Origin of the sequence: Oryzomonas rubra (assembly GCF_008369015.1) — a bacterium.
GTDB lineage: Bacteria > Desulfobacterota > Desulfuromonadia > Geobacterales > Pseudopelobacteraceae > Oryzomonas > Oryzomonas japonica.
In genome coordinates this window covers 1-53,306 of sequence record NZ_SRSD01000010.1, presented here as the reverse complement: position 1 = coordinate 53,306, position 53,306 = coordinate 1, and the positions used below count along the sequence as shown (strand labels likewise).

74 protein-coding genes and 1 tRNA gene (1 of these 75 running past the window's edge) are annotated in these 53,306 nt (G+C 56.1%); 16 read left to right on the top strand and 59 right to left on the bottom strand.

Translation table 11 applies throughout. The features are described 5' to 3' along the window. The 8 genes from ET418_RS15315 to ET418_RS15280 all read left to right on the top strand — a co-directional run. A protein-coding gene (locus ET418_RS15315; RefSeq protein WP_149309059.1) for a hypothetical protein crosses the window boundary here: on the top strand, positions 1-113 show its final stretch. The gene continues 361 nt to the left of window position 1, outside the view; only the last 113 of its 474 coding nucleotides appear in the window; its start codon lies off the left edge, out of view; its stop codon occupies positions 111-113. Positions 114-219: 106 nt separating this feature from the next. After that, on the top strand, positions 220-540 hold the full coding sequence (locus ET418_RS15310) for a hypothetical protein (protein WP_149309057.1): 321 nt from the start codon (positions 220-222) through the stop codon (positions 538-540). 304 nt (positions 541-844) lie between these two features. Next, positions 845-1,138 (top strand): hypothetical protein, encoded by a 294-nt coding sequence (locus ET418_RS15305; protein WP_149309055.1) that lies wholly within the window; start codon positions 845-847, stop codon positions 1,136-1,138. 114 nt (positions 1,139-1,252) lie between these two features. Next, the gene (locus ET418_RS15300) at positions 1,253-2,755 is read left to right on the top strand and encodes a class I SAM-dependent methyltransferase (RefSeq protein WP_188055617.1); all 1,503 of its coding nucleotides are present in this window, start codon (positions 1,253-1,255) and stop codon (positions 2,753-2,755) included. Beyond that, positions 2,752-3,231: a hypothetical protein gene (locus ET418_RS15295; RefSeq protein WP_149309051.1), complete on the top strand. Its 480-nt coding sequence runs from the start codon at positions 2,752-2,754 to the stop codon at positions 3,229-3,231. Before ET418_RS15300 ends, ET418_RS15295 begins: the two co-directional genes overlap by 4 nt. 51 nt (positions 3,232-3,282) lie before the next feature. Then, entirely contained in the window at positions 3,283-3,780 is a 498-nt protein-coding gene (locus tag ET418_RS15290; protein WP_149309049.1) for a hypothetical protein, read from the top strand. Next, positions 3,755-4,006 (top strand): hypothetical protein, encoded by a 252-nt coding sequence (locus ET418_RS15285; protein WP_149309047.1) that lies wholly within the window; start codon positions 3,755-3,757, stop codon positions 4,004-4,006. The genes ET418_RS15290 and ET418_RS15285 overlap by 26 nt, the downstream gene beginning before the upstream one ends. A 224-nt stretch (positions 4,007-4,230) precedes the next feature. Beyond that, complete coding sequence (locus ET418_RS15280) at positions 4,231-4,644, top strand: hypothetical protein (RefSeq protein ID WP_149309045.1); 414 nt, start codon at positions 4,231-4,233, stop codon at positions 4,642-4,644. Between the two features lie 3 nt (positions 4,645-4,647). Here the strand turns inward: ET418_RS15280 and ET418_RS15275 are convergent, their stop codons facing one another. From ET418_RS15275 to ET418_RS15050, 48 genes are all read right to left on the bottom strand, one after another. Further along, positions 4,648-5,625: a hypothetical protein gene (locus ET418_RS15275; RefSeq protein ID WP_149309043.1), complete on the bottom strand. Its 978-nt coding sequence runs from the start codon at positions 5,623-5,625 to the stop codon at positions 4,648-4,650. Further along, on the bottom strand, positions 5,622-6,077 hold the full coding sequence (locus tag ET418_RS15270) for a hypothetical protein (protein WP_149309041.1): 456 nt from the start codon (positions 6,075-6,077) through the stop codon (positions 5,622-5,624). Before ET418_RS15270 ends, ET418_RS15275 begins: the two co-directional genes overlap by 4 nt. Continuing rightward, positions 6,074-6,349 carry a hypothetical protein gene (locus ET418_RS15265; protein ID WP_149309039.1) on the bottom strand — a complete coding sequence of 92 codons (276 nt, stop codon included), beginning with the start codon at positions 6,347-6,349 and terminating at the stop codon, positions 6,074-6,076. The genes ET418_RS15270 and ET418_RS15265 overlap by 4 nt, the downstream gene beginning before the upstream one ends. A gap of 15 nt (positions 6,350-6,364) precedes the next feature. Then, positions 6,365-7,774: a hypothetical protein gene (locus ET418_RS15260; protein WP_149309037.1), complete on the bottom strand. Its 1,410-nt coding sequence runs from the start codon at positions 7,772-7,774 to the stop codon at positions 6,365-6,367. Between the two features lie 57 nt (positions 7,775-7,831). Continuing rightward, positions 7,832-9,616: a phage portal family protein gene (locus ET418_RS15255; RefSeq protein ID WP_149309036.1), complete on the bottom strand. Its 1,785-nt coding sequence runs from the start codon at positions 9,614-9,616 to the stop codon at positions 7,832-7,834. Between the two features lie 151 nt (positions 9,617-9,767). After that, positions 9,768-10,001, bottom strand: a complete 234-nt coding sequence (locus ET418_RS15250; RefSeq protein ID WP_149309034.1) for a hypothetical protein — start codon at positions 9,999-10,001, stop codon at positions 9,768-9,770. Positions 10,002-10,026: 25 nt separating this feature from the next. After that, complete coding sequence (locus ET418_RS18220; protein ID WP_188055615.1) at positions 10,027-10,197, bottom strand: hypothetical protein; 171 nt, start codon at positions 10,195-10,197, stop codon at positions 10,027-10,029. A gap of 205 nt (positions 10,198-10,402) precedes the next feature. Then, positions 10,403-10,912 (bottom strand): hypothetical protein, encoded by a 510-nt coding sequence (locus tag ET418_RS15245; RefSeq protein ID WP_149309032.1) that lies wholly within the window; start codon positions 10,910-10,912, stop codon positions 10,403-10,405. Continuing rightward, positions 10,909-11,574, bottom strand: a complete 666-nt coding sequence (locus ET418_RS15240) for a hypothetical protein (RefSeq protein ID WP_149309030.1) — start codon at positions 11,572-11,574, stop codon at positions 10,909-10,911. The genes ET418_RS15245 and ET418_RS15240 overlap by 4 nt, the downstream gene beginning before the upstream one ends. 195 nt (positions 11,575-11,769) lie before the next feature. After that, entirely contained in the window at positions 11,770-12,024 is a 255-nt protein-coding gene (locus ET418_RS15235) for a hypothetical protein (RefSeq protein WP_149309028.1), read from the bottom strand. A gap of 4 nt (positions 12,025-12,028) precedes the next feature. After that, complete coding sequence (locus ET418_RS15230) at positions 12,029-12,526, bottom strand: hypothetical protein (RefSeq protein ID WP_149309026.1); 498 nt, start codon at positions 12,524-12,526, stop codon at positions 12,029-12,031. Continuing rightward, on the bottom strand, positions 12,520-12,735 hold the full coding sequence (locus tag ET418_RS15225; protein WP_149309024.1) for a hypothetical protein: 216 nt from the start codon (positions 12,733-12,735) through the stop codon (positions 12,520-12,522). Before ET418_RS15225 ends, ET418_RS15230 begins: the two co-directional genes overlap by 7 nt. Positions 12,736-13,611: 876 nt before the next feature. Continuing rightward, on the bottom strand, positions 13,612-14,115 hold the full coding sequence (locus tag ET418_RS15215; protein ID WP_149309020.1) for a hypothetical protein: 504 nt from the start codon (positions 14,113-14,115) through the stop codon (positions 13,612-13,614). An 11-nt stretch (positions 14,116-14,126) separates the two neighbouring features. After that, a complete protein-coding gene (locus tag ET418_RS18660) occupies positions 14,127-14,258 on the bottom strand; it encodes a type IV pilin protein (protein ID WP_218043406.1) in 132 nt (43 codons plus the stop codon). Further along, positions 14,255-14,596 carry a hypothetical protein gene (locus ET418_RS15205; RefSeq protein ID WP_149309018.1) on the bottom strand — a complete coding sequence of 114 codons (342 nt, stop codon included), beginning with the start codon at positions 14,594-14,596 and terminating at the stop codon, positions 14,255-14,257. The genes ET418_RS18660 and ET418_RS15205 overlap by 4 nt, the downstream gene beginning before the upstream one ends. 60 nt (positions 14,597-14,656) lie before the next feature. Then, positions 14,657-15,010 (bottom strand): DUF1937 family protein, encoded by a 354-nt coding sequence (locus ET418_RS15200; protein WP_149309016.1) that lies wholly within the window; start codon positions 15,008-15,010, stop codon positions 14,657-14,659. Beyond that, the gene (locus ET418_RS15195) at positions 14,998-15,330 is read right to left on the bottom strand and encodes a hypothetical protein (protein WP_149309014.1); all 333 of its coding nucleotides are present in this window, start codon (positions 15,328-15,330) and stop codon (positions 14,998-15,000) included. The genes ET418_RS15200 and ET418_RS15195 overlap by 13 nt, the downstream gene beginning before the upstream one ends. 534 nt (positions 15,331-15,864) lie before the next feature. Next, a complete protein-coding gene (gene tas, locus ET418_RS15190) occupies positions 15,865-16,875 on the bottom strand; it encodes a TIGR-Tas system RNA-guided endonuclease (protein ID WP_149309012.1) in 1,011 nt (336 codons plus the stop codon). A 687-nt stretch (positions 16,876-17,562) separates the two neighbouring features. After that, positions 17,563-18,204, bottom strand: a complete 642-nt coding sequence (gene thyX / locus ET418_RS15185; RefSeq protein ID WP_149309010.1) for an FAD-dependent thymidylate synthase — start codon at positions 18,202-18,204, stop codon at positions 17,563-17,565. After that, complete coding sequence (locus tag ET418_RS15180; protein WP_149309008.1) at positions 18,191-18,424, bottom strand: DUF3310 domain-containing protein; 234 nt, start codon at positions 18,422-18,424, stop codon at positions 18,191-18,193. Before ET418_RS15180 ends, thyX begins: the two co-directional genes overlap by 14 nt. Positions 18,425-18,441: 17 nt before the next feature. Then, complete coding sequence (locus ET418_RS15175; protein WP_149309007.1) at positions 18,442-18,858, bottom strand: nucleoside triphosphate pyrophosphohydrolase family protein; 417 nt, start codon at positions 18,856-18,858, stop codon at positions 18,442-18,444. A gap of 11 nt (positions 18,859-18,869) precedes the next feature. Further along, on the bottom strand, positions 18,870-19,472 hold the full coding sequence (locus ET418_RS15170) for a hypothetical protein (protein ID WP_149309005.1): 603 nt from the start codon (positions 19,470-19,472) through the stop codon (positions 18,870-18,872). Between the two features lie 250 nt (positions 19,473-19,722). Then, on the bottom strand, positions 19,723-19,890 hold the full coding sequence (locus ET418_RS18215) for a hypothetical protein (protein WP_188055613.1): 168 nt from the start codon (positions 19,888-19,890) through the stop codon (positions 19,723-19,725). A 12-nt stretch (positions 19,891-19,902) separates the two neighbouring features. After that, on the bottom strand, positions 19,903-20,160 hold the full coding sequence (locus ET418_RS15165; RefSeq protein WP_149309003.1) for a hypothetical protein: 258 nt from the start codon (positions 20,158-20,160) through the stop codon (positions 19,903-19,905). Between the two features lie 185 nt (positions 20,161-20,345). Then, positions 20,346-20,774 carry a hypothetical protein gene (locus ET418_RS15160; protein WP_149309001.1) on the bottom strand — a complete coding sequence of 143 codons (429 nt, stop codon included), beginning with the start codon at positions 20,772-20,774 and terminating at the stop codon, positions 20,346-20,348. Then, positions 20,771-21,163 carry a hypothetical protein gene (locus ET418_RS15155; protein ID WP_149309000.1) on the bottom strand — a complete coding sequence of 131 codons (393 nt, stop codon included), beginning with the start codon at positions 21,161-21,163 and terminating at the stop codon, positions 20,771-20,773. The genes ET418_RS15160 and ET418_RS15155 overlap by 4 nt, the downstream gene beginning before the upstream one ends. 63 nt (positions 21,164-21,226) lie before the next feature. Next, a complete protein-coding gene (locus ET418_RS15150; RefSeq protein WP_149308998.1) occupies positions 21,227-21,616 on the bottom strand; it encodes a hypothetical protein in 390 nt (129 codons plus the stop codon). Then, positions 21,609-21,794 (bottom strand): hypothetical protein, encoded by a 186-nt coding sequence (locus ET418_RS15145; RefSeq protein ID WP_149308996.1) that lies wholly within the window; start codon positions 21,792-21,794, stop codon positions 21,609-21,611. Before ET418_RS15145 ends, ET418_RS15150 begins: the two co-directional genes overlap by 8 nt. A 97-nt stretch (positions 21,795-21,891) precedes the next feature. Continuing rightward, a complete protein-coding gene (locus ET418_RS15140) occupies positions 21,892-22,137 on the bottom strand; it encodes a hypothetical protein (protein WP_149308994.1) in 246 nt (81 codons plus the stop codon). After that, positions 22,137-22,358 (bottom strand): hypothetical protein, encoded by a 222-nt coding sequence (locus ET418_RS15135; RefSeq protein ID WP_149308992.1) that lies wholly within the window; start codon positions 22,356-22,358, stop codon positions 22,137-22,139. Before ET418_RS15135 ends, ET418_RS15140 begins: the two co-directional genes overlap by 1 nt. A gap of 50 nt (positions 22,359-22,408) precedes the next feature. Then, complete coding sequence (locus tag ET418_RS15130; protein WP_149308990.1) at positions 22,409-24,427, bottom strand: phage terminase large subunit family protein; 2,019 nt, start codon at positions 24,425-24,427, stop codon at positions 22,409-22,411. Next, positions 24,381-24,800, bottom strand: a complete 420-nt coding sequence (locus ET418_RS15125; protein WP_149308988.1) for a hypothetical protein — start codon at positions 24,798-24,800, stop codon at positions 24,381-24,383. Before ET418_RS15125 ends, ET418_RS15130 begins: the two co-directional genes overlap by 47 nt. Positions 24,801-24,866: 66 nt before the next feature. After that, entirely contained in the window at positions 24,867-25,154 is a 288-nt protein-coding gene (locus tag ET418_RS15120) for a hypothetical protein (RefSeq protein ID WP_149308986.1), read from the bottom strand. Positions 25,155-25,424: 270 nt separating this feature from the next. Further along, positions 25,425-25,661 (bottom strand): hypothetical protein, encoded by a 237-nt coding sequence (locus ET418_RS15115; RefSeq protein ID WP_149308985.1) that lies wholly within the window; start codon positions 25,659-25,661, stop codon positions 25,425-25,427. 27 nt (positions 25,662-25,688) lie between these two features. Further along, the gene (locus ET418_RS15110; RefSeq protein ID WP_149308983.1) at positions 25,689-25,871 is read right to left on the bottom strand and encodes a hypothetical protein; all 183 of its coding nucleotides are present in this window, start codon (positions 25,869-25,871) and stop codon (positions 25,689-25,691) included. A 95-nt stretch (positions 25,872-25,966) separates the two neighbouring features. Then, the gene (locus ET418_RS15105; protein WP_149308981.1) at positions 25,967-26,176 is read right to left on the bottom strand and encodes a hypothetical protein; all 210 of its coding nucleotides are present in this window, start codon (positions 26,174-26,176) and stop codon (positions 25,967-25,969) included. Between the two features lie 122 nt (positions 26,177-26,298). After that, the gene (locus ET418_RS15100) at positions 26,299-26,556 is read right to left on the bottom strand and encodes a hypothetical protein (RefSeq protein WP_149308979.1); all 258 of its coding nucleotides are present in this window, start codon (positions 26,554-26,556) and stop codon (positions 26,299-26,301) included. A gap of 35 nt (positions 26,557-26,591) precedes the next feature. Further along, the gene (locus ET418_RS15095) at positions 26,592-26,933 is read right to left on the bottom strand and encodes a hypothetical protein (RefSeq protein ID WP_149308977.1); all 342 of its coding nucleotides are present in this window, start codon (positions 26,931-26,933) and stop codon (positions 26,592-26,594) included. 22 nt (positions 26,934-26,955) lie between these two features. Continuing rightward, positions 26,956-28,449, bottom strand: a complete 1,494-nt coding sequence (locus ET418_RS15090) for a DNA modification methylase (protein ID WP_188055611.1) — start codon at positions 28,447-28,449, stop codon at positions 26,956-26,958. Between the two features lie 23 nt (positions 28,450-28,472). Then, positions 28,473-28,694, bottom strand: a complete 222-nt coding sequence (locus ET418_RS18210) for a hypothetical protein (protein WP_188055609.1) — start codon at positions 28,692-28,694, stop codon at positions 28,473-28,475. A 3-nt stretch (positions 28,695-28,697) separates the two neighbouring features. Then, complete coding sequence (locus ET418_RS15085; protein ID WP_149308973.1) at positions 28,698-29,291, bottom strand: hypothetical protein; 594 nt, start codon at positions 29,289-29,291, stop codon at positions 28,698-28,700. 10 nt (positions 29,292-29,301) lie between these two features. Next, the gene (locus tag ET418_RS15080; protein ID WP_149308971.1) at positions 29,302-29,895 is read right to left on the bottom strand and encodes a J domain-containing protein; all 594 of its coding nucleotides are present in this window, start codon (positions 29,893-29,895) and stop codon (positions 29,302-29,304) included. A gap of 190 nt (positions 29,896-30,085) precedes the next feature. Further along, positions 30,086-30,328, bottom strand: coding sequence for an HU family DNA-binding protein (locus ET418_RS15075; protein WP_149308969.1), 243 nt, complete (start codon positions 30,326-30,328; stop codon positions 30,086-30,088). Between the two features lie 37 nt (positions 30,329-30,365). Next, positions 30,366-30,710 (bottom strand): hypothetical protein, encoded by a 345-nt coding sequence (locus ET418_RS15070; protein ID WP_149308967.1) that lies wholly within the window; start codon positions 30,708-30,710, stop codon positions 30,366-30,368. Continuing rightward, positions 30,707-31,240 (bottom strand): hypothetical protein, encoded by a 534-nt coding sequence (locus ET418_RS15065; RefSeq protein ID WP_149308966.1) that lies wholly within the window; start codon positions 31,238-31,240, stop codon positions 30,707-30,709. The genes ET418_RS15070 and ET418_RS15065 overlap by 4 nt, the downstream gene beginning before the upstream one ends. After that, positions 31,237-31,839, bottom strand: coding sequence for a hypothetical protein (locus ET418_RS15060; protein ID WP_149308964.1), 603 nt, complete (start codon positions 31,837-31,839; stop codon positions 31,237-31,239). Before ET418_RS15060 ends, ET418_RS15065 begins: the two co-directional genes overlap by 4 nt. Before the next feature lie 25 nt (positions 31,840-31,864). Continuing rightward, a complete protein-coding gene (locus ET418_RS15055; protein WP_149308962.1) occupies positions 31,865-32,113 on the bottom strand; it encodes a hypothetical protein in 249 nt (82 codons plus the stop codon). After that, positions 32,113-32,430, bottom strand: coding sequence for a hypothetical protein (locus ET418_RS15050; protein ID WP_149308960.1), 318 nt, complete (start codon positions 32,428-32,430; stop codon positions 32,113-32,115). Before ET418_RS15050 ends, ET418_RS15055 begins: the two co-directional genes overlap by 1 nt. A gap of 174 nt (positions 32,431-32,604) precedes the next feature. Between ET418_RS15050 and ET418_RS15045 the strand changes: the two genes are divergently transcribed. From ET418_RS15045 to ET418_RS15030, 4 genes are all read left to right on the top strand, one after another. Then, on the top strand, positions 32,605-33,171 hold the full coding sequence (locus ET418_RS15045) for an XRE family transcriptional regulator (protein WP_188055607.1): 567 nt from the start codon (positions 32,605-32,607) through the stop codon (positions 33,169-33,171). Next, the gene (locus ET418_RS15040) at positions 33,168-34,373 is read left to right on the top strand and encodes a tyrosine-type recombinase/integrase (protein WP_149308956.1); all 1,206 of its coding nucleotides are present in this window, start codon (positions 33,168-33,170) and stop codon (positions 34,371-34,373) included. The genes ET418_RS15045 and ET418_RS15040 overlap by 4 nt, the downstream gene beginning before the upstream one ends. Positions 34,374-34,920: 547 nt before the next feature. Continuing rightward, the gene (gene traF, locus ET418_RS15035) at positions 34,921-36,114 is read left to right on the top strand and encodes a conjugal transfer protein TraF (protein ID WP_149308954.1); all 1,194 of its coding nucleotides are present in this window, start codon (positions 34,921-34,923) and stop codon (positions 36,112-36,114) included. A 466-nt stretch (positions 36,115-36,580) separates the two neighbouring features. After that, positions 36,581-36,823, top strand: a complete 243-nt coding sequence (locus tag ET418_RS15030; RefSeq protein ID WP_149308952.1) for a hypothetical protein — start codon at positions 36,581-36,583, stop codon at positions 36,821-36,823. Between the two features lie 8 nt (positions 36,824-36,831). Here ET418_RS15030 and ET418_RS15025 read toward each other — a convergent pair whose 3' ends face one another. Continuing rightward, positions 36,832-37,233, bottom strand: coding sequence for a hypothetical protein (locus ET418_RS15025; protein WP_149308950.1), 402 nt, complete (start codon positions 37,231-37,233; stop codon positions 36,832-36,834). 328 nt (positions 37,234-37,561) lie between these two features. On the opposite strand from ET418_RS15025, the gene ET418_RS15020 reads away from it, so the two are divergent. The 3 genes from ET418_RS15020 to ET418_RS15010 all read left to right on the top strand — a co-directional run bounded on the left by ET418_RS15020 (position 37,562) and on the right by ET418_RS15010 (position 42,386). Further along, positions 37,562-40,135 carry a PAS domain-containing protein gene (locus tag ET418_RS15020; protein WP_218043405.1) on the top strand — a complete coding sequence of 858 codons (2,574 nt, stop codon included), beginning with the start codon at positions 37,562-37,564 and terminating at the stop codon, positions 40,133-40,135. Positions 40,136-40,196: 61 nt separating this feature from the next. After that, positions 40,197-41,306, top strand: a complete 1,110-nt coding sequence (locus ET418_RS15015) for a 6-phosphofructokinase (RefSeq protein WP_149308948.1) — start codon at positions 40,197-40,199, stop codon at positions 41,304-41,306. Between the two features lie 204 nt (positions 41,307-41,510). Further along, entirely contained in the window at positions 41,511-42,386 is an 876-nt protein-coding gene (locus ET418_RS15010; RefSeq protein ID WP_149308947.1) for a DUF2971 domain-containing protein, read from the top strand. A gap of 171 nt (positions 42,387-42,557) precedes the next feature. Here the strand turns inward: ET418_RS15010 and ET418_RS15005 are convergent. The 10 genes from ET418_RS15005 to ET418_RS14955 form a co-directional block, all read right to left on the bottom strand. Beyond that, positions 42,558-42,644 (bottom strand) — tRNA-Leu (locus ET418_RS15005). Between the two features lie 126 nt (positions 42,645-42,770). Then, entirely contained in the window at positions 42,771-43,448 is a 678-nt protein-coding gene (locus ET418_RS15000; protein WP_149308945.1) for a Crp/Fnr family transcriptional regulator, read from the bottom strand. Positions 43,449-43,560: 112 nt separating this feature from the next. Next, the gene (locus ET418_RS14995; protein WP_149308943.1) at positions 43,561-44,439 is read right to left on the bottom strand and encodes an ATP-binding protein; all 879 of its coding nucleotides are present in this window, start codon (positions 44,437-44,439) and stop codon (positions 43,561-43,563) included. Between the two features lie 57 nt (positions 44,440-44,496). Further along, positions 44,497-46,404 carry an anaerobic carbon-monoxide dehydrogenase catalytic subunit gene (cooS, locus tag ET418_RS14990; protein ID WP_149308941.1) on the bottom strand — a complete coding sequence of 636 codons (1,908 nt, stop codon included), beginning with the start codon at positions 46,402-46,404 and terminating at the stop codon, positions 44,497-44,499. Further along, positions 46,401-46,970, bottom strand: a complete 570-nt coding sequence (locus ET418_RS14985) for a 4Fe-4S dicluster domain-containing protein (RefSeq protein WP_149308939.1) — start codon at positions 46,968-46,970, stop codon at positions 46,401-46,403. Before ET418_RS14985 ends, cooS begins: the two co-directional genes overlap by 4 nt. Next, complete coding sequence (gene hypA / locus ET418_RS14980; RefSeq protein ID WP_149308937.1) at positions 46,951-47,325, bottom strand: hydrogenase maturation nickel metallochaperone HypA; 375 nt, start codon at positions 47,323-47,325, stop codon at positions 46,951-46,953. Before hypA ends, ET418_RS14985 begins: the two co-directional genes overlap by 20 nt. 14 nt (positions 47,326-47,339) lie before the next feature. Next, entirely contained in the window at positions 47,340-48,422 is a 1,083-nt protein-coding gene (locus ET418_RS14975) for a hydrogenase large subunit (protein ID WP_149308935.1), read from the bottom strand. Continuing rightward, complete coding sequence (locus tag ET418_RS14970) at positions 48,419-48,955, bottom strand: NADH-quinone oxidoreductase subunit C (RefSeq protein ID WP_149308934.1); 537 nt, start codon at positions 48,953-48,955, stop codon at positions 48,419-48,421. Before ET418_RS14970 ends, ET418_RS14975 begins: the two co-directional genes overlap by 4 nt. Next, entirely contained in the window at positions 48,952-49,842 is an 891-nt protein-coding gene (locus ET418_RS18325) for an NADH-quinone oxidoreductase subunit B family protein (protein ID WP_218043404.1), read from the bottom strand. The genes ET418_RS14970 and ET418_RS18325 overlap by 4 nt, the downstream gene beginning before the upstream one ends. Positions 49,843-50,399: 557 nt before the next feature. After that, positions 50,400-50,684, bottom strand: a complete 285-nt coding sequence (locus ET418_RS14955; RefSeq protein WP_149308932.1) for a hypothetical protein — start codon at positions 50,682-50,684, stop codon at positions 50,400-50,402. Between the two features lie 850 nt (positions 50,685-51,534). On the opposite strand from ET418_RS14955, the gene ET418_RS14950 reads away from it, so the two are divergent. Then, positions 51,535-53,306, top strand: a 1,772-nt coding sequence (locus tag ET418_RS14950) for an Ig-like domain-containing domain (protein WP_149308930.1), incomplete at its 3' end; no start/stop codon positions are given.

Below are 53,306 nucleotides of genomic sequence, written 5' to 3'. Positions count from 1 at the left end.
ACCTCGCCGAGAAGATGTTGGATACCTTTCTGTCTTGTGCTGATGTCATCGACCGGGACAAGTTTTTGGCCGACCCGACCGAAGGGGAGCCCGATTTCGACCGCATCTTTTGATTATTCTGGCCGGTGGGGGCGGCGTTATTGCATTTTTCGGGACTTTGGGAACCCCTGAAATAGTTCATCCTGTGTTACGCTAAAAAATTTTATTTGGAGGTAAATCATGAAATTACCGTTGTCCTTTACTCGTGGCGATGCTACGGGCTCCGTGCTGCTTAAATCGCCCATGGTGCTGGATGCCGATGGGAAGCGCGTTGTTGCAATCGCCTGGTCGCCGGCGCTTACTGGCTGCCCGGTGGAAGGCCTCGACCAGGTGGCTGCTGGCTTCGCTGCGTATCCCGAACTGCTGGACGCCCTGCATGCAGTGCTGGCTCCATTCCGGCTGTTGGCGGAACGGTTGCCTGACGAGCAAAAGCCGGATGCACAAGCTCGTATCGATAAGGCTCTTGCCGCCATAGCGAAAGCGGGGGGAGGGCGGCCATGAGCAAACACATCAGGGGTCCGTGGAGGATTATACGCAGGGGAAACCAGATGGGAACCCGGTCCATTACCGTTGCAGATGCCAAAACCGCCCCCGTGGTTACATACCGAGGACCATCACCAGAGCAAGAAGCCTACGCCGCACTAATCTCCGTCGCCCCAGAACTGTTGGATGTGTTGGAACTTCTCACCGACTGCATGGTGGAGCGTTACGCGCACCAGCCGAGCCTTGGAGACAAATGTGCTTGTAAAACGTGCTCTCTGCAAAAAGCTAAACCCTTAATTGCAAGGGCGAAAGGTGAACATCCATGACCCCAAAGCCCTGGAAAAATGCTCGCATGTGGCGGCAGGAAGGCTACAAGACGCTCTTTAAAAACGGTGCTGTCCTGCTGCTGCCTCCTGGCGGCGACTTCGTTTATCGGCGGGCTATCGACTCCGGCGCCTGGATGGATATTCCCGATCTTTCCCGGTGGGAGCGGGTGCCGGTCGCTGATCTTCCGCATGATGTCCGTCTTCAGGTGGCTATGTCCTTGATGAATTGCTACTGTGACCGTGGCATCGGGCTGTGTGATTTCTGCGCTGGCGTCCGTTCGCATGCCTAGCTTGTAGCGTATATCAAACAATGGAGGATATGCCTCGTGTTCGACAATAAAAATTTTTACCCGACGCCCCCGGCGCTGGTGTCAAAGATGGTCAGCAAAATAAAGGGTCATCCCGTGAAAGTTTTGGAGCCGTCTGCCGGCAAGGGTGATCTGATCAATGGGCTCAAAGACTCGTTCAAGTACAGCAACAGCCGGTTTGAGGTTTCCGCCATCGAGATCGACCCGATCCTGCAGGCGGCGCTTCGGGGGAACGACGTCAAGGTGATTGATTCCGATTTCATGGGGTTCGCCGGTCCCGATAAATTTGACCTGATTATCGCAAATCCTCCGTTCGACGACGGCGATCTGCATCTGCTGAAAGCGCTCGATATCATGTATCGCGGGCAGATCATCTTCCTGCTGAATGCCGAGACCCTGCGTAATCCGCACACCAATAATCGGAAGCTGCTTGTGCGGCGCCTGGAAGAGCTTGGGGCGGAGATCGAGTTCATCCATGGGGCCTTTGCCAGCGCCGAGCGGAAAACCAACGTGGAGGTGGCCCTGGTCAATGTCGTGATTACCCGGAATGTCGAAGATGATCTATTCGCTGGCTGCGACGATCATGCGGCCCGGGCGTATCAGACCGTCAGCGATAAAAATGAGGTTTCCACCGGTCGGAGTATCCCCGAGCTTGTGGCGGAGTACAACGAGGTCGTGAGCCTGGGGACCGAGACCATCCTGGCGTACTACAAAAATTATCGGAAGATTGGGAAGTATCTGGGCCTCAATAAAGAATCCGACAGCTACTCCTATTCTGGCGATGATCTGACCGGCAAGATGCAGGGCACGCTCAATGCCTTATTGGTTGCTGTCCGCACCGACTTCTGGCGCCGGACACTGGAGCTTAAGGACTTCAAGGCCCGGCTCACGTCTGCGAAACGGCAGGAGTTCGAGCACTCCTTGTCCGAGCACTGCCACATGGATTTTACCGAGAGCAACATCCGGCAGTTCGGGCTCAATCTGATCGGAAGCGCCGAAAAAACGCTGACCGAGGCCGTTCTGGATATCTTCGATATGTTCACGGTCCGGCATTGCTGGGATGATGGGCTTTACGAGAAAAACATCCACTATTTCAATGGGTGGAAAACCAATAAGGCATTCAAGGTCGGCAAGCGGGTGGTGGTTCCGGTGCGGGCCAGCTACGGCTCGCCATTTGTTGGCTATTCTGGTTGGGATCTCAACTATGGGGCGGCGGACTTCTTGGACGATATCGATAAAGTTATGAATTATTTTGATGGTGGCGTTCCTTATCATCCGATGTCTGATGCGATCAAAAATGCCTTTTCTCGCGGTGAATCGTCCGGCATTCAAAGTACATATTTCAGGATCACTTGCCATAAGAAGGGCACCGTTCATCTCACGTTCCGTGACGATGATATCCTGCGCCGGTTCAACGTCGTGGCTTGCCGCGGCAAGGGCTGGTTGCCGGGCGACTTCGGGGCGCGGCCATATCGGCAGTTGACCGTTCCCGAGCGGGCCGTGGTGGATTCCTTCGAGGGGGAGAAGGCCTACGACGCCAATCTGCAGGTGGCTTTGTTCGGAGGCTCGGCCATGCCGATGCTGGAATTGTTCGCGTGATCATTCTGATCGTCAGTCTTGTCTCTGGTGTTGACCATATTTTTAAATCCAAAAGGAGGTTGTTTGATATGCATGTGACTGAAAAAGAAGCCCGAGAGAAGCAGTGCCCTATGAATAGGCAAAGTTCTAGCTGTCTCGGCCCATCGTGCATGTGCTGGAACTGGGTATTTGCTCCTGTCCTCACAAAGCTGGTATATAAGAGCGAGCAGGATTTTGCCCTTGCTGGCGTGGAAAAGCCGGACTTCTCCGATGGTAAATGGGCAGTTGCCACAGGTGATGAGCATGAGGCGGCGTGGCATAAATATATTGAACAATGCCGGAATTTGTCGCTCAATTTTGTGATCCCTGTTGGTTGGACAGCCTCTGGTGTGCCCACATTCGATGATACCGAGGAACCTTTTTGGTTTTTGGACCTGAAAAGGGATTTTGACCCGAATGCAATAGGCTACTGCGGGCTCGCGGGGGGTGCGCTCTAGCTATTGGCCTATTATTCTCTTGACCGTTTATCATTCGTTTGGAGGTTTCTAATGCCTAAGTTTTTGAACCATTATACCCACTGTGGCCGAATCTGGAGCGATCTGTGGGATTCAAAATGCAATGATCGGTGCCCGGTGTGTAGAGCCGAGATCGAGCCACATGCTTCCGATAAAGTCGATGATACAGAAGCCGCCGCCGTGGATGTCACAAAGGTTTTGTTGTCTGCTGCCGACGAGGCCGAGACCGCCTTGGCGGTGGTTCAGCTTTGCGACGATCTGACGCCCCAGGCCCGCTCCTGTGCAAATGGCGCACGGCGCCAGCTTCAGGATGCTATTGCCCTGGCGAAGCCCGGCAGCGTGTTTGCCGAGGCGGTAACGGAGGCCCGGAAGGCGGAACACGACGAGCTTGTATCGGCGCTAAAATCCTGCATTCTCGTTCTGGCGGGCATTGATATGACCAAGAGCAGTTTGGTCCGGGCGCTTGAAAATGGCCGCGACATTCTGGAAAAGGTGGGAGGCTCAGTTGAAGACCACACTCCGTCAGCTTGAATCGTTGTGCTCTGGGCTCAATACCGGCGTGCTGAAAAGTACGCCTTACGGGTTGGGGGTGGTGCGCTACCGCGACGTGATCGCTGTCATAAAAAAGGCCCGCTCTCCGGTGGCTCTGGCCGGTAAGGTGACGCTGTTCATCGGATCCCCCCGCGAGTGCCAGACGTTCCTGCTCGCGGTGGATGGCTATTTGAGGTGGTTCTGTGAGGTGCCAGATGCAAGTTGATGCCCTGGACCCTTACGAGAACGTCGATGCTTATGTCCGCGAGTGCTGGTGCTGCGGCCATCCCCTGGCGCACGACGACGATCACTTGGAGGTGTGCCCTACCTGCGGCCATGGTCGGCTGGTCCCTTATGGGAGCCGGTTCGTAGGGCGAAAAACCGTAATATCCCCATAGACACGGGGAGTTCCCCTTGATATAATTGCGGCATATGACCCTGGAGGGTTCTATGCCGCTTATTTGTCCCAACTGTTCCTACCTGCCTGACGAGTCGGATGCTTTCTGCCCGGCCTGCGGCCATGACTTCGTGGATCTGCCGGCTGCCGGAGATATTGCCGGCGACCAGGATCCGGTTCACGGCCTGGTCGTCGACCGGTTCAAGGTCAACTGTATTGCCTACGGCGAGCGCCTTTCTTTCGATCCCACTATGGATGCTGTTGTCTCGCGCTTTTTATGCGGTCGGTTCCCGGGCCGTATCGATTGTGTGGGTTGCCCTGTCTGCCCAGCCTGCGGTGAGGTCCACTGTACCTGCGGAATGGTGGGTATCTCCATCAGCGTGAAAACGAAAGGCGCCGTTATCGAGACGACGCCTTTGCGGGGTAGGGTGGGGGAGTCACGGCTCCATATCTCTGGGCCGCGGTAGTGCTTACTTCTTCTGGCTTGCGATGATCCTCTTTTGCTTATCGGTAAGCCACGGCTCGTATCCCGTCGCAGCATAAACGCCCTGGCACTGACACCATGGGTGAACTAGCCCCACAACTGCCTTAAGTGCCGGTACACCGTCGTTTCTCCCCCCTGGCTGCACCTGGCCGCCCTTGACTGGGTGCGGCTTCCTTCCAATGTTCGTCCCATTGTTGATCATGTCCGAAAGCCGGAATAAGCGAGGTGTTTTTCCGTCCGGGAGCAGGTAGAGGTACTTGCACTGTGGGCATGCGGTCGGCAGCGGCATCTTGTAGACCAGCTTGTCCACGTCGCCGTCCTGCAGCAGCGCGTGGGCCTGCCCCTGGCGCTGGGCGTCGGTGATCTCGTAGAATGCGACCCGATCCCAATCCCGCGACTTGTCCTCCATGGCCTGGTGCAGTTCGCTTTTGAACTGCTGCCATGTCTCGACGTACTTCTGCGGTATCTGTTCTCCCGCCTCTCGCTTCGCCTCTTCGTCCAGGACGGTCCGTTTCAGCGTGCGGCTGTGGTAGTCCACCGCCATCTGCCTGATCGTCTCGTTGCGCTTCTGGATCGCTATCTGGCCTATTTTCGTTGCGAGGTCCGATGCGTTGTCGGTGATATACGCCGCCGTCTGCTGCTCGGCGATGGCTATCGCTTCCAGGTCCGGCTTCTTGAGCGGCATGTTGAGCGCCAGTTGCATGACCTCGTCGAGGGTGGCGCCCTTGTCTACGGCCTCGTATAGCCTGCCGGCGATGAATGCGTTCTTGAGCAGGTGCATCTCCGGGGGGATGCTCATGGTGAACGTCTCGGCGGTGACATGCTCGGGAACGAGCCCCATCTGCTTCCAACGTTCGAGTTGCTGCGGGTCGGGGTGGTAGTCCTCTGATTGAAATTGGGCCGCCACGTATGCGTATCGGTCCTGTATCATCTGGGTCAGTTGCTGGATCTGGTCTTTGGTCATGGTGTGCCTTCGAGTGGCTTCAAAATGTACCAGCAGCGCAGGTCGCCCGACTCCAAAACGTTCATGCCTTGCCAGCGCTTGTTCGGGTTCGGATCGTGGACGACGAGCCCATTGCAATCGATCACGACGGCATGCGTGGTGTCTTTGAACGTCTTGCTGGGGACCACTCCATAGAAATATCCGTTGATGCTGTCTGCCGGGTCAAGCTCTGGGGCTCTCGTGTATACCCACGTCCCGTCTGGACGCTTTGCTTTGGACGGTGTGGAGGGGCAGCCGAGATATTCGTACCCGATCCCATGCAGAAAATGCCACAGGACGTTGAACCATCCTTTGTCCGGGTACTTCCTAAAGTTCGGGACTTGGTCTATATCGAGGTCGAACAAAGAGGCGATTGCCGCCCTCTGGCAGTCGCCTTTGCCGTGATCGACTATCTCCTGGTTCACTGGGGTCATGCTGCTTCCCCTTGCTGCCGGGGCCGGTCGCTCCCGCTGATCATCTCCGCATACCGCTCGCAGTCATCGGCGGCTCGCTGGAACTCGCGGCACATCATCTCGTACAACTGCCTGACCGCCACCTGGCGCGGGACTTTCGGCGTCTCGTCGCAGGTGGCGGTCTTCCGCAGGGCCTTTTGCAGTTCCTCTCCGATCCCCTCGGATTCGGCCAGCGCGGACAGCGACTTGGTCAGTTCCTCGGGGGAGAGGTTATGCCGGATGGTAGCTTTCACTCTCTGGCGGCCTTTCTATTCCAAAATGGTGCCGGCAGCAGCTATCGCTTCGTCTGTCGCCTTTTTAAGATCGTCATCCGATCCGGAACTTTTTTTGAAATGATTGGGGTCGCTTACGGTCCCAACGGTGTCAGGGGCCTTTTTGTGTTCCAGCGGCCCGTTACCTCTAGCTTTGTCGCGGTCCCATATGTCTTTTATCTCGTCGTGGGAGTACCCTTTGCTTTTGAGGTGCTGGTGGTCGCTTTCAGACCAATTGGGGTGTTTTTTCAGGTCGGCGAGTGTGGTCTTCCCGCCCCGGCCTGTGTCTTCTTTTGCCGGCTTGGCCTTCTTATCGTGCTCTGCTGCCTTTGCTTCGTGATCGGCTTTGCCTTCCGAGTCGTAGTCCAGCTTGGCGGCTTCCCGGTGGGCCTCTGCGGCGGCCTTGTGGTCTTCAGGCTTTCCGCTGCGTTTGGCTTTCTCGCTGGCGGCGTATGCCTTGTCGTTGGCCTTGGTGGCCACCCCGGCAATATCGACGGCTTTGCTGCCGTGCTCCTTGGCTTTATCCTTGTGGAAGTTGCTCGATTCAATGTGCTCATCAAAATGCTCACTACCGAACCCGCTCTGGTTCGCGGCATGACTGTGGGCATCCTGCGCCCTACGGTGCTGCTCTGCGGCCAGCAAGTGGATACTTGCCCCGTGGTTAAGGGAATGGGCATTGTGCTCGGTCTTGTGCTGGTCGGCGATCTTGCCGATGTGTTCGGCCATATCCGACTGTGCCTTGGCGTTGTGCTCCGCGTCCTTCCGGTTGAAAGTCCCTGCCGATTGCCCGGCCCCCAGGTGTACGCTGGCCTTGTAGTAGTGGTCGCGCATGGCCTCCCCGTCGCCGGCGCGGTGCGCGGCCTCCATGGCGTCGATATGCTTCTTGGCTGCGTCGTGGTGGAGCGCCTGCAGCTTCTTCATATCGGGTTTTCCCCAATTCATGCCAGCCTGGTGCTTGTCGGCAGCGGCGCTCGCTTTCTCTGCGTCCTGGCGCTTGTTGTCATACTCCTTCGCGGAATCTGCCTTGCCCTTGTGGTGCTCGTCGGCTTCTTCCTTCGAGTCAGCATGGACGTTGGCATGATGGTCGAGCCACACCCTATGCCCGTCATCGGCCTCAAACTCGCGGACCGGCCTGCCGTCGTGATTCGACGTGCCTTCTTTACCAGTGCTCTGGTATTCCTTTCCGTTGTGGTTGAACGATGTTGCTTTCTCCGGGGCTTTGTCGTTCATGCCTGTTGCCTGGCCAATAATGTTCGGGTTCCGGCTGTCGTCATGCTCTTTGACCTGCACCGTTGCGCCGGACGCGGTGGTTCTGGTGTACGCCTTGACATGCGACTTCTGCAGGAGGCTGGTGGCGGCTGCCGTGGTTTCGGCAATGGCTTTGTTGAGGTCGTCGACTTCTTTCACTGGTGTTCTCCTTCCAATATGGGGTGATTACTGTAAGCCTGTTCCGTTGAATGATCGCTATAGCTGGTCGTCGAGGCTGATCTGGAGAAACTTGGTCTTTCGCCGCGCTCCCCTGCGGGACTTCCGCAGTGCCTTGTAATACTGATCGCTGCCGTCGTCCTGCTGGTCCTGGTCTTGTTGATCGTCGCCCTGATCTTGCTGGTCGTCATACTGGCCGTCGTCGCCCTGGTCCTGCCCTTGCTGACCGGCCATGCTGAATGTGTTAATGTAGTTCGGGATCGCGACGTCTGCCGGGTAGTTCCAGGGGTTCTTGTCGTACAGTTCCTTCTGCGGATCCCCCTCCTGCAGCTTGTTGTACTGCTCCGGTGGCAGCCAGAAACCAATCGGGGATTTCCCTTCTTCGGAGCGCGCCTCATTTCTGGTGTCCCACTTGGAGACCCGGGCGGTGCGGATATCGACCGCCGCCTTTTCGTCTTCCGGGTTCAGGCCAACCAATATCAGCTTCAGGTCGTCATAGCGAGGGTGAATAATGCAGTCGGTGAACCACTCGCACATATCCGTCAGCGACGGTATCAGGCCATGCTCCTTGCTGAATTCAATCTCGCTGGCCGGGTTGGCGCCGAACAGGTTGCCTCCCCCGTTGCCGCTGTCCATTTCCAGGTTCAGGGTGCTGGGGTGGGCGCCGTATGCCGCTGCCTTGAGCATGATGGCCAGGCGGATCATCTGGTCGAACAGCATGTCTTTTGGCGACTCGCGCAGTTTCACGCTCTCGATCTTGAAGTTATCGATATCGCCGGCAGGGATTACCGGCAGCCGCCAGTTGTTGCCGACGCCCCCGGCTTCCGCGAGTAGCTGCTGCTTGAATGCTTGGAGCCCTTCCTTGTCGTAGTCGCCGGCGACGGTCAGCACCTGCTCGGGGTAATTGGTCTTGAACATCTCCCGGTTGTAGGTCCAGGCCATGAGCAGGGTGGTGGTAATGTCCAGCGAGAGTTCCAAGCGGGACTCGCCGTATCCGAACCGGTTCATCTGGTCGCTGGGGTTGCTGATGTGGACGCTGATCTCGTCGTCGGTGAATGCCGCCGTGATCATCCCGTCGATCATCTGGACGTATGCCGCATTGGCGATATCGAAGCCGGTTGCCAGCGACATTTTGTCGATGGTGTCCTTGGTGATCTTGCCGTCCTTCTCGTTCTTCTGCGCCCAGGCCCGCACCGACTCGTCGACGTTCTTGATGCTCTCGCCCGGGAGCCAGTGGAAGGCGGCATACCCCTGGCCGTCGCGGCGCTTGTACCGGAGGATGCATTTGCGGTCGATGATCAGTTCCGCCCGGGTGAGTACCGAGACGAGGTCTTTGAGGTTGGTGTGCGGCCTGACGTTGTGCGGGTATAGGTAGATGAATTCGGCGGGCGTCGGGTTGCCGAGCAGCTTCTCCATCTCCGCGCAGCGCTCTTTGTCGTTCTTCGTGACCTTGTAGTCTGGATCGTCCTGCCGCTCGTGGACCACTCGAAAGCCGATATCCTTGTTCTTGCCGTCGTTGGCTTTCTGCCAGATGCGTTTCTGCTGGTCTATCCTGGCGCGGATCAGGATGGCATCGACAAACGACCGCTTGGCCGACTCGTACAGGATGGCGAAGCTCGGGGTGCCTGCGGGCTTCTCCCGGGCGCCGTAGGCCACCATGTTCTGGGCGAGGGCGAACTTGGAGAAGAAAGCGGCCTTGTTCTCTTCGACGCGCATCTTCTTGGCTTCGGCCTTTATGAGTGATTCTGCGGAACGGGACGGGACCAGGAGACCTGCCGGAGTTTCGACGGCGTCCTCCATGAACGACTTGGGGAGATTAATCATTGTATCCCTCTTAAATACAAAAACCCGGAGACGGCACGTTGTTTCGTGCTATTTCCGGGTTTAGGTGATCGTGGTGGCGAGTCTAAATAACCGAGGTATTGAGTTTTGCTCTATAATAGCCCTATTATGTAGCGCATATCAAACAGTTTGATTATGCGGAGGCTTCCGGCTCGTATGGGATCTCTTCCGGCCTCGTCTTCTTGTTGTTGTTGGGGTAGTGCAGGATTGGCCCATCTACCTTGAGCCCGTGCTGTATGGCTTCGGCCAGCGCCTCCTTGACCTCTGCAAGCGCTGTCTGGAAGCTTCTCCGGTTGTATGGCTTGCCGTACCAGACCATGAACGTCTGTTTCTGCCTCCCTGTGGCGGTCGCTTCTACTCGTGGCATATTCCTTTGTCCTTTTTGGTGTCTTCTAGTTCCAGAAGCTCATTTCGTTCGTTACCGCATCGTGCGGAGAGTCGTCGCGCCAATCGGGGTTGTATTTTACCTCACGGCCTGCAGCCCACCAGCAGAATCGCCTGCTCTTACCAGTGCGACGCGCCATGTCTCTCATGTATCTGATTTTCCAGATCAGCTTCTTCAACTTTTCCTCCTGGGTAATCCATAGGTCTTTTTTAAGCAACCGCCAGTATTCATGGCCGTTGACGACAAAATGTTGTCCTTTTTGCTTCCTTTTTTTACTTACGCCTTTATGGCGCTATTTGCAACGGTGCCCAGCGGGTAATGCTGGAAATAATATTAATAATATCAACACTCTTTGAGTTTTTGGCAAAAAATTGCTCGGGCGCTCAGACGTCCTCCAGGTGGTATTTGGCCTTTATTTCCTCGAAGCCTTCGGCATACGATGCTGCGTCGAACATGATTATGAAGCAGTCCCGCGCCGCCTCCTGCTGCGCCTTGTGGTGTTTATCTGTCTCGAACAACTCGGCTCTGGCCCGCTGCACATTCACTTCCCGGACCAGAGCGTCCCGTTCCTTGACCAGTTGCTCGTAGACGGGGATTCTGTCTACCGGCAAATCAGGGCGTTGGCGTAAAAAGGCCAGCCTATTCTTGAGGTCATTGTGGTTGGCTTTCCAGTGGTCCCGTTCTTTGGTCAGTTCTGCCACCTTGGTGCGGAGACTAGCTGTATCGATTATTGATTCGCGGTATGCTTCCTCTACCACAAGCAATCGCTTTAACTCTATCTCCAGGGCGCGGAGGCGGTCGATCTCGGTTGGATCGGCTGGTGCATGGTTCAATTCTGGGCATGGCCACTTGACGCAGCTATCGCAATCAATTGGGCATTCGTCTACGCTCATCCCTGTACCTCCTGCGGTTTGCTGTCCGCCATCACCAGGATGCGAACGTGCTGTCCGTCGAATTGCACCAATTTGGCCCAATCTGCGGGTAATACGCCTATGTGCCCATAATTGCAGCCGTGGCCTTCTACCTCCACCCCTGACCGGTAGCGGAATAGTTCGGATTCTGCGGCAAGTTTGCCCTTGTAATTACATTCATTTGCTCCCTGCGTTTTGGCTAACATCTCTCTCAAATGCTTAATCATTTCATTGGCTTGCTCGTTTGATTTTAGTAGTTCCCCTTCCAGCCGTTTTACCTCGGCCTCCACCGCTGCATTGTCGTGGTAGTAGGTACGGCTAGCGAGCCGGGTTTTGAGGGCGGCATTCTCGGCTTCCAGAGTGGCGTTATTTTGCTGCAGTTGCTTCGTCTTTTTGCTCTCCCGGTAAAAGGAATCTTGGAATGACTGGCATCCTGTTTTGAGAGTAGCGTTCTCGGTTTGCATGGCGGAAAAACTATTACCGCGATCTACCGCCTGTATCCGGTTGCATTCAGCGTCCAATTCTGCCGCATTGAGGGCCGCGAGGAGATCCCGGATATGGCTAGCCATATTTTCTCGCCCAATACTATCAAGAATTTTGATATCTACCCTTGCTCTTTCCTTCAACTCTTCGTTATTACTCATGGGGTTCCTCCGAAGTTTTATCTGCCATCACCAGCACGCAGACGCGCTGGTCATCATCCATCCAGTTGCGCAAACAAGTAACAACAAGCTTGATGGAGCTTTATCTTCCGCTGTTTTCATTTTTTCATCCATCTCCGATCCTCCTTTGTATTGGTGTGTTCTACCAAAGGCCCCCGGCCAGAATGATGCCTGCGGCTACTTCCTGCGGGATCTCTTCCGCTCCCTCCGCTTCATCTTCCAGTTCTTGCGCTGCTTCCGTGGGAGTCCGGTCGGGGCAGGCTTCCAGCATTCTTTGGGATCCGCGAACTGCTCGGGTGGGTCATATGAAGGGCGTATTATGACCTCTGCTGGCTCAATACCGGCATTGGCGATCATGCTGCGGGCGATCATGCTGCGGGCGATCATCTGCGCTCTGCCGTATCCATCGTCCACAATCAATATCGTTGTCATGGCTTTACTCCCTGGTGCTGGTTTTCAGCGGCTCGTAAATCATCGGCAGGACTCCCCGAAGGTGCAGCCGGCGCAGAGCGCTTGCCATCATGGCGTATTCTGCCCGCAGGTTGCTTTCGTGCTGGAATTCAAGCCCGCTGTATCCCCATGCGTTCCCTTTTGGCCCCACTACCTGCCGCGGCTTACCCTTCTCGTTTACCCATATTAGGCCCCACCGGGCCGGGAGGTCTTCTCGCCTGATGACGCCCTCGGGGCAGAGAAACAGGCGGAATGTCCCGACGCCCAAGCGTGGGTTGCGACGAAATATCTTCTTTTTGTCGGCCAGAAAGTCCGACCGGCTGGTCTTGCATTCGATCAGTATTGAGTGCCCGTCACGGAATCCTAATGCGTCGGGGATCTCGTCGGTGCCCATCGTCACTAGTTCGGTAAATGCGAACGAGCACTTGCGTGTTCCGAGCAGCCACTTTTCTGCGATCTTGACCAACTCCTTGTGCGTCACCATCCCCCCCTTTTGTCCCTGCTGAATTCGTTCTGCACGAGCGCCTGGCTGATGTATCCGGCCAGGGTAGCGTCGATAGGCTTTCCGGCCCTGGCAGTCCCGATGGTCCGCTCCGACACGCCCGATATCAGCGATAGTTCTGTTTTTGTCGCCCTTTTGAGCCGCATTACTGTTTTCAGCAGCGGCAATGTGGTCATATTGTCCCAGCGCATGGCGGTTCCTTGGGGGTTCTCGCGTGCTGCAGGTAGCTCGCATGGCTTCTGTATGTTGCTGCCATATTTTCATAATGGTTTTGCAGGACGCGCAACGCTCTGGCCAGTGTGTCGTCCACTGCTGTTGCCAGCCATGGGGCTCTTTTACCGTAACCAGCGCTTTTGACCTCGTATCGGACCCTCCCATCTCGTTCTCTCCGTTCAACCTGCAATGTTGACAGTCGATTGAATCCGCTTGATTGGACGCCTGTGGCGCAGAGATAAATTTCAGGGTTGCCCGATTTGTGAATGGTCCAGTCGTATCCCGGCATAATTTTCACAAGTTCTTTTCTGAACTCTGCTTGCGACATTGTCGTCTCCTGTTCGTATTTAGGGGTATCCGTAAAAAGTCGTTGGTAGTGATTACTCCCTTTTGGGTTATCGACCCTTCTGCGGGGCAGTCTGGGTATGTACATCCGGCGTCACAATGTTGGCATGTTTGCCCATTTACGATTGGGATACATTTCTTGTGTGCTCGGCCTCCTGCCCCAACTGATCGAGCACCGCCCCTACCACAAATAACGCAGATATTATCCGCTGATTTTCCTGTCCCGTATTTCATTCTGGTTCCCAATGAAGCATTAAAGTGTGTAATTCATTTGTGTAGTTTTTTGATCATCAACGACTTTTTACGGATACCCGTATTTAGCGGGGGCCGGTCGCTACTCCGGCTATGTCTGGCCTCACTGCCAGACGACGTTCCCATGCTTGACTGCTATATCGCAGGTCTTATTGCCGTTGCCTTTTGATGTGAGCCCCGCTGCGTGTCCGCTCCCACGCCGCCCCGCTGTCAATCATTTTTTTGTGGCAGATCTGCCACTCTGCCACTCGGTCTGCCTACTGCATTTTGAACGGTGCGACGACGATCCGTTGTTCTACGTACACGGGCCGCACCTTGCCGCCGTGGGGATCCTTCAGCATGACCCATGTGCCCTCGGCAGATGCCGGAGAAAATAGCCCGTTGGGGTCGGCCTGGGGCAAGATGGCGTAGCTGCCGCTCTGGTAGGTATTCTTCTCAGCGATCTTCTGCGGGTTTGTGTACTGCGTCGCTGCGGGGATGCCGTACCCGATGGACTCACCCAGGTACACCAGCTTGCCGGTCATCTCGGCCACGATGTAGGTGTATGTCACCAGGCCGTCCTGGTCGCGCAGTTCGTAGATGTCCTTGAGCAGCTTCTTCTCGCGGAAATTCTTGATTGCCGGCATGCCGGTCTGCGCGGAGCCTTCCTGCAGGATGCGCTCCTGCTGCTGTTGCTGCGTGTTGTCGCTGCTCTGCGTGCTCTCCACCTTGCAGCCCGCCATGAAAACCACCATCATCATCACCATAAAAATCTTGTACACGGTCCTACCTCCTATCTGAGTTTGAGCACTTTCCCGTCTCCGACGGGTATGCCGTTTGGAAGCTGCGGGATGATTACCGCAGCCAGGATGGCGCATATTGCCAGGACGATCAGCAGCTCTATGAGCGTGAATCCCTTTCTCACAGGCCGCCTGCTTTCAGCCCGTTGATAAACTGCCGCAGGTCTGCGGGCAGCTTTTCCTCGCCGTAGTCAGCGACCCGGTGGAGGATGATCGAGGCGAGGGCAGCCTTATGCTCCGGGCTCGCGTTGATGTAATCAAACTGCATGTTCTGGATCTCCTGCACCATGCCCTGGTTGTAGGATTTTGATTGCTCGAGCGTCTGGCGCCGGACCGCTTCCGTCTTCGGGGCGAAGAACTTGTACATGAAAAAGTCGTTGCCCATGAACAGCCATGTCAGTACGAGGACGCACACGATCCCCAGCAGTACCCCTCCTGTTACTTTCATCACTTCTTTCACCATCTTCTTGCTACCTCCTTTAGTTTATGGCCGTTGCCGGCCTCCTGCTTTGTTTTGTATGCGCTACGGTGTGAGCGCAGGCATATCGTCCTCGAAATACATGATCAGCTTCCCGGTGACGACCGCATGCTGGTGCTCCTGCAGGGATCCGGGGCTATTAATCCATCCGGGGCACATGATGATCGCGTCGCAGCGGTCCAGCAGCGGGAGGCATACGTCGTTCATCCAGTCTCTCGCCGTCATGCCCGAGAATCTCGGGTCTGCGTCCCAATGCCCGGTGATCCGGTGCGGTATCAGCGGGGTGTCGCCTTGGAGCAGCAGCATTTTGCCAATGGCCTCGGCTTTGTCGATGTTGGCCTGGATGCCTTCCCTCGTGGGGGCCGTGTACGGGCCGGCGACGTAGACTATTTGGCGCATGCTACCCCCTGGTAGTCCATGGCGTAGTCGTAGAGTTCTTCGGGGGTGGTGATGGTGTAGTCCTTATCCCCGATGCTGCATTTGCCTACTCGCGGCGCGGTCACCGCCGAGCACTCGTACAGCCACCAGCTAACGATTCCGTCTTTCGGGGGATGATTGAGGTCAAGGGTGGCATCGAGCACGTCCACCAGGGCGTCTTCCAGCGGGTCGGCGATTATCCCGATGCCGATGCCGGCCATGTCATTGTCGATTTTGTTCCGCAGCGCCTCGCGTGCGAGGATGGCATTTAATGCTTTCACGAATTCTTGCTTGCTGATCATCGTTTTCTCCTGTTTTGGTAGTCGCTTGCTAATACTGGGCTTCTTTCACAAGATGGCTCGCTTACTTTCTTTGGTGTTCTCAGTGGTGGTGGCTCGCTTTCCCGTGGTTGGGTGGCTATGATCCTTCGGCTCGCTTGAGCAGTGTGGTGTCCTCTGGCACGTTGGCTCGCTTTTCTATACTGGGTTGCTACTATATTGCGGCTCGCTCAACTCAGATGGGTTTCTCGCGCATACAGGCACGCTTAAAGGCAATGGGTTGCTATTCTTTTACGGCTCGCTTTGCTCATGTGGGTTTCTTGTCATTCGTGGCTCGCTTCCTTTTTACGGGTTTCTAAAAATGGATGGCTCGCTTTTCTGTCATGTATTTATTAAGTCATTCGGCTCGCTTTCCAATTTCGGGTTTCTTTCAATCAATGGCACGCTTGTACATTGTGGGGTTCTTGATACCTCCGGCTCGCTTTGTCACAATGGGTTTCTAAAAGTTTGCGGCTCGCTTTGGTCGAATGGGTTTCTCCATCCTATTGGCCGTAATCGTTACGCCGCCTGCTTCTCCCCGCCGTGGACGTACCCCAGCTTCGCATCCTGGTAAGGGGCGGAGACCGGCAGCCCTTCCAGCGCCCGCCATGCTGTGTAGAGGTCGATCAAAAAAATCTTAACCATGTACCGCATCGCAGCATTGTGCCGGTGCGCCTTCTCGCTGGCGATCTTGTCCTTGCCGGTCTTCTCGTTGGGCACCTTCTTGTCCTGCCAGTTCTCGTGGCTCTCCAGCCGGTGCTTGTAGTCGTCATATATCTGCCGGTATTTGTTGTCGCCAGCCCGGAGGAAGCTGCTGGCCAGGACTCCGGTCAGCTTCGTCTTCAGGAAGGGGTTGAACGTGATGCCGTTGCGGGTGGCGTCGTGTCCGTCCCGATCAATATACGCTACAGTCTGTAGATGCTCTTTCCTGCGGCTGCGGCCTCTGCCGTCGTCTGCTACGTCCAGGCCGGCGTACTTCCAGAGGCTGCTCGGGTGCCGGGCCTTGGTGATATCGATCTCGCTGATGATCACGCCAGCCATGGCCGGCCCGATGCCCTTGACCTTCTCCATAAACTCGGTGTAGATCGGGTAGTCCTCAAGTATCTTCCCGAGGTTGCGGAAGTGCTTGGCCTCCTGGGATTCAAGCTCCTTGTACTGCGATATCAAGGCGATCTCGGTGTAGTCGCTGATCACCGCATCGCCGGCAAACTTCTTTTTCTGGGGGAGGCCGTCCGGGGCAAGCATGGCGTAGTGCTTTTCGAGCAGCTTGGTCACGAACCCGGCCACCTTCTTGGCCTTCTTGTCTTCCTGCTCCAGTTCGTCGACGGCGCCGGTGGCGACCCGCTTATTGTTGACCCTGATCTGATCGAGCATCGCTTTCGACTCGTCGTCCAGGGTGTCCTCGCTCTGGCCGGGAGCCTGGCCCAGCTTGGCCTTGAAGTTCCCGACGATGCGGTTGCCGGTCTGGATGCGGAGTTGCTGTATGTCGTAGCAGCCCCTGACGATGGTTTTAAAATTTCCTGCGGGCATGGTTTCCTCCTGTGGTTTGGTATGCTGCTATCGGTTAAAGATTTGTCGCTAGAATGATGTCGCTACGATTCATAGGGTTTCTCGGTTCTCGTGGCTCGCTATTTCTTTTTGGGCTTCTTTGGCGAAATGGCTCGCTTAGATATTTTGGGCTTCTCAAAACAGATGGCTCGCTAAAAACAAATCGGGTTGCTCTCCTTTTCCGGCTCGCTTTCTTTCATCGGGTTGCTACATATCAGTGGCTCGCTAGGAAAAAACGGATTGCTTTTTCATTTTGGCTCGCTTGTTCTTTTTGGGTGTCTAAAAAAATTTGGCTCGCTTGTGCTCATCGGGTTTCATTCACGCATTGGCTCGCTCGCCGCAGATGGGGGTCTTTCTTTCGTTGGCTCGCTTCAGAGGTCCGGGTTTCTCGCTTCTTATGGCTCGCTGTCACTTTATGGGTTGCTTCATCTTAGGGGCTCGCTACCTGGGAGTGGGTTTCTTTAAACATATGGCTCGCTGTTCAATTCTGGGTGACTCGATTCATGTGGCTCGCTTTCATACTATGGGTTTCTTCTTTCCGTTGGCTGGCTGTAACTTACCGCCGCACCTTTCCGGTCTTCTTGTGCTCACGGTGCTCACGGTGCTCGTGGCGGTTGGCCGGTGCCGGAACCTTCCACGTCATGTTGTTGAATCCGCCGAGGGTAAATATCAGCATGTCATATCATCGAATATCACGGGGATTTGCGCGTGCATCGCGGCGAGCAGCGGTATGGCGACCTCGCGCATCTGGGGGTGGGCTGCCGGGGAGCAGCGCAGCTTGAAAAAGTGGCGCCACTCGCGGAGGTTGGCGGTCATCACGATTTCCGTTTTAAGGCTGTTCGGCAGCACGGACCGGGCCTGTTCCGGACGCCATCCCATTTCTCTCAGGTGCTGGTAATCTGCCTCTGCTCCGGCCATCGCAACAAACCATAGGCGATCCAGGGTATCGTCTATGGTGGTCAAATCCTCGCCGGTATACTCGCCGGGCTCGATATCGACCCAAGGTGGAATCACGAAGGCCACGGCCCCGCCGTAGTCGCAGTACCTGGTGCTCTCCTGACTGTAGCTGGCGATCCGGTGCCGGACGATCTCGTGGGTGACACCGCGGTCGCAGATGAACCGCGCCGATGCCGTTGCGTGTTCGAGCACCGACTCGTGCCCGCGCTTCAGTATCATCTCGGAAAACTTCGGGGCGGAGTCTGCGGTGATCTTGTCCTCGCTCTTGTAGCAGGTGCGCCCGGCTGTCTCGATCAGTTGCAGTGCATCGGTGTTGATGTGGAGTATCTCCACGGATGGCTTAACAAGTTGCATCAGACTTTCTCCTTTCGATTTCACGCTGCAGGTACCATGCAGCTTTTTCCAGATCTTCGATGGCCTTGTCAGGGTTTTTCTTACCTGCGCGAGACAGGTACTTCACGGTGTTGCCAAGGCAAAATCCCAGTTCCCAAGCCTCGATCACCTTTATGGCTTCGTATGGGTTGTCCTTCCCGCCGTAGTGTTGGGGATGGTCTACTGCATCTTTCTGGCTCATGCTTCTCCTTTCTGTTGTCAGAATCCCTTGCCGTGCAGGTACGGCCTGTTGCGGTTCTTCTCGATCTTGGCCGCGAGCGCCTGCAGGAAGGCGTCGGTCTGGCCGTTCCCGCCGACGTAGCTGCATACCCGTATCACGATGTCGGCCAGTTCCTCGTTGAGGTGGTCCTGATCGACGACGATGGAATTGTCTTCGTGGTGCTTCGCGCTCTTGCGGAATGCCTCGAAGCCGTAGCTCTTGGCCAATATGCCGTTGCAGAAATCGAGCATTACGGACTCGCTGATGCTGTCGGCAGGGTTCAGGAGATTGACGCATTCCATTGCCTCGGCTACTTCGGTCACGATAAGCGCAAGCTGTGTCGCGTGCTGGTCGGTGGCGAAGCCGTGAGCCTTGGTGATCTCTGCGCATTCGGTGATGGTGTCTCGGAGGTCCATTTCGTTCCTTTCTAGTGGGTTGCGTTCTCTTCTTCCTGGGCCTCGGCCAGAGCCTTTGCGTGGGACTCTGCCGAATACGGCCACAGGGTTGCGATGGCGGTAATCTCGGGGTCGCCTTCCTCCCATTGCCGCCCAATCGACTTATTGAGCTTTGCCGCCTCTCTGCCTGCGGCATCCATTGACGGCATTGCGATCAGGTCGTCCGGCCCCTCGATATGGACGCACCAGAGCGGTGCATCTTCGACTCTCTGCGGCGCTTTCAGAGCTTCGTTTTTGAGGTGGAGGACTTGATTGTCCGATGTCAGCCTTTCGATCCTGTCCGCTGCCTCTAAAAAAAATTGCCCGTGGATGCCGTTTTGGAAGTTCCGCAGCCTATCCACCATATCCATGAGGGGCGGCAGAGTTCCGACGTCTCTGCACGAGTGGTGCAGCCTGTATGTCTTCGCCGTGCAGGTCGCACGCAGAGTGGTTTGCTCATCCGTCTCGTCCAGCGCCCCGGCCTGGCGTTTGAGCTCTCTCAGCAGGTTTTTTTTGAAGGCTTCCCAATTGGTTTCGACGCCTTCCCGCTTCGCTATTTCGTGGGCGCTGCGGAGTAATTCGTTTGCTTCGGTCATTGTCGCTCCTTTGTTCTTGTAGTCGGGAATCCGGTCGTGTCCTGTCTGGCTTGAAATTTCTGGAATCGGCATGCCCAGAATGGCAGCGGGCCGACTTCAAACCAGACGCAAATTGGTACGTTGTCCCTCAATAATTTTTCAACGGCTGGGATCTGTTTGCGGGGCACCTTCGCCTCTATGCACCCTGGCCGGTCGATGATGATGCCCCGTTTTGTGATATCCTTGATTCGTTCCACGAGCGTCGTGCTTGTCACGTTTTCCTCCTGGTCACGACCAGTATCTCTATCTCCGTCCGGCACTCGGGGCACATCACCACGGCTGCCGGTCGCATCTCGTCGGTGCCGCACCATGCCTCCTTGTGGGTGAGGTTGGCTGTCACTGGTTTCCCGCATCCCGGGCATTCCGTGTAAAGGTGCATCGTGGTCCTCCGTTACTGGTGTGTGACTTTCCAGCTATGGGTGCCCCAATCGTATTCGACGTAGTAGCGGTAGCTCTCGTCTCCGTGGAAGCTGCTGGTGATCTGATAGTCTGGGACCCGACTGTTGGCACTTTTGAAAAAGGTCACGCCGAGGAAAAACGTGACGAGCAGTTCGCACTCGGGGCCACTCCATCTCCCTTTCACTTTTTCCAGGACTTCCTCGATGTCGGCCAAGACGTTTTCCGGGTGGCCGTCGTGTCCTCGGTACACGTAGTACACATCGTTGCGGTCTTTGAATTGGATTGTTGCTCGAGTTCCCATTTTTGGCTCCATTTTAAGAATGGGTAGGGTGTGTTAAACAGCGCCATGCAGGCAAAAAACGAATAAATCTCTATTGCCAGCGCGGCTGCGATCAAAATTTCTGGCAGGTGTTTCATGGCGGATTTCCTCCGTGGTTACTGCGGTCCCGCCACCGGCCCGTACCATTCCCCGCCGAACAGCCGCACAAAATCGCCGAACTCGGTGGCATTTTCTTCCCCGGTGCGCCAGATCCACACGCGCTCAAACTTGCAGGCTTCGTCCGGGTTGATGGCGACCCGCACCGGCTCCGGGCTGACGTCTTGCCAGTCTATCCTCGTCCAGTAGTAGCCTTCGACGGTCGGCTTTTCGGTCGTCCAGAACGGCTTGGCGTCCTTTTCTGTGTATGGGATTCCATCGGCCCGGAGCCTGACGATGGGAGTGCCGAATGCCCACGATTTGAGATAATGGACACCGGTGGCATGATCCACCGCCGTTGTGAGCCCGCTTCTCTCGCCTTTGTCCTTGTCGTCGGTGCTGTCGTATGGGCAAAACAGATATGCGATGATTGCTCTGATGGTTTTCATATTTTTGTGGCTCCATCCGTGTTCGATATCGCGGCTTCCAGCGCGTGCTCGGTTCTCACCAGCGAGGCGTATAGGTCGCTGATGATTACTCTCGGATCGTCGGCAGTTGACATAAACGCCCCTACCCTCTGCTTGATCGCTTCGTTGTCGGTCACGCTGGCGTTCCCGCTGCTGGTGCGCCGCGGGCTGCCATCGCCGCTCTCCGTCCAGCTCACCGCGTCGTATCTCCCGGAGAAAACTCTCCAGGTGATCTTGAGGCGTAACGGCAGGAACCGGAAAAATCCGACGATCCCGGTGCGAAACGGTAGCGGCCTCGCCGGCTGCCACCATGTCCGTTTCCCGCACTTTCGTTCTTCTTCGACGGGCCATGTTCTGAGTTGGTATGCCATGAATGTTTGAGGTAACCTCATATGTCCTCTCTCCCTTTTTTGTGGCCCGCTGTATGCCATGCGCTACGCAGCGGGCATGGCTTTACCTTCTGTTACCTCTAAAGCCGCCCTCGCAGAATGATGCGCCGTGTTGCTCTCCCGCATGTACAGCAGTTCGGGATTCAGTTCGGTCATGCCACCTGGCTTTGGTGGACCGACGAAAAGAGCGCACAACGACTCCACCCCGGGCGTATAATCCCAACACGTCGCGGGCCGATTCTCGTAGTCGCTGCACAGGCCGTCCGCCTGCAGGTTCTTGCAGGTAGCGACGCAGCTTTGTTCTTCCGCTTTAATTACTCTGAATGGGGTCTTTTCTTCGATGCTGCGCTTGTAGTTCGCGCCCCTGTTGAGAATAAACACCCGGCAGCAGCGCCCTATGTCCGGGCAGTCGGTGCGGCAGTTGATCTCATGCATGCTTGACCCTCTTGTCAACGAGGCGGCACTCGCATTGCTTGATGATGCTGCGGAGCGTCCGGTTATATTCCTGTTTGCCCCTGATGCTGGTCTTGTGGCGGCCCATTCTGATCACCACGGTGAACATCTCGTTTTCATCCTGGATAACCTCCAGGCCCTGTCTTTTGTCGCTGCTCATTGCTCCCCTTGCCTTTGCGGAAAGTGCTATATTTACCCGCAGAAAGTATCACATTTTCTGCTTGGCTGCCATAAAAATGTTTGCCATACGCTACGGCCTAAAACGGCGGCGGCAGTTCCAGCTTTTCGATCACCATTACCATCCTCGGCTTGGCGATGCTCATGGCTTCGAGCAGGACGAACGTGCCGGAAGGATGCGCTTGCTGTAGGCGGATAAGCTCCTGCTCTGCCGCGTCCTCGTGCATGTGAATGTACTTCGGTGCGTGCTGCGGCTCGATCTTCTCGTCTCCGTTCGGTAGCTCGGTTGCCGCAGCCACGTTGGCGATCATCCAGAATTTCTCCATTATCGGTGCCCTCCGTTCTGCACCATCCATATGGCGCTGTGGCAGATATCGCAAAAATACAAATCCCTGCCATGGTCGTCGCGGTATAGGTGGCTCTTAAAGAGGCGGTTTTCAATCGTCTGGTTGGGAAAAATACCTTTGATTGTTCTGACTTCAAAACAACCGTCTTTGCCCAGCGGAATTTCGTGGTGCGGGCACTCCGGGTTACTGCATGCTTCCATAGTTACCTCCCTGGTGGTTTGATTGCTGCCCTTATCGGATTTTCTCGTTACTATGCCTGCCAATCCGCCTGGCATGCTGTGTATCCTGCTGCATCTGCCGCCGCCTGTGCTGTCTGCCCGGGATTGGCTCTGACCGCCATCCGGCAGTGGTCGCAGATATAGACCTGGGATGCTCCCTGCTTCGTCCAGGAATGCTCCCCGGGCTTCTTGTCGCTGGGAGCCAAATCCCCGAATGGCCGGTTGCGGCTATCGACCGGTACCCGGGAGAGCGCCAGTTCGCAGTAAAGGTCGGAGTGCAGGCAGTGGGGGTCCAGGCCGATGTTCTCGAAGATCATGCGGAACTTGCCCTGCGACTCGTCGATCCACTCCTTGCGCCGGGCCACCTTCTGCAGGTGTACCCAGAACACGTCCTTGCACATGCGAACCATCTTCTTCTTGCCGAGCGTGTCCTGTATCTCGGCTTCCAGCGCCAGTTCGTTCGGCTGCTCCTTGAACCGGTGGACGTACTTCATGAGGTTCCACTCGATGCCGTGGTATCGGCTGATGCGGACCGTGAACTTGTTCTTGATCTCGTCGCTCGACCGCTTCTCGGATGCGCTCTGCTTTGGTCGGTCGCCCCATTCGCAGATATCGCCGTCGCCCTTCGTCTCGTAGCTGTAGTCCGCCAGCCAGACCTTGCCGCGGTGCCGTTGCGCGAACCTGCGGGCCTCGTTGATGTTCGGCAGACCGTCGACGACGCATGCGCTGATATCGTATTGCTTCATGAGCTCGTCGCAGCGTTCCCATGGATCGTCTGCGTAGACAAACTCGATGTGCGCCAGCCGGGACTTGTGGAGGCCGCTGTCGGTCTTCGGCCCCCAATAGCGGATCACGACCACGTTAAATCCGCCCATCTGGTCCACGCCCATGGCGAAGTTGGTGCCCTTGGTAAGCCATTTCAGGTCGGGGTTGACCGTGGCCTGGAGGATGTCGTCGCTGACGATGCGCGACTCCGGCGCCAGGTATGCGATCCCCAGCTTGGAGTTGAAAAACTCCTGTAGGTCTTGCGCCTCTTCGTATGCGCGGATGATCTTCTCGGGCGTCTGCCGGCAGGATAGGGTCTGCGGTATGTGGTAGCCGATGATTTTCGATTCCGGGTTGTGGGGGATCCACAGGCCGTCTCGGGGGTTGGTGATGATCTCGTTGCAGGTCGGGCAGACGTAGACGTACTCCTTGCCGCGCTGGCCGATGCAATCCGGGAAGCAGTCGGCCAGGACCACGCCGTCCTTGCATCCGCACCGGCTGTGGAACCGGTGCTGGTCGGACTGTTTGAAGTATTTGTCGATGTTTGCGTCTGGGTAGCCCGCGGTGCTGTATTTGAAGTTGATGGGGTATGGCGAGTGGCTGATACGTTCCTCGGCCCGCTCGATGTCGCCTTCCATCATCTTGCGGACCTCGTCGAAGATCACGCCGAGCATCGGTATCGACTCGGTGGAGGTGGCGCCCTGCATGTAGCTGAAAAATATCTGCGAGGGGCCGATGGACCTGACGCGCTTCTGGTCGGTCTTTCGTTTCTCTCCCGGGTCGGCGTCTGGATCCTCTCCCCAGAGCGGCTTGATCTCCGGGATGCTGCGCACGGTCGGCTTGAATCGGACGTCGGAAAATATCATGGCCATGGCCTGGTCCGGGAGGAAGTACCCGAAGTATTTCCCCCAAAATCGCAGCGCGAGCCATACGAGCGCGAGAAATCCGAAGATGGTCTTACCCACCTGGGCTCCGCACATGAGCACCATCTTGAGCCCGTTCAGGTCATGGTCGCCGGTCACCTGCATGGCCTTGTACGGCTCGATCAGGTACTCGTGCCCCTCCCATGTGAACGGCTCGTTGTCGACCTTAAGCGTTCGCCGGATCTTCTCGACTAGTTCGTACAGGCTGTTCGGTACGTCCTTGGCGATTGAGGGCCGGCCCGATGCGACGATGTGCTGCGGTATCGTGACTCCCCGTTCCTGCAGGAGCTTCATTGCTCGGGCGCGTTCCTCCTGCTTACGCCGCTCCAACTCCATCAGTATCTGCGTCTTCGAGTAGTGCAAGGAGTTCCTCGTTGGTCTTATTTTTCAGATCGTTGGTTACGTCGATGGTCTTGCCCCATCTGCTCTTGAACCGGCGTTCCAACCGCCATGCCGCAGCCTGCCATGCGCCGTCGAGTGCCGCTTTCCTGATGAGCGCGAGGTCTGTAGCCTCGGCATCCGCGAGCGCCTTTCTAACAGAGTCAGAAAACTCGTGCATCGGCCCCTTGGTTTTGCTGGCTCCTTCTCGCATCCAGGCGTAGAGAGTTTCCTTTGTGATACCGCCGAATGCCGCAGCCACGTCCATGTAGTTCCCGTTACGTATTGCGGCGATGATCTTGTCGGCGACGTCCTGGTTGAACTTGGTCGGTCTGCCTCCGGCGTGCTTCTTTGCCATTGCTGTGTTCTCCCTTTCGTTTATATAGCGGCGCACGGTCGAAACAATCCCGTGCGCCGTCGCTTCCTACAGTTCCACGCGGTATATGGTGCCGTCGATAGCATCCAGCGAATCGCTAATCGATTCGAGAATGCCATTGAGTTCTTGGAACAGCGGAGGGTATTTGCTATCCTCTCCGGGGCTTGATTTGCCTGGATTGGGGCTGGGGGGGGTAGTTATGGGCCGGAGTCTTGTTTCTACCTTCTCCGCCAGGCTGTTTGCGCGGTCCGCCAGCTTGGCACCGAATTCTCGTATTTCTACTGAGGCGAGTTGTCTGGAGTTGATTGGTGCGTCCATCTTCAGGTCATCGTACATTTGTGGTTCCTCCTATGGTGTGGTGGTGTGCTGCTCATTGTTCGTTTGCATTTTCTGCCGTACTCTTCCGGGCTTGTATCGCATTTTCTGCCGTACTCTTCCGGGCTTGTATCGCATCTTCTGCCATCTGCCGGACTTCGCTTTCTGGTATCCCGCGCCCTGGGGAGAAGCACTCCGACAGCCACGACAGCGCTTTGATGGCGTTGTACGTCCCGTCTGGATTCTTGGCCGCCTCGCCGAGCGTCCGCGCATATCGTGGGTCGGTTGTGCTCACTTCCTGTACCATCCGAGCCGGTTCATCTCTGTTTCTTCGAGTACCTCAATGCCTTCGCCTTCTCGGGCCATCCATATGAGCGTGCCGGGGGGTATCTGCTTTGCGAGACATTGGGAAAGCTCAAAGTTTGGCCCGGTGCCTCTGATAATAACGATTGAGTTCTCCGTGATCTCTTTGAGACTCACGATTTCTGACCCGTTGAGCACGTCGATGTGGCAGTTCTGGTTGCACATTGTTCCCTCCATCATTGGCTCATCTGGTCAGTCGATTATTTCAGTGAGGACGATGATTGTTCCCCCCATGCTTATTTTCCAGTTCCCTTTTTCCGTATCGGGGTAGTGTCTGGCGATACAGCGCCACAGGTCGTATCTCGCCTCGCTGGATGATCCTTCCTTTAATGCCGATCCTAAGATGTCATAACGTCTGCGAATGGCAATCTGCACGTCCGCTTCATCCGGCCTGATCACGATATACCGAGGTTCTCTCTTCGGCTTTGCATCCCTGCCACAAAGAGCAGAGAATATCCGATTAAAAACGTTCATCGTTGCGGTTCCCTTTCTTTCCCCTGGAGCGCCAGCTTGCGCATGTCCTCCAGGTGGTATTTGGTAGCATTGAGTTCCCCGGTGCTGTCGACGGCCTCGGTCGGCCTGATGCCCACTCGGTAAAGTTCGTCCATGAGTTCCTGGGCGGCTCCTGGGTCGAGCGAGAGGGTCGGTTCGCATGGCTCACCTTCCTCTGCCTGTGTCATCACAACCGGCTGTGCGATTAAGAAATTAGTCCCAAGGCGTTGCCAGAAGAGCAGGTTTATTCTATGGCCCCACCTCGGAACGTCCACCATGACTCCGCTGGTCTTTTCGAATCGGTTCCCGGTCATGGCATTGCCCACGTTTTGGCGATTGCGTCTCGCACCCCTGTGGCGAATTCTTCCACCAGGGCATCATCACTGCTCTTGCAGTCCTTGAGTTCCTGCAGGCTGAATGTTTTGCTGATGCCCAGGAGCTTCTGCGTTTTGGGATCCGGGAACGCGACTTCGAGTTTCAACCCGTCCTCGAGTTGTTCCGCCCTGATCGCGCAGTTGTATTGGATGGCCTTTCTGAGCCGTTTCAGCATATAGAATGTCTTGAGCATTTCGTTTCTCCTGTTTGGTATGCGCTGCCCTGTGGTTATGCCTGTTTCTTTCGTTTCGGGACCAGCGGGATGTTGAATAGTTTCCCGATCACTAGGAACGTTTTACTGAAAAGCTCCGGGGCCACATCGAATAATGCTGCCCAGATATTTGCTATCGGCACTACGGAGACGATCCCCCGCCCGATCAAAGTCCCAACTGTGACGGTTGGGGAATAGCTTGTGCCCTCCGACTCGGCTTTTGCACGGTCCGTCTTGTCCTCCATGTAGTCTTTGGCCGTGCGGATTGTGTACCCTACCGCGCAAAAAGCGAGTGGAACCCAGAACAATAAAATGCCTATAAAGCTGTTAAATTTGAAATTCGTAATATAGTAAATCATGGGGATGCTCTCCTTTTTTTGATTATGCGTTGGCTTTGCGCTGTTTTTCGACTTCCGAGAACGGCGTCATCTTCCCGTCTGCGCCCATGAGCATCGGTTCCTCGCCGCAGTATTCCATGTACCTCTTCAGCGTCGCCTCGGCGTATCTCGGGTCCAGTTCCATCCCCCTGCCGCGCCGCCCGGTCTTCCTGCAGGTGATGATGGTGGTTCCTGATCCGTTGAACAGGTCGAGCACGATTTCCCCGGGCAGGCTGCTAGCGTAGACGTTCCTTTCCACGAGTTTGACGGGCTTGATGGTTGGGTGCCATTCGCTCTTTGCCGGCTTTTGGATCCTGATCACACTGGAAACTTCCCGGTTGCGCATCTCGGTGATGCATGCCTGGAGTTGCTTCTTGTCCATCTTGGAAATGTCCGGGGCATCGTCGATCACGGTGGTCTGGGTGAAATCTCCGTTGAAATAGTGGCCGGCGCCTTCCTTCCATCCGTACAGGATCGGCTCGTGCTTCCAGTTGTAGTCTTGCCGGCCCAGGACCGCGCAGTCCTTTACCCATATGATGCACTGTTTCATGAGCAGGCCCTTGATCCCGTTGACCGCGGAACGGAACACGTCGCCGATGTTGTTGCCCTCGGCATGGGCGATGTAAAAGCAGCCGCCCGGCTTGAGCGCGTAATGCATGACCGAGAACACCGACAGCAGGAATTCCTTGAATGCCTCGGGGCTCATGTTGTCGTTCTTGATCTTTCCGGCCTTGCTTTCGTATTTGACGTTGTATGGCGGGTCGGTCCACACCAGATCGGCTTTTTCCCCCATCATCAGCTTGTCAAGGTCGGCGATGCTGGTGCTGTCTCCGCACAGTAGACGGTTTTCCCCGAGTACCCACAGGTCGCCCAGCTTGACGAACGGATCTTCTACCGGCAAAACCTCGGGGTCTTCCTTGCCGAGCTTCTCCTTCTCGTTCAGGCCGAGCAGTTCTTCCAGTTCGTTCTGATCGTGGCCGGTCAGGTTCAGGTATTCGCTGTCCTGGTCGTAGAGGTCTTTGAGCAGCAGGGCCAGCGTCTCGTCCTCGAACACGCCGCCCATCTTGTTCGCCGCGATGTTGGCTGCCTTTTCCTTGTCCTCCGGCCATGCCACTTCCCTGTACGAAAACTTCCCGTATGGGGTGAGGGCGTAGCCTATGGCGATGGTCCCGGTGGAGTCGGTCTGGGGCTCCTTGGTGATCTGCCAGTTCGGGTCCAGCATCTTGGACCGCTGGTGCCCGCCGATCAGGCGCCCCGTGGTGTGGTTGAACACGATGCCTCCCAGGTCGCCGTACACCTTCATGGACTCCTGCAGCATCTTCTGTTGCTCTGCCGTGATCGTCCTGGGGTTATATCCTGATGGGCGGAGGTCTGCTATCGACTCCGGGCTTATTTCCTTGGCCGGAGTAGCCAGGTTATCGATGGTCCGGTCGTCGTTCTTGTTCTTCGGAGCGGGCTTGCCCTTGTACTTCTCTCTTATTTTCTCTCTGACGGACATTGGTTCTCCTTGTTTGCCATGCGCTACATAGTGGGCGTAGTTGTTCCCTTGGGGGTGATAGTGAAATGCTCCTGCAGCCATGCGGCTTGGATCCTGCGGCCTTCTCTGGCGGGCTCGGTGATCTCGTCCCATTCCAGAAACTTCCTGGTCTTTTCCCCAAACTTCTCAGCGGCCACGGTTGCCCCTTGCTCTACTGCGGCTCTCCCTGCCTCGTGGAGCGCCTTTGCCAGTTCCTCATTCCCCATGGGTCACTTCTCCCTTTCGAATGCCGCCGCGACGTGGGCGTAGTTGATGGTTGCCATGCGGGTCGTGCCGGCGCCGGAAGTCGGGAGCAGAACGACGTCCAACATGGCGATGCCGGTGCTGTTGTGGTAATAGCGAACGATTTTCTCGATTTCTATCGAGCTTCCCGCCGCCATCAGTAGCGCATACTTCCCAGGCTCCACCATTTTTTGCAGGAACCACGGCTCAATCGTTTTGGGGCTCTCCATGGTTTTGGGAGGTTCGGTTCCCGCCTGGGGCTTGTCGGCGAAGTCGAGGGCGCTCTGCTCATCGGTCTGTCCCGGGGCGGTCTGTGCAGCCCTGTTCTCTGCGCTCAGTCTCGCCGATTCCCGGCCCCGTTCCAGCACCGGCTCGATGTGTTTCATCTCCACCTGGTAATCGAACTTGTAGACCGTCTCGCCGGCGATCTTCTCCTTGAATCCTCCCCCCTGGCGGTGGATCTCGGCCATAATCTGCGCGGCATAACCAGGGGATATCCCCGTTGTGGCGGCTTCCTGCGGTGTCAGCAGTTTTCCCCTGCGCCCGTTAACCCATTGCAGCATCGTTTCGAATTTACGCATGATGATCTCCTTACGCGGTGGTGTTGAAGTATCCATCAAATTGGTCCATGAATGCCGCTATTGATAATGTTGTAGTATCCTGCGGCGGGTCTGTGCGGTACTCGTAGGCATCGGCGATTTCTAGCGCTCCCTGCATGCTCTCGATCATCCCTTCCAGTTGCTTTATCACCTGCTTGGAACTGGCGGCGGCGTTCTCGAGCATGACTTTGACTGGATCGTTGGGGCGCTTGCAGGTAAGCCGGCTTATGATCAGTTCGCTGTTTGCTATCGCTTTCCGGTTCGCCTCGATCTGCTGCTGCAGGCCATTGATCTTTTTGCACAGTACGTCCCGAGTCCTTTTGATGAGGTCGTCTCTGGTGGGGTTGCATCCAGTGACCGCCTGTTGGAATGCCTTCATAAAATCCTGGACCGGCTGCCCTGGTTCCTTGTCTTCGTCGAGCAGGGTGTCCATGGCGATCTGCAATAGCTCGAAATCCTCTTTTTTGCCGCCTGCGTCTGGATGGTGTTTCTTGGCCAGGCACCGGTATGCCTTGCGGATGCTTTCCCGACCTTCCGCCTCTTTCACGCCAAGTATCTTCTCGGCCTTTTTCTTGTTGATTGCCATCTGACGAGTCTCCATGCTGTCCGATATGCGCTACAGACAGGTTAAAATGAAGGGGGGACGCGATACCCCCCCGAAGCATTTGATTCCGACGTGCTTACCCCCCTGCGTCTCCCCCAATTCCTCAATTAAGGTATTCGCTTTCGGGCCGTCGTCCCGGTTCTGCGTCCGGTTTGCTGGCGTTTTAACCCTGCTACTTCTCCGGCTTGGCCTGGGTCGCCTTGAACGTGATCACCGATTTCGCTGCGATCTGGATCGGTTTCCCTGTTTTGGGATTGTTCCCCTTCCTCGCCGCCCTGTGCGTGGTTTTGAATGTGCCAAAACCATGAATATTGACACGCTCGGTTGCCGTCAGGCTCTTGATTGCATCAATGACGCTTTTGACGTCATCCTCTTTGACTCCTGCTCTTTTTGCCAGATCTGCGATTCCTGCCATACCAGTTCTCCTTTTCTGTTTGTTTGTGCGGCTCGCTTTAGCGAGTCCCGCCGATTATAGTTGCATGCAGCCGGGGCTCGTTGAGCGGCCCGGGATGATCTGCCTTTCTAGTACCACGTTCCACCCCAATAATGCCATACCCGGCGATATCCTCCCACGGATCTTCTCCGAATGCGTCCTTGTCGTTTGCGATTCGCATCAGCTTGTCGAATACGCGCACGACCCCGAGCATATCGGCGTATTGCTCGGGTTGGACACCGTTCGGGTACAGCAGCTCCAGGAACTCTCCGCACTTTGTCGTACTATCCCCATAGGCCGCATTCTTCTTGGCAACTGTGTTTGCGATCTTTTCAGCTATCGCATGAAATTTCCCATTGCTCACGACTTCCTCCTTTTTTGCTTTGTCCAATAGCTCGGGTTGTCCACCAGCCGGCCCATTGCCACTATGAGTGGTTTCTGGTCCTCGCCCTTTTCGCTGGCCCGCCACGTTTTCATCCTGCGGAAGTGGGTAACGCACACGGTCCAGGTCTTGCCATCCTGGTGCTCGTGCCCCTCGTAGGCGGTCCTGCGGCAGCCCTCCACCTGACATTTCCCTCGGCGCTGGTTTGGGGGTTGCTGTTCGGTATACGCTACATACTCGTGTTCAATAATCGCCCCGCAGTGGACACACGAATACGTCTCATAGATGGTGGTGCGCCGCTGTCCTGGGATCGCCGATATCTGGTCGAACGCCAGCGTCCCGTCGCAGGCCGGGCAGGTCCGGCAGCCTCGGCATGTTTTCCGCGGTCCATGCTTTTTGCAGTTGATCGCCTTTGCCTTTACCGCGTAGTGCCGGCAGTTGATAAACCTGCCGCGGACGTTGATCAGGCGCCTGGCCCGTTCCGCTTGATGTTCTGTGGGCTGCCATATCATCGTTTTTTTATCCACTCGTTGAATTCGTGTAGCACTTCGAGGTATTGCTTCTGGGTGAGGTCTTTGCAGCTTTTGACGGCCATGTATTCCTTGAACACTTCTTTGCAGGTGCTCTCGTCGTGGATTGATTGGCCTGTTTTTGAGGTAATAAAAGCCTGGAAGCGTTCGTTTTTGAAAAATGTTGCGTGGAGACCTCGCAAGGCTGCGTTCTCTATGAGGTCTCCACGTTCATTGTCTTCTGGAAAGTGGGGGAGGGGAGTATCCATTCCCCCTTGATCGCCTATTTTGTGGTTGATGATCAGGGTCGCGGTGCTGCCCACCATGGCGGTGAGCGTCGGCCCGATGGATGCCTGGTTCTCGAATACCGTTTCCAGCACCAGATGAAACCGTTTTCCCTTATTTGGGATGTCCACTATGTATGCCGGGTCGATATCGCATGTCTCAGTCTCGGTAATGATGGTCACCGAGAACTGATCCCCAATATACCCGGTTAATTGGACGGCTATTTTTTGTTCATCCGGCAGTTCCAGAAAACAGCGCCACGCTTTTGCGGCTCGCATCCACTGTCTGCTGATCAACCTGGTCTTAATTTCTACCATTAAGCCCTCTGCTGTTTTGTATGCGCTACGGCCTGGTTACATTTTTTTTGCACTTGTCGCATACCAGCGCTTGCGCCACTTTCATCGAAATCAAGGTGCTCGCCTTGATAAAAAGGTCATCGAGAGTATTAAACTCCGGTATTGTCGGCGGATCAAGCTTTTCTTTAAATGCCTCTACTGTTTTGTCAAGCTCCAGTTCTGCAAAAACGCTATCTACAATCGACGACAACATTTCGGGGTCTTTAACGTGGCACTGTACATCAAAGCATTGCATCATTTTCTCCTGGTTTTAAGTTTTGATTTCCTCCGGCCAAAAACTCCACCTGTCTGCAAATCGTATAATGCCTGTTTCAGCGGGGCGATCAGGAACCGATGGGGGTTCCCCGGTAGGTGCGGCAGTATCCCCTCGTTGACGAGTTGCAAAATGTAACTGCGCCCCCATCCGGTCATCTCCATCACCTCTGCGGTGGTGTAGAGGATCTTCCCGTTGGCCATGGCCGCTTCCAGCCTGGCGACGCCTTCCTCTTGGTGCTGCTCCATATATTCCAAAACCCGTGCTAAAATTGCACTTTTTACGGTTTCTGTTACCATTTACTTACCGTCACCTTCTTTCGTTTTAAAATGTCGGTTTTTACGCATAATAGTCGTAAACCTCCTTTTGCCTCTTTTTTTCTACACATTTTGTGTTATAGTTACGCAGGACTTGACGCAGTATATGTAATTCAATGCGTCCAGTCAACCATTTACTTATCTGGTGGGTCTCTTATGCAAATTCCTCAGCGGTTGAAAGAAATTCGCCTATTTATGGGGCTCACTCAATCCGAAATGGCTCAACGGGTAGGGGTGTCCAATCGCTCATGGCAGCAGTATGAGGGGGGGGCCAAACCTAAAACCGACCTTCTCATGGAACTGCTAAAACTGGGGTTCGATGTAAATTGGATACTGTCGGGCCGTGGCAACATGCTTCTGCCTACCCCAGAATCGAATAAAGATGGCTATGTGGCAATTGATGTCTATGGCGGCTGTGTCCGTGATGTTTCGGACCGGCTGGCCGGGTTACTGCTGTTCATGGCGGTATCTGATTGCATGTCGCCGACGTTTCAGCAGGACGAGGTGCTCTTGGTTGAGCCCTTGCCTGGTCCTATTACAGAAAATGGCATTTATGCTTTTGTTGCTGTAAATCTTATGGTTAGGAGAATCCAGATTATGGCGAGTGGTGATTTGGTCCTGTCGTGTGACAACGAAAAATATGCGAACGAGGTTATCACGTCCGAGGCGTTCTCGGCTTTTGCGATGATCGGTAAAGTTGTCTTTGTAATGAGGCGCCCATGACCGCGGCCATCTATAAGCACAAGCGCGGCAAAGACAAAAATGGCATGGACAAGATTCTATTCCAGGTGCGTTACCAGCTATATTTCCCCGATGGCTCGACAAAGGATAAATATAAATATTGCGGCTCGCAGCGGGATGCAAACACTCTGTGCCGGCGTGCGGAGTTTTTGGAAAATAGCACACGATCCCATAGCGCGAAGCCCAAAGAACTCATTATGGCGCAACACGAGGGGCTGATGACCGAGGAAGAGGCCCTCAAGTTTGCCGGGAATGATGCCGTTGTCGCCTATGACTTGAAGAGGGTCTTTGAAAATTACAAAACCACCAATAAAGTCTCGAATACGGCCTATGGCCATACGATCAATCTGCGACGCGCCGATTTTATTTTGGGCTGGCTCGAAGATTACCCCATCCCAACCCTGACGGAGAACGATGTCAGGGTATTTATTCTGGGGCGGTTGGAGGGCACGCTGGTCCACGTAAATACCAAAAATGGGCGGGCTGTCGAAGGTGTGGCGCCCAAAACGGTGCGTAACGATCTGGAGGTTCTTCGGGCCATAATCGACGAGGCGGTAACTCTGGGCATGGTCGCAAACAACGTTGCCCGGAAGGTCGATTGTCCCGATAAGCGCAAAAAACTGCGCCGGGCTCTCTCCAAGACCGAAATCACAAATTTTTTGGACGCTGCCAAGGCCAATGCCCATCTCGCTCATGGGTATGCATACTACTTGGCCATGATTGCTCTTTATACCGGAATGCGTCGCGCTGAATTAAAATGGATGACCTGGGATGATGTTGACTTGGACGAGAGCGTCATAAAAATCGAGGCCAAGGAAATTGATGGCGAGGAATTCACTACTAAGTCTGGCGAGGCGGATGTGGTGGTCATCCCGGATCGGTTGCGTGCGTTGTTAAAAGAAATGCCTCGGGAGGGTCGTTTTGTTTTAGGTGGCCACCGTATGTTGAATTTGGAAAATATTACCAATTCAATTTCGCTGATCATTAAACGTGCCCGTCTTCCCCCTGAACTATCGTTGCATAATCTTCGGCACACATACGGGTCGTGGTTGTTGAAAAAATCGGGAGGTGATCTAAAATACGTCCAGGGTGCCCTCCGGCATCTGGACATCAACACCACGAAGCAATACGCTCACGTTATTATTGGAGAGGAGGATCCGGCAAAAGGCTTCGACTATGATTAAGCCCTTTTGTATACTATGCGCTACAGGTTTTTTGTATATTCTTTGTACGGCTTTTCCGTGTGTCATGTAATTATGGGTTTTAATTATGTTTTCCGGTACGCGCAAGCGGGTTCAAATCCCACTAGCCACCCCAAAAAAAATTCCATAACTGCCTGAAAAGGCAGTTTTTCTATCAAGGGCCTTCTTCTTGTTTCGGTACACAAGCCGAGATCAAAAAGAGGGCCCTTATGCGTATACCACATCTGCTCCAGCGGGGAAAGAGCTACTACTTCCACCTGCACCTTCCCGTTTGCCATTCAACGCTGTTTCGGTTGTATCCATTGTAAAAAAATCCCTGAAAAACCGGCAAAGGCCACCAAGCGCCTCCACCAGTCCGAGTCCCGACATTTGAAATTTGTCAATGCGGGCGCTTCTACCTATTGTAATACCCACGAAAAGATATTAATCTCTGCGAGCCAAATTCCGCCCATCCTTTGTGGCGGGGGAATTCATTAATCATGTGTCTGCATTTTGCCGTCATTGATCTCACCTCCAGGAGTGAAACTGTATGATGAAACGCTCAGTAATAGCCGCTTTTGCGATCCTCAGTCTCTGTAAGAGCGGGTATGCTCTCGAATTTCAAGCGGTAGGCGACGGCGCCCTCGGCGTTGGAGGGGCCGGAGTCGCTCGTAGTGATGGTGCCATGTCACCGTACTGGAATCCCGCCGGCCTTGCCTTTGCGAAGAAGACAGTAAGCGTATCCTTGACTGCCGCTGCCGGCCTTAAACCGGAAAAAAAGCTGGCAGAGGACATCGACAATCTTTCAACAACGTACAAGGCCTGGAACAATAACCAGTCAAATACGACCGCCATAAACAACCTTGCCAATGCCGTTGCCAATGTCTCCGCTTCCGACAACCTCCGGGTCACCGCCAACACCGCTCTCGGCGCCCAGGTCAAACAGTTCGGTTTTGGTGTCTTCGGAACATTTGAGGGGGGCGCGGTTCCGCACACCGTTCCTGTTGACACAACAAACCCTCCCGGCAGTATTACTACGTCGCTGAATAATGACTACGTAACAACACGCGGCATCGCACTTGTCGAAGCCCCCATATCGTACGGGTATCTCCTGGATGTCGGCAAGTTGGGCCACGTCGGCCTCGGCATCACCGGCAAATACCTGTATGGCGAGGTTACTTCAGAAAATCCAAAAATATTTAATAATGGTACGGTCCTCTCCTCGAAAGACCTGACAAAGGACCTGTCCAGAAACCGTAACGGTTCGTCCTCATGGGGAATCGATCTCGGCGTGATGTGGAAACCGGAAGCTCTTCTGCCGATTCCGGTCACCGTCGGCCTGATCGGTAAAAACCTCAACGCCCCCTCGTTTTCCGCAAAGAACGGCGACAAATTCAACGTGGACCCGCAAATCCGTGCCGGGGTCGCTGCGGAGTTCGCGAGCTGGCTGGATGTGGTCGCCGATATCGACGTGATCAAAAATACCACGGTCGTCCCAGGGCTGAAAAGCCAACTATTGGGTGGTGGTGCGGAATTTCACCCCTTCCAGTCCCTCAAGCTCCGTGTCGGTGGGTACACCGATCTTTCCGAATCGGGGGGGGCCGTGACCGCCGGTCTCAGTGTCGGTGCCCCGATGATATACCTCGATATCGACGGTGCTTACGGTCTTGGTACCGTTAAATACGACAATCACTCGTATCCATCCGAGGCAAAGGTTCAGTGCAGTCTGAACCTTGCGTTTTAAATGATCCTCGGTTCGAATCACGAGATTCCCCCACTGTTTTGCGGCGGGGGAGCCTCGCCTCGCAGAATAGAGTCCTGTAAATAGCCCTCCACGGTGCGGACGCATCATGGAGGGTTTTCTGTTGTCTTCGCGCTCTTCTCGCCACTCATTGATCACCAAGCAATACCGCAGTTGGTGGCTGTGAGAAATTATTTATACAGCACCGAATCCGGTGAAATGTACAAAAACAAACAATTACGAATGGTTGTGAGTTGCTGACTGTTTTGATAGGTATTTAGAAACTATTCATCTTTAGACGATGCATAGGGCGGGGGATGGGTATTTTTATGTGCAATACCGGTATGTTGAAGGTGGGGTGAGCCGGGAGCGGTTCTTGGCATGTCAAATGCTACTCAATCAGGGGGACGTGTAAGGCCGCGTGTTTCGGGATTCGTTGCTGCTACTCCGTGGTAAAGGTAGGCACGACATGAAATCTGACAAATACAAAACCATATTCCATTGGTTGATTCTGAACTCCATCATCACCATGTGCATCGGCCTCTACCTCTCAACCATCTGCCTCATCCCCTCCTGTTCCCCCCATCTGCGCAGCATGTTTTTCGATACGAACATCGATATTATCGTGCCGTATATCATTGCGGCCTTGATCGCGATCCCGATGATATCGCTCCTGTTCTATTGGAAATGGTATGCGGGACGAAAACGGTGAGGCGCGCATTACCGGAGAAGCGGGGTGGGGGAGGGGGATTGTTGCGGCGGCTTTGACGGAAAAGAGCCGGCTGACGTGGCGTTGGTAAAGGTATAGGAGGATACTATCCCCTTATTGTTGAACAGGATGCGCAAGGTCTCCTGCTTCATGATGTCGAGCAGCCCCAGGTAGTGGATGTAATAGAGCCAGATTTCCCCTCCCGCGTGGAGCTGATATTCCTTTTTGCCCGAGGTCATGGACATGCCGGGGGTCTTGTACCGCAGGAAGGGGGCGCCGTAGAGTTTCACCACCTCCTGCTTGGTCGTTTTTCCGGCGATGAGTTTCTGCTCGACGTTTTGGGGCGTGATCCTGTAGACGCAGCCGGCAAAAAGAATGGTGGCAACCGCCAGTATGGATACGGTATGGCGCATGACGCCTCCTTGTTGGGTAGTCCTAGTATAGCAGGGCAACTCCGACGTTCAAGGGGGAAGACGATGCGGATTGGCCGGTCGTGCCGCCTGCCGGATGTCCGCCTGCGGATGCCCAAAAGGAAAACGCTTCCCTGGGGATTCCGGCACAGTCCTCTTTTTTCTCCGCCCGGAGTTCGGCTCTGATCATTACTCCCCACCCCATGCCGACGCCAGCTCTGCGGCTATTCCCGCCTGGTCCCGCGCGCAGCCGCTCTTGCATCTACACCATCATCTGATACAGTTTTTGGCACTACTATCGACATGTCGATACCGCCAAGGGGTTTCTTCCATGCATGATCAATCGAGCTTACCGGCTATGGCTGATGAACCGGTCTGCGCCAAGCGAATATCACCTGAACCGAAAGACGAGCGGCATGAGAATCACCAAGCCTGTCAGGATTGGGAACAGACCTTCGATGCCGTCCCTGACCTCATAACGATCATTGACGCCCACTACACCATACGGCGCGTCAACCGGGCCATGGCGGACCGTTGCGGTCTCCGCCCGGAAGAACTGATCGGGCGGAAGTGTCATGAGGTAATGCATGCATCGCCTGATTCGGCGGGAAATTGTCCCCATGTCAGGATGATGCAGGATGGGTGCATGCATACGGAGCAGGTTGAAGAAAAGAGGCTGAACGGCATTTTCGAGGTGACGGTATCGCCGATCTATGATGCCGAGGGGGGCTTGACCTCCTGCGTTCACATCGCGCGTGACATCACGGCCCGCAAAAGGACGGAAGCCTACCGCGGCATGGGCCAGGACATACTGCGGGTGTTGAACGAAAAGGGGGACCAGAAAGAGGCCATCCAAAAGGTCATCGGCCTGGTGAAGACGGCGACGGGGGTTGATGCCGTGGGCATTCGCCTGCAGGACGAAGACGACTTCCCCTATTTCTACCAGGAAGGTTTTTCCCAGGAGTTCCAGCACAAGGAAAACTCGCTCCTGACCAGAATGCAAGACGGGGGTATTTGCCGGGACGAGTGCGGCGATGTCTGTCTGGAATGCACCTGCGGGCTGGTGATTGCCGGGAAAAAGGATGCTACGAATTCCAACTTTACCAAGGGTGGCAGCTGCTGGACCAATGATTCGTTTCCCGTTCTTCAGGTGCCTGCCGACGAGGACCCCAGGAGCAACCCCCGCAACGAGTGCATACACCAGGGGTTCTCATCGATCGCCCTGATTCCCATTCGGGCCAAAGGGCGCATCGTCGGGCTGTTGCAACTGAACGATCGCAGAACCGGGTGTTTCACCCTTGAGGCCATAGAAACGCTTGAAGGGGTCGCCGAAAACATCGGCGAGGCCCTGCTGCGCAAGCAGGCCGAGGAAAAACTGATCGCCAGCGAGCGGTTCCTCCGGACGCTGAACGACCAGCTCCCCGGCATGGTCAGCTACTGGACCGACGAGCTTCGTTGCCGTTTCGCCAATAAGGCGTATCTGGAGTGGTTCGGCAAGACCCCGGAACAGATGATGGGGATGAGCCTTCAGGAACTGATGGGGGAAGCGGAGTTTTGCAAGTATGAACCCCGCATTCAAAGCGCCCTGCGGGGAGAGCCGCAGCGTTTCGAGAGGCCCCTGGTAAAGCCGAACGGTGAAACGGGCTACACCTGGACGCATTATGTCCCCGATCTGGTCGAGGGTAAGGCGCAGGGATTCTTTGTGCTGGTTGCCGACTTCACGGAGCTCAAGCGGGCCGAGGAGGAAAAGGCCAACCTGGAAGCCCAACTCCAGCAGGCCCAGAAGATGGAGTCGGTGGGCCGGCTGGCCGGCGGCGTGGCCCATGACTTCAATAATCTGCTGACGGTCATTCTGGGGTATGCCCAGATGGGGATCGCCGAGTTGGGGCCGGCGCACCCGTTACAGGCCAAGCTGGAGGAGATTCACAAGGCCGCCCAGAAGTCCGCCGATCTCACGCAGCAACTGTTGGCCTTTGCCCGCAAGCAGACTATTGCCCCCAAGGTGCTGAACCTGAACGGGGCCGTGGAAAACACCCTCAAGATGCTGCGGCGCCTCATCGGCGAGGATATCGATCTCGCGTGGAAGCCGGCAGACAATCTGTGGCAGGTCAAGTTTGACCCGTCCCAGATCGACCAGATCCTGGCAAACCTGTGCGTCAACGCCCGCGACGCCATCGCCGATGTGGGCAGGATCACCATCGAGACCGGAAACCGCATTTTTGACCAGGAGTATTGCGCCGCCCACGTGGGGTTTCTGCCGGGCGAGTACGTGCTGCTTGCCGTGAGCGATGATGGCTGCGGCATGGACAAGGAAACCATGGCGCATATCTTCGAGCCGTTCTTCACGACCAAAGGGGTTGGCCGGGGCACCGGCCTGGGCCTGGCGACGGTCTACGGCATCGTCAGGCAGAACAACGGTTTTATCACTATCTACAGCGAGCCGGGCCATGGAACGACGCTCAGGATGTATCTGCCCCGGTACGAGGGCGCAGGGGGGCAGGTCCCGCTTGAAGGCGTTGCCAAGCCGCTCTCCGGGGGTCAGGAGACCATCCTGCTGGTCGAGGATGATTCGAGCATACTGAAGATGACAACGATACTGCTGGAAAAACAGGGGTACAACGTGCTGGCTGCCAGCGGCCCGAGCGAGGCGATTCGGCTGGCCCGGGAGCATGCCGCCGCGATTCAGCTCCTCATGACCGATGTGGTCATGCCCGGGATGAACGGGCGGGAACTGGCCAGGAACCTGGCGCAGCTCTGCCCGAAGGTAAAATGCCTCTTCATGTCGGGATATACGGCGAATGTCATCGCCCACCACGGTGTGCTGGATGAAGGGGTATACTTTATCTCGAAGCCGTTTTCGCTATCCGATTTGGCGGCCAAGGTGCGGGAGGTGCTGGATCGGTGAGGGGTAGGGGAAAGCTGCAAAAGCGGAGATCAGGGATTCAGAGGGGAAAGGCCGGCAAACCATGAGCAAAATGATTGGCATCTTGACTTCCGGGGGCGATAGCCCTGGGCTGAATGCGGCAATCCGGGGGGTCGGCAAGGCGCTCCTGGGACGGTACGGCATGAAGGTGATCGGGTTTCGCGACGGCTTTCGCGGCATGATGGAAAACCGGACGCAATTGCTGGATTCGGCCGCGCTCTCGGGTATTCTCACCTTGGGCGGCACCATCCTGGGCACGAGCCGTGACAAGCCCTACGCCATGCCCGTTGCCGGCAAGCTGATGGATATGACCGGCGTTATTGTGGAAAACTACCGCAAGCACCACCTGGATGCGTTGGTCTGCCTGGGGGGCGGTGGTACGCAGAAGAACGCCTATCATCTGATGAAGCAGGGGCTGAATGTGATTACCCTGCCCAAGACCATCGATAACGACGTGGTCCTGACCGATGTCTCCTTTGGCTACGATACCGCACTCGGCATTGCCACGGAAGCGGTGGACCGTTTGCACAGCACCGCCCACAGCCACCATCGCATCCTCGTTTTGGAGTTGATGGGCAACAAGGCGGGGTGGCTGGCCTTGGGGGCCGGCATTGCCGGCGGGGCCGATGTTATCCTGATCCCGGAAATACCGTACGATGTGAAACAGGTTGCCGCGGCAATCATGCGCCGCAGTCACAGCGGGCAGGGGTTCAGCATCGTTGCCATGGCCGAAGGTGCCGTTTCCCGGGAAGACGCCGCCAAGCAGGCCGAAGGGGGCAAGGGCAAGGATAAAAAGAAGAAAGAGCAAAAACAGCAGGCCCTGGAACGGATTGCCGACAGCAAGCCGGGCAACAGCCTGCAACTGGCCCGGCAGCTGGAAGAGCTCACCGGCCTGGAATCGCGCCTCACGATCCTCGGGTACTTGCAGCGCGGGGGAACGCCTTCGGCGGGGGATCGGCTCCTGGCCACACGCCTGGGTACGGCCTGTGCCGATCTCATCAACAAAGGCGAATTCGGCGTCATGGTGGCTGCGCGGGGCGACGGCGTCAAGGCGGTGCCGCTCAAGGATGTGGTCGGTAAGCGCAAGACCGTGCCGCTGGATCATGACTGGGTCAAGAGCGCCCGCAGTGTGCATACGTGTTTTGGGGATTGACTGACGAGGGGGAAGGTATAAAATGCGGGCACTTCCCGTATTTATCAGTGTGGTGTTGTGGGTAGCGACAGGAAAACGTGGAAGGGAAGGCCTTTGGGGGCTGAGTCACAAATTGGTGCAATTCCAATGCCTCCACTGGTGCCGCTAAATATACCGTGTTAGGCCCCCGGATATGCAAACTCGCGTCACCTGATGTGACTAAATATGAACATACCGAATATTTTGTACAAATACACCAGCAGTGATACCGCACGGATTATGCTGAATTCTGGACGCTTACGCTGGTCAAGCCCGTTACTGTTCAATGATCTCGCCGAATTTCAAAGAATGCCACGTTTTGAGCCCAGTCTCGACGAATCACTCACGAAATTTCCTCATGTTCTACTCCAAGCAGCATTGGGAGAGCTTGTGGTACGCGAAGTCGAACTGAGCAATGGTAGCAGACTACTCCTAGAAATGATTCGTATGCTTTTAAAGTCGGGTATGGACCGTGAAAAACTGACCAATGAACTGTCCCATGAAGCTTCAGGTGCTGATGATCGAATGAGTTCAGTCCTACGTGCTGCGTTTGATTCCTTAGACCTGAACACAGCACGTGTCTTTTGCTTGACCACTGAATATGATAACGATGTGATGTGGGCACACTACGCTGAACAACATACAGGAGTCGTTCTTGGGTTCAAGCACCTCCCCCAATTGGACACACAGTTTCTTGCTGCACGTCCAGTATCGTACTCTGTGGAACCGCCGATCGTTGGATCGGGAGTAGAGTTCTTGCTATATGGGGACACCGCAGAATTAAGAAAAAAGACGCTAGACGCAGTATGCTTTATTAAAAGTTTGCGGTGGCAATACGAAAATGAATGGCGAGTTGTCACATGGCGTCCTGAAGAAACTGGAAAGTACCACGGCGATTACAAATTCTACCCAGAAGAGCTAGAGTCTATCTGCTTTGGACCAAGGTGCGACCTAAGCCTTTATGAGGAGTTCAGGAGTATGTTATCCAGCCGCTATCCAAGGTGTGCGTTGTACAAGCTTGAATATGAGTTCGGTGAGTCGCGGCGAATAGCAATAAGGTAGTGGGAAGAAAGCCAAAACTAGATCGATACAAAATGACAAGGCGATGAACATGTAGGTGAGAATTCTCCGGGGGCATCAGTATCCTTAATTATTTTGTCCCAAGCCATGATCTGCAATACTTGCCAAAGAAAAAGGCTTTGCGGGAAAATCCGCAAAGCCTTTATTTGTCGATGGTGCCGGAGGCCGGGGTCGAACCGGCATGCCCTTGCGGGCGCTGGATTTTGAGTCCAGTGCGTCTACCAATTTCACCACTCCGGCAGGTCTCGGCACTATACTGTAACCACCCGCTCTCGTCAAGTGTAAATAGCCTCGTTCACTGAGTCGGGAGGGGAAGGGGCATCAAACACATCCTACGAAAAGATCCAAAATCGATTCATTGAATTGTCAATCTGCCTCGACGACCGGCGCCACTTCGTCTTTCAGGGCAGCCAGGTCCTTGATGAGGAGCGTCCGGCGCTTCACCTTCTCGATAATGCCGTTTTTGATGAAATCGTTGAGGATCTGGGAGATGGTCTGTCGCGTGGTGCCGACCAAAAGGGCGATATCCTCGGTACTCACCCCCAGCTCCACAACAGAGCCGGCGCTGGTGTGCTGGCCCCGATCCGCCTCCGCTTCAATGAGGTACTCGACGAGGCGCCGCCGGACATCCTTGAAGGCCAACCCTTCGATCGTCAATATGGAATTCTTGAGCAGCTCTCCCAGCACCCGCACCATGATGAGGGACACCTCGGGCAGGGCGAAGAGCTGTTGCTGAAACTTCATGGTGTTGCAGACCATGATCTCCGCCCCGTCAAGGGCCTGCACGAAGGCCGGGGTGTGCGAGCTGAAGATGTCGCCGGCCTCCAGGAGCGCGAGGGTGAACTCCTTGTCCTCATAGGCCAGGTATACCCGCACCCTGCCGCTTTTCACGATAAAGACAAAGTTCTTCTCTTCGAAAGGGGAATAGATGAGGGTCTTTTTGGGAAAGCGCTGTACGGTGAAGTCCTTGAGCAGGTTTCCGTAATCGGCCGAGGTGAAGAGACTCAGGAGATCCGCCTCGGTCAGCTTCATCTTGGTAGACAAAATTTCTCCTTTTCCCCCTCCTGCCGGATATCCGGGGGCCGGGCCTGTTTTTCCAACAATTGCGTGTTGCCATTTTTACAGGTGCGGCCCCGGCGAGTCAAGGCCGAAGAGTCTATGCCCGCCCGGCGGAGACGCGGGCGGCTATCTGATCCTTTATGCCCCGCACCTCGCCCAGGGAATGCAGGGCCACCTTGTGGGGCGCGCTATTTTCCTGGTCGGAGCGTTTGATATCCTCGCTGAAGGAGAGGTACCCAAGCAGTTGCGTGGGGGAGATGGACCGCTCGATGAGCCGACGGTCGCCGTCGTCCCGCACCTTGCTGCCGACGATAAAGACATCCTTGATCCCTACGTCTCCGGCAAGTTTCATAATCTGATATGCCGTCTGGATGCTCCGCTGTCCCGGCTCGACCACCACTACGAGGGCGTCCACGGACTCGGACGTTCCCCTGCCCAGGTGTTCGATCCCGGCTTCCATGTCCATGATGACCACATCGTCGTGCTCCAGCAGCAGGTGTCCCATCAGGCGCTTGACCAGCGTGTTCTCCGGGCAGGCACATCCCGAGCCGCCGCTTTCGAGGGTTCCCATCCACAAAAAGTTTACCCCGTCGTAGTTCAGGCAGAATCTTTCCGGCAGGTCGCTGACCTTGGGGTTGAGTTTGAATAATGACCCGTAGCCGCCTGATGCACCGGTCCGCTCCTCTGCCAGCTCCTTCATCCTGGCAATCGGTTGCAGATCACGGGACAGTTCTGCCGGTATGCCCAGGGATGCGGCGAGATTGGCGTCGGGGTCCGCGTCGATTGCCAGCACCCGGCAGCCGTCGTCGGCAAAGACGCGGGCCAGCATGCCGGCCAGTGTGGTCTTGCCGACCCCTCCCTTTCCGGTGATCGCGATCTTGAGCCCTTTCGAAACAGGATGGCCTTCGGCATGATGGTGGTGATGGTGATGCCCTGCGTGGTGGCCGTCGTGGTCATGGTTGTGGTTGTCGCACATGGTATGTTCTTCCTCCCGGGGGCGGGGCTCCAAGGCCCCGCCCCGTCTGTGTGCCCTTTATATGCCGAGGGCCTTCCGGCGTTCGTCGATCACGTCCAGGAGTTTGTCGGCGGCCCGGTCGGGGTCCAACTCCACGATGAAATAGCCGCCCAGCAGTTCCTTGACCGTTTCCGTCACCAGTTTGGTCACCACCGGAGAACCGGTCACCTGGGGCATGATGCCCAGGTGGGTGGGAATGCCGAGGGCCACGCTCCAGGTCCCGATGGCAACGGCTTTCTCGGACATGGCTTCCGGGGCCGAGGACACCAGGGGGAGGCTGTCCAGGTCGACCCCCAGCTTGTTGGCCAGCGCCACGGCCACTTCCACCGCCCGGCTGTTGTCGACGCAGGAGCCCATGTGCAGAACCAGCGGCAAGGGGCCGCCCAACCCAGCGGCCGTCCCGATCGCCGTCAGCACGGCTTTGAGGGAATCGCCGGCATACTCCAGGGTTGCCTCCTGGGTCATCATGCCGTGCTTGGCAAAGGCGCCGGCGCCGCAGCCGGTGGCCAGCAGAAGGACGTTGTTGCGGGCGAGTTTTCGGGCGATGGTCACGAAGCTGCTGTCCTGGTCGACCTGCGGGTTGTTGCAGCCGGCAAAGAGCGCTATGCCCCTGATAGCGCCGTTGGCGATGTTGTCGACCAAGGGCTTCAGCGGGTCTTCCGCATTGAGAGTTGCCAGCGCCCCCACGATCGCCTCGGTGCCGAAGCCCACCATGGCGGTCCGCTTGATATCGGGGATGATGACCCGCTGCGGATTGCGCCGTTTGTAGGCCTCTATGGCCAGGGTGACGATCTGCCGCGCGTTCTCGGTGGCGGTGGCCTCCCGGAAGTTCACATGGGTCGCCCCGGGGATCTTGGTGTCATCCATGGTGGTGATGATCTCGGTGTGGAAACAGGCGCCGATCTCGCTTATGGACGGCATGATGCACTGTACGTCCACCACCATGGCATCCACCGCCCCGGTAATCAGGGCCAACTCCTGGGAAAGGTAGTTGGCGGCCAGGGGGATGCCGTGACGGACCATCACCTCGTTGCCGGTGCAGCAGACGCCGACGATGTTGATGCCGTCCTTCGCCCCGGCCCGGCGGGCCTCGTCCCCCATCAGCAGGGCAACGTCGCAGACCACATCGCTTAGCAGGGGGTTGTGTCCATGGACCGCGATGTTGACGGCATCCTCCTTCAGGACCCCCAGGTTCGCGGCGGTCACCACCGGGCTAGGGGTGCCGAACAGGACATCGGAAATCTCCGTCGCCAGGCACATGCCGTTGAAGTCGGCCAGGGCACCCTTCACCCCGCCGAGGACCAGGTTGACCGGATCGGCGTCGCACCCCACGTTGGTACGGGCCATGATCCCGGTGACGACCGCATCGATGTTGTGGGGCAGCACATGCAGCGCGGCAAGCTTTTCGAGCCGTTTGCCGGTAATGGTCGAGGCGATCCAGGCGCACGGGGTGTCATGGTCCTGGTTCTGGAAATCCCCCAGGGTGGCCAGGGCGACTTCCCGGGCCACGGCGAGGATATCCTCCCGTGTGCCGTCCAGGCCGAGCTTCGCCGCGATGGAGCGGAGCTTTCCCTCGTCCCGGATGGTGTAATCGGGGAGCTTTCCTTCGGCAACCCCCAGAAGAGCGAGGGCCACGTGCCGGCCGTGCTCCGAATGGGCAGCGGCGCCGCTCGCCATCATGCGGATCACGTTGCGGGCCACGATGGTGTCGGCAGTTGCGCCGCAGATTCCTTGCTGGGGGCCGTCGCCAAAGGGGTCGATGCGACAGGGGCCTTTCCAGCAGATGCGGCAGCAGACCCCGAGCTGTCCGAAGCCGCATTGGGGTTGCATCGCCTTGTGACGGTCCCAGACGGTGGTGATCCCTTCTTTCTTGGCCAGGGGGATCAGCGTTGCCGCGCATGGATCGTTACAGTGGTTTGTAGTCATGGTTTCACCTTCCTCTGTGTGAGATATCTGTGAGACTTGGCGAGTTCCGCCACCCGCGCTTCGACCAGCGACCGGCGTAATTCGTCCAGGTCAATCAGGCTGATGGCCTTGGTAGGGCAGGCCTCCATGCACGCCGGAAGTTCTCTTCCCGTGTGGGCGCAGAGGTCGCACTTGCGTGCCACTCCGCGGTTGGTGCGCCCTTCAGGCGCCGTGTCTGCCTCGGGCTTGACGCTGATGGCGCCGAAGGGGCATACCATCACGCAGACCTTGCAGCCGACGCAGCTCTTCTCCCGGATGACGACCATGCCGTCCTCCTGCTGGATCGAACCGGTAGGGCAGGCGAAGGCGCACGGCGCGTCCTCGCATTGCCGGCATTGGACCGGCATGGTCACCCCGGCCGCGGCTACGACGCTGGTGCGGGGCCTGAGGGTGAGCCCCTGTATCGCCGCCGTGTGCAGGTCGCTCCCGCTGTGAGCCACGGCGCACGACAACTCGCAACTGTGGCACCCGAGACACTTCTCCGGGTCGGAAAAGACGATGGCATTTTCACGCTGCTTCTTTTTCATTCCGTTCTCCTTTGCATGTCGCCTCCATACTGTCGATGTAGAGTTCCTTCCCGCTCACAAGCTCCACGGTGTCGCTGCGGCAGGCTGGGCATCGGAATTGGTGCCGGATGACCCGGAATACGGTGCCGCAGGGGGGGCAACGCGCCATGACCGGCAGGGTCTCGAGTACCAATTCGGCCCCCTGGGCGGGGGTCCCCTCCGCAAGCACCGCGAAGCAGGCCGTGAGGGTCATGGGTTCCACCGCCGCCATTTCTCCGACCTTCAGGCACACACGGGAAATGGACTCGATGGCATGTTCTTCGATCTTCCGGTTGATGATCTCAAAGAGGCTGCTGACGATGGCTATTTCGTGCACGGCGCTCCCGCTCCTCAGCGGTCCGTGCAGGAGATGCAGGGATCGATGCTGTTCACGATGAGGGGGATGTCGGCGATATGTTCCCCATGCAGCATGGTCTTCAGGGCATCCCAGTTCATGTAGCTCGGGACCCGCCACTTGAGGCGGACCGGCATGTCCGTTCCGTCGGTATTGAGGTAGTAGATCAATTCTCCGCGGGGCGCCTCCGACTTGGCGATCGCCTCCCCGGCGGGTATCTCCGGCAAGATATCGGCCCAGACCGGGCCGGCCGGCATGTCGGCAAGGCACTGGTCGATGATGGAAACCGCCTCCCGGGCCTCCCGCAGCCGCACCATGATCCTGGCCCGGACATCGCCTGACTGTTCGACGGACGTGGTGAAGCTGAGCCGGTCGTAGGCCCCGTAAGGGCTCTTCTTCCGCACGTCATAGTCAATGCCGGAGGCTCGTGCCACCGGGCCGACTACGGCGTAGTCGACGGCATTTTTCCGGGAGAGTATCCCGACGCCTTCGCTCCGCTCCCTTATGGCCGGGTCGGTGGTGTAGACCCAGAATAACTCGTCAAGGGGGGCTTTCATAAGCTCCATCTGTTGTGCGAGGTATCCCGCAGATTCCGGCGTCAGATCGTAGCGCACCCCACCGATGCAGTTGGCGGCCAGATCCATCCGATTGCCGTAGATCGACTCCTTGGTGTCCTGCATGATCTCGCGGATCTCCATCGCCTGTTTGAAGATGGGGGCGCGGCCCGTGATGTGGGCGATGACCGCGCAGTTGAAAAGGTGGGAGGAGATGCGCTTGATCTCGTCGGCAATAGTCCGCAGGTACTCCGCCCGCGCGGGGATACGGATGCCGGCTATCTCCTCGACCGCCGTGCAGAAGGTACTGGGGTGGCTGTTGGAGCAGAGTGAGCAGAGGCGCTCCAACAGGGTGATGTTCTGGTAAAGGTTGCGCTTCATTACCAGATGTTCCATCCCCCGGTGGACATGACCCGCCATAACGTCGAGACCCACCACGATCTCACCTTCGGTTTTCACCCGGAAATACATCGGCTCCTCAAGGGCGAGCTGGCTGGGGCCGATGGTTATGGTCTTTGTGCTCATGGCGTCTCCTCCCGGGCGTTGTCGGCCATCACCCGCTCCCAGAGCGCCTTGCCGCTGGCGCCGTTACTGAACGTGGAGTAGGGGATGAGCCGTTCGAAGGCCGCCGGTTCGATGGATTCGTCGATAAAAAGACGCCGAGGATCGGGGTGCCCGGTCACCTTGATGTCGTAGAGTTCCATGAATTCCCGTTCGTTCCAGTCGGCGTTACGAAAAATGGGGGTGAGCGACGGGATCTGCGCCCCCTCCATCGGTAGCTCCAAGCCTATCGTCAGGGTTGCGCCGTCCAGGTCGAAGTGGTAGGCAATCTCTCGGACGCCCGTGCGCTTTGCCGCCTTGGGAAGATAGGCGGTCACCATGGAGAGACGCCCCTCCAGGTTCGCCAGTGCCCGGGCTGCCGGCAGGATGCTCGCCGCATCCCGCAACCGGCACCAGCCGGACGCCACGCCTTTGCGGTCGAGTCGCCATGCCACGGCAACCTCCTCGCCGGTCCAGCGGCTAAGTTCCGCCGTGATGTTCTCCTGTGCCCCCATCATCGCCGTAATCCTCCGATACTTTCTTTCTGCCGGCATTCCGAGCAGAGGGTCTTCAATCGATCAGTCTCGCGGCTGATACCCCGATAGCCGATCTTCAGCAGTTCCGCGGCTACCGGAAGCATGGCGGTGCCGCAGCCGCTACAGGGGACCAGCGGGATGACCCCTTGCTCGACCTGACGGTATTTGTCCTCCTGGCGATGCGCCATCTGCCACTCGCCCGTCGCGGTGAGCGCCTTTGTCGGACAGTAGTGGCTGCACAGGCCGCACAAGGCGCAGCTGTTGTGCCACAGGGTAAAGGCCAGCCCGGCGTCCCCCTCGTCAAAGCGGATGGCCCCGCCGGCGCAGACATGTTCGCACATGCGGCAGCCGACGCAGGCCGAGGCGTTGAAGCGCATCCTGCCGCGCAAGCCTGCCGTCCCGGCGACATCCTCATTACGCTGCACCGGCGGCGCGGTTGCGTGTTTCTCCCGCCAGAGGGCCGCCGCCTGGGCAATGCCAGCGACAATGGCCCGTGGGTGGGGCGGGCATCCGGGGATGTTGACGTCCACCGGCAGATAGCGATCGACAGGGCCCGACACGGCGTAACTATCCCGGAATACCCCGCCGGAAATCGGGCAGACCCCGACGAGGACGGTCACCTTCGGCTCGGGCACCTCGGCATGACTGCGCAGCACCTTATCCCTGACCCGCACCGTAAGCGGCCCGGTGATGAGCACGATATGGGCATCGCCGGGGTCCTCCGTGTAGTCGCACCCCAGCGTCCCGACGTCGAAACGGGAGACCGAGGCCGTAACGGCCAGCTCCACGTCGCAGCCGTTACAGGAACCGGCGTTTATGCGGTACAGGCGCAGGATCGGGGAAGGGGGATCTTTGTGTGATGGTTGCATGGAGGTTACCGCTCCTTGTCTGGCTTGATGCACGGAGGGCCGGAGTGTTCTGGGGCGCTCCGTACACTCTTCGTGCACGCTGCCGACTATATGGGAAGAAAGTGGGCAGGTCTGTCGGCTGGCCGACAGTTCATAAAAAATTACCGCAGATTCCCGGGGAATCCGCAGGTGGGCGGTTGATTGAGATGAGGAAACGCCGGTTCCCGGGGAAACATGGGTGGATTGCCATGGGGGTACCAGATGGTCGAGGCTGTCGGGAGGTCGAGCAAGCCGGTTGGAATTCGGCCATATCCACCCCCATGGGTTTTTTGTGATGGTTTTTTGCGAAAAAAAGTTATTGACGGGGGCCATTGTTTTGTTGTATTTAATGCAGACAATCTTTGACGGCGTTGTTTGCACATTTATTCGGTGCCGGGAACGGTTGATGATCACAGCAGAGTGAACATGTTTTATTTTGGGGCTGTAGCTCAGTTGGGAGAGCGCTTGAATGGCATGCATTCAGACGCTTTTTTTGTATCTGGGATTAGATTGTATCTAGCTGAAAGAGCTGGCAACCGTTACCGTCCACCATCCAATTCAACCGCAAAACTCCTCACTTTCAAGCACACAATTCCGTACATTTTTCGCACATGCTGACTATCATGGGGGCGGATGCCGGAAACGGCAATGGCCGCCAGTGTGCCCTCGGCAGAGAGGGGTGCCGTACCCTCTCTGCTGGTCGGCAGCACATACTTCGTAACCGTGCGCCGGTCGAGCCTAGTTGCTTGGGCCACCTCCTCATACATGCCAAAGCGATTATACAGCAGATCACAATATTCAGCCATTTGCTGCTGAGCGTCCATGCTGCTGACCTCAATGCTGGCCAGCAGCCGTTCGGCTAGCTCGGTTTGGAGCCAAGTAACTATATCTCCACGATAATGGCGTGTATTGATGCGTCGCACAGCCTGTTACAACTTGCGGACATTTTCCGGCCAAGTAGTAGTGCGGCCCTAGGTCGCGGTTGTATAAGGATAATCCCACTCAGGCAATTAGGCGGTTAGTCGCCGCCGCTGGCATGCCCCGGGCGACGGTTCATGGATCTGTAAGAACCGGCCTGTCCAACCCACTTCAAAAGCCCCCTGAAAATCCATCATGCAACCTCGCGAAAACAGGGGTTCCTTTTTTTAGTTTTGCCTGTCTCGTAACCAGATGGTTTAGAGACACTCTATTGTGAGGCAGCCAAAACAAGTTTAGTTGTCATTAACAGAATTCAAATAATGGTATCTGCTCGCAGCAAAGATGCCAACAACCACAATCTGCCCACGTTATTTCAAATGTGTCGAAAATATTAACACTCAGTAAAATTTCTTATTTTTGGGCATACACAAATGTCCATAACTATCTGAAATAATATCAATGGAGTGGTTATTGCATTAAATATGCATCACGTTAAGTGGCATTTAATGCAATGACAGATTGTTAAGGGGGACCCCATGGGGGTGACCCAAGGGTGTGGAGGGGTAGGCTGTTTATCTATACAGTCTATTGAACTCGGGACAATCCAGAGAAAAGCTCCAGGATCAGGAGAGACAAGTAATTGCCTAGCGGCATATAGGGTTGTTTTGTGCTTAACATAAATGGGAGTTTACCGGCGTTTCGGCATGACCGATTCGCCGTTTTTTTTTGTAGTGATAATGTCATGGAGGAAACTGTATGGCTACTGCAAATGATGTGAAATATTTCAGATGCAAATCCAACTATTGTGGTGGCTTGTCCCACATTATTGTGATCGCCCTGACACTGTTTGCAATGCTGACAGCAAATGCTTATGACACATTTGCAGACTCCTCCATTTCCACTATTTCACTGAACTCAGGCTCTCCTGGATCGACGGGTCTTTCCGTCACAGTTACAGGAAATTTTACAAATTGGGTAAATCAGGTAACAATGGCCAGTTTTGGCCCGGGAATCAGTGTTGGAGGAGCTGCCGTTGGTCAATCTGGCCCTGTTGCCGTAACGAATGCTAACACTTTAATTGCAACTATCACGATTGATCCCCAGGCTGCTGTTGGCACTCGCAATGTGGTTATTCAAACCGGCACCGAGCAGGAAATCGTTCAGAATGGGTTTACCGTTCTTTCATGCAGCGCGATTCCGCCATCTTGGATAATGAACAACCCTCAACAAAATGCCTCAAATGTCCCTTTGAATCCCTTTATTCAAATAAAATTCGATGCTCCGCTGGATCGAACAACATTAAATACGACTGATTTTATTATCCGAGACAGCGTTACAGGTCTGAACATTCCTGCCACTGTCTCGGTTGATGCATCAGGGCGGATCATTTCGCTGACACCAAGCCAGTCACTTGCTGTGAACCGACAACATCTCGTAGCTTGGGGTAATTTCGGTGGAAACGCTCAAATTAAAGACACTTGCGGGACCGTTCTTCCCAATCAATCGTATAACTTTACTACTGCTTTAACAGAAGGCAGGACCGGGCCCAGTCTTGTCGTCAATAATCCGATCAACGGAGCCACGAATATCCCCGAGAATGTAAGTGTGGGGCTACAGTTCAGTGAGCCCGTTAACCCAATTTCGTTATCGACTGGTTTGGTAGTCACAACCGGCAACAATACGGTTCCAGGCTCCTTAAACTTTTCAACTGACTACAGCCAAGTCATTTTTGTACCCAGTAGCACGCTGTTACCAAATACAGTTTATGTTATAACCTGCACCTCAAAATTACAGGACCTAGCTGGAAACTTTCTCGTAAATCCAGGCAGTTTTAGCTTCACTACAGGCTCAAGTACGGACGTAGCCCAGGGCTCCATCACTGGTGTGAACCCTGCAAGCGGCCTGAGTGGTGTGGGAACCAACGTCACGCCGACGGTGTACTTCAGCGAGCGGGTGAATCCCCTCACGCTCACGGCAAGCAACTTCTACCTGTACGACTACAACACCCGCAAGACCATCCCGACGACCATCTCGGTGGCCGCCGACCAGATGAGCGCCACGCTCATACCTGCCCAGCCCCTGCAACCCTACACGACCTATAGCTTCGCCAATAGTAATTACTACCACCAAAGTTATTACGACATTGCTGGTAACGTCTTTGGCTATGGCGGTCCCTGGTCCTTCACCACGGGGAGCGGCACGATAACCACCGCTCCTGCTGTTTCCGTGATCAGCCCGCCCAATGGAGCGAACGGAACACCGGTGAACGGCCAGGTAGTTGCGGTGATGAGTGCACAGCTCAATACGAACACGGTAGGCCAGAGCGCCATCACCGTGACCCCGCAGGGGAGCAGCACGCCGGTTGCCGGAACCGTATCTCTGGCCAGCGACCAGGTTACGCTGACCTGGGCGCCGGCCGCACTGCTGGCCACCTCCACCACCTACAACGTCACGGTGGGTGGATTCCAGGATCCGCAGGGGAATGCGGTCGCGCCGTATACCGGCAGCTTCACCACGGGCACCTCGTC

What these genes read in the sequence shown, in the direction of transcription:
- ET418_RS15310 (WP_149309057.1), top strand. Translation starts at nt 220, where the DNA reads ATGAAATTACCGTTGTCCTTTACTCGTGGCGATGCTACGGGCTCCGTG.
- ET418_RS15305 (WP_149309055.1), top strand. Translation starts at nt 845, where the DNA reads ATGACCCCAAAGCCCTGGAAAAATGCTCGCATGTGGCGGCAGGAAGGC.
- ET418_RS15290 (WP_149309049.1), top strand. Translation starts at nt 3,283, where the DNA reads ATGCCTAAGTTTTTGAACCATTATACCCACTGTGGCCGAATCTGGAGC.
- ET418_RS15280 (WP_149309045.1), top strand. Translation starts at nt 4,231, where the DNA reads ATGCCGCTTATTTGTCCCAACTGTTCCTACCTGCCTGACGAGTCGGAT.
- ET418_RS15275 (WP_149309043.1), bottom strand. Translation starts at nt 5,625, where the DNA reads ATGACCAAAGACCAGATCCAGCAACTGACCCAGATGATACAGGACCGA.
- ET418_RS15270 (WP_149309041.1), bottom strand. Translation starts at nt 6,077, where the DNA reads ATGACCCCAGTGAACCAGGAGATAGTCGATCACGGCAAAGGCGACTGC.
- ET418_RS15255 (WP_149309036.1), bottom strand. Translation starts at nt 9,616, where the DNA reads ATGATTAATCTCCCCAAGTCGTTCATGGAGGACGCCGTCGAAACTCCG.
- ET418_RS15250 (WP_149309034.1), bottom strand. Translation starts at nt 10,001, where the DNA reads ATGCCACGAGTAGAAGCGACCGCCACAGGGAGGCAGAAACAGACGTTC.
- ET418_RS15245 (WP_149309032.1), bottom strand. Translation starts at nt 10,912, where the DNA reads ATGAGCGTAGACGAATGCCCAATTGATTGCGATAGCTGCGTCAAGTGG.
- ET418_RS15240 (WP_149309030.1), bottom strand. Translation starts at nt 11,574, where the DNA reads ATGAGTAATAACGAAGAGTTGAAGGAAAGAGCAAGGGTAGATATCAAA.
- ET418_RS15235 (WP_149309028.1), bottom strand. Translation starts at nt 12,024, where the DNA reads ATGACAACGATATTGATTGTGGACGATGGATACGGCAGAGCGCAGATG.
- ET418_RS15230 (WP_149309026.1), bottom strand. Translation starts at nt 12,526, where the DNA reads ATGGTGACGCACAAGGAGTTGGTCAAGATCGCAGAAAAGTGGCTGCTC.
- ET418_RS15225 (WP_149309024.1), bottom strand. Translation starts at nt 12,735, where the DNA reads ATGCGCTGGGACAATATGACCACATTGCCGCTGCTGAAAACAGTAATG.
- ET418_RS15205 (WP_149309018.1), bottom strand. Translation starts at nt 14,596, where the DNA reads ATGGTGAAAGAAGTGATGAAAGTAACAGGAGGGGTACTGCTGGGGATC.
- ET418_RS15200 (WP_149309016.1), bottom strand. Translation starts at nt 15,010, where the DNA reads ATGCGCCAAATAGTCTACGTCGCCGGCCCGTACACGGCCCCCACGAGG.
- ET418_RS15195 (WP_149309014.1), bottom strand. Translation starts at nt 15,330, where the DNA reads ATGATCAGCAAGCAAGAATTCGTGAAAGCATTAAATGCCATCCTCGCA.
- tas (WP_149309012.1), bottom strand. Translation starts at nt 16,875, where the DNA reads ATGCCCGCAGGAAATTTTAAAACCATCGTCAGGGGCTGCTACGACATA.
- thyX (WP_149309010.1), bottom strand. Translation starts at nt 18,204, where the DNA reads ATGCAACTTGTTAAGCCATCCGTGGAGATACTCCACATCAACACCGAT.
- ET418_RS15180 (WP_149309008.1), bottom strand. Translation starts at nt 18,424, where the DNA reads ATGAGCCAGAAAGATGCAGTAGACCATCCCCAACACTACGGCGGGAAG.
- ET418_RS15175 (WP_149309007.1), bottom strand. Translation starts at nt 18,858, where the DNA reads ATGGACCTCCGAGACACCATCACCGAATGCGCAGAGATCACCAAGGCT.
- ET418_RS15170 (WP_149309005.1), bottom strand. Translation starts at nt 19,472, where the DNA reads ATGACCGAAGCAAACGAATTACTCCGCAGCGCCCACGAAATAGCGAAG.
- ET418_RS18215 (WP_188055613.1), bottom strand. Translation starts at nt 19,890, where the DNA reads ATGCACCTTTACACGGAATGCCCGGGATGCGGGAAACCAGTGACAGCC.
- ET418_RS15160 (WP_149309001.1), bottom strand. Translation starts at nt 20,774, where the DNA reads ATGAAAACCATCAGAGCAATCATCGCATATCTGTTTTGCCCATACGAC.
- ET418_RS15155 (WP_149309000.1), bottom strand. Translation starts at nt 21,163, where the DNA reads ATGGCATACCAACTCAGAACATGGCCCGTCGAAGAAGAACGAAAGTGC.
- ET418_RS15150 (WP_149308998.1), bottom strand. Translation starts at nt 21,616, where the DNA reads ATGCATGAGATCAACTGCCGCACCGACTGCCCGGACATAGGGCGCTGC.
- ET418_RS15145 (WP_149308996.1), bottom strand. Translation starts at nt 21,794, where the DNA reads ATGAGCAGCGACAAAAGACAGGGCCTGGAGGTTATCCAGGATGAAAAC.
- ET418_RS15140 (WP_149308994.1), bottom strand. Translation starts at nt 22,137, where the DNA reads ATGGAGAAATTCTGGATGATCGCCAACGTGGCTGCGGCAACCGAGCTA.
- ET418_RS15135 (WP_149308992.1), bottom strand. Translation starts at nt 22,358, where the DNA reads ATGGAAGCATGCAGTAACCCGGAGTGCCCGCACCACGAAATTCCGCTG.
- ET418_RS15125 (WP_149308988.1), bottom strand. Translation starts at nt 24,800, where the DNA reads ATGGCAAAGAAGCACGCCGGAGGCAGACCGACCAAGTTCAACCAGGAC.
- ET418_RS15120 (WP_149308986.1), bottom strand. Translation starts at nt 25,154, where the DNA reads ATGTACGATGACCTGAAGATGGACGCACCAATCAACTCCAGACAACTC.
- ET418_RS15115 (WP_149308985.1), bottom strand. Translation starts at nt 25,661, where the DNA reads ATGTGCAACCAGAACTGCCACATCGACGTGCTCAACGGGTCAGAAATC.
- ET418_RS15105 (WP_149308981.1), bottom strand. Translation starts at nt 26,176, where the DNA reads ATGACACAGGCAGAGGAAGGTGAGCCATGCGAACCGACCCTCTCGCTC.
- ET418_RS15100 (WP_149308979.1), bottom strand. Translation starts at nt 26,556, where the DNA reads ATGCTCAAGACATTCTATATGCTGAAACGGCTCAGAAAGGCCATCCAA.
- ET418_RS15095 (WP_149308977.1), bottom strand. Translation starts at nt 26,933, where the DNA reads ATGATTTACTATATTACGAATTTCAAATTTAACAGCTTTATAGGCATT.
- ET418_RS15090 (WP_188055611.1), bottom strand. Translation starts at nt 28,449, where the DNA reads ATGTCCGTCAGAGAGAAAATAAGAGAGAAGTACAAGGGCAAGCCCGCT.
- ET418_RS18210 (WP_188055609.1), bottom strand. Translation starts at nt 28,694, where the DNA reads ATGGGGAATGAGGAACTGGCAAAGGCGCTCCACGAGGCAGGGAGAGCC.
- ET418_RS15085 (WP_149308973.1), bottom strand. Translation starts at nt 29,291, where the DNA reads ATGCGTAAATTCGAAACGATGCTGCAATGGGTTAACGGGCGCAGGGGA.
- ET418_RS15080 (WP_149308971.1), bottom strand. Translation starts at nt 29,895, where the DNA reads ATGGCAATCAACAAGAAAAAGGCCGAGAAGATACTTGGCGTGAAAGAG.
- ET418_RS15075 (WP_149308969.1), bottom strand. Translation starts at nt 30,328, where the DNA reads ATGGCAGGAATCGCAGATCTGGCAAAAAGAGCAGGAGTCAAAGAGGAT.
- ET418_RS15065 (WP_149308966.1), bottom strand. Translation starts at nt 31,240, where the DNA reads ATGATATGGCAGCCCACAGAACATCAAGCGGAACGGGCCAGGCGCCTG.
- ET418_RS15060 (WP_149308964.1), bottom strand. Translation starts at nt 31,839, where the DNA reads ATGGTAGAAATTAAGACCAGGTTGATCAGCAGACAGTGGATGCGAGCC.
- ET418_RS15055 (WP_149308962.1), bottom strand. Translation starts at nt 32,113, where the DNA reads ATGCAATGCTTTGATGTACAGTGCCACGTTAAAGACCCCGAAATGTTG.
- ET418_RS15050 (WP_149308960.1), bottom strand. Translation starts at nt 32,430, where the DNA reads ATGGTAACAGAAACCGTAAAAAGTGCAATTTTAGCACGGGTTTTGGAA.
- ET418_RS15045 (WP_188055607.1), top strand. Translation starts at nt 32,605, where the DNA reads ATGCAAATTCCTCAGCGGTTGAAAGAAATTCGCCTATTTATGGGGCTC.
- ET418_RS15040 (WP_149308956.1), top strand. Translation starts at nt 33,168, where the DNA reads ATGACCGCGGCCATCTATAAGCACAAGCGCGGCAAAGACAAAAATGGC.
- traF (WP_149308954.1), top strand. Translation starts at nt 34,921, where the DNA reads ATGATGAAACGCTCAGTAATAGCCGCTTTTGCGATCCTCAGTCTCTGT.
- ET418_RS15030 (WP_149308952.1), top strand. Translation starts at nt 36,581, where the DNA reads ATGAAATCTGACAAATACAAAACCATATTCCATTGGTTGATTCTGAAC.
- ET418_RS15025 (WP_149308950.1), bottom strand. Translation starts at nt 37,233, where the DNA reads ATGCGCCATACCGTATCCATACTGGCGGTTGCCACCATTCTTTTTGCC.
- ET418_RS15020 (WP_218043405.1), top strand. Translation starts at nt 37,562, where the DNA reads ATGCATGATCAATCGAGCTTACCGGCTATGGCTGATGAACCGGTCTGC.
- ET418_RS15015 (WP_149308948.1), top strand. Translation starts at nt 40,197, where the DNA reads ATGAGCAAAATGATTGGCATCTTGACTTCCGGGGGCGATAGCCCTGGG.
- ET418_RS15010 (WP_149308947.1), top strand. Translation starts at nt 41,511, where the DNA reads ATGAACATACCGAATATTTTGTACAAATACACCAGCAGTGATACCGCA.
- ET418_RS14995 (WP_149308943.1), bottom strand. Translation starts at nt 44,439, where the DNA reads ATGTGCGACAACCACAACCATGACCACGACGGCCACCACGCAGGGCAT.
- cooS (WP_149308941.1), bottom strand. Translation starts at nt 46,404, where the DNA reads ATGACTACAAACCACTGTAACGATCCATGCGCGGCAACGCTGATCCCC.
- ET418_RS14985 (WP_149308939.1), bottom strand. Translation starts at nt 46,970, where the DNA reads ATGAAAAAGAAGCAGCGTGAAAATGCCATCGTCTTTTCCGACCCGGAG.
- ET418_RS14975 (WP_149308935.1), bottom strand. Translation starts at nt 48,422, where the DNA reads ATGAGCACAAAGACCATAACCATCGGCCCCAGCCAGCTCGCCCTTGAG.
- ET418_RS14970 (WP_149308934.1), bottom strand. Translation starts at nt 48,955, where the DNA reads ATGATGGGGGCACAGGAGAACATCACGGCGGAACTTAGCCGCTGGACC.
- ET418_RS18325 (WP_218043404.1), bottom strand. Translation starts at nt 49,842, where the DNA reads ATGCAACCATCACACAAAGATCCCCCTTCCCCGATCCTGCGCCTGTAC.
- ET418_RS14955 (WP_149308932.1), bottom strand. Translation starts at nt 50,684, where the DNA reads ATGGACGCTCAGCAGCAAATGGCTGAATATTGTGATCTGCTGTATAAT.